Here is a 57671-nt window from a genome sequence, read left to right on the forward strand (position 1 = left end):
GTGGTGATGCGGGGTGGGGGTGTGTTGGTGAGGATGTCGAGGTTGTTTTTGAGGACGCGGTCGATCTGGATGCCGATGACTCTGTCGACGATGGGGGCGAGTCCGGCGGAGATGGTGCCGGTGATGATGGCGCCGAGGAATTCGTCGCGGGCCATTTTCATGTCGAGGGCGTCGCGTTTGCCGTCTTCGATCTGGCCTTGCTGGATGAAGAGTCCGGCGAGGGCGCCGAGCATTTCGAAGGCGATGTGGCCGAGGAGGGTGGTGATGAACCAGTCGATGATCTGGCGGATGAGGAGGCTGCGGATGGCTTTGAAGGCGGGGATCCAGGTGAGGGAGGCGCCTCCGGTCCAGGGGGCCATGGCGATGGCGTAGGCGATTTCGGCGAGGAGCATGAGGAGTTGGACGAGGGCCATCCAGCTCATGTATTCGGCGTCGGCGGCGGCTTTGCGGAGGACGTCGGAGAGTTTTTGGCTGGTGGTGGTGGCTGCTGCGATGTAGTCGTTGTCGCCGCTGGTGTATTTTTTGATGGCGTCGCTGTAGTAGTCGGCGGCGACGCCGGAGAAGTTGGAGCGGGCTTTGCGGCGGGTGTCGTCGATGAGGTCGCGGATTTCGCTGAGGGCGGTGGCGAGTCCGTCGTGTGTTTCGGCGAGGGCGCGGAGTTTGGTGGGGCTGGTTTCGGGGATTTCGATGCCGAGGAGCCATTTGGCGGTGTCGCGGACCCATTGGGGACTGTCATGGCCGAAGGGTGGCATCGCGTCTCGCCTCAACTCATCGCACAACACAGCCGACGCTGATTCGTATGGGAATCGCACCCAAACAAACAGGAAGCGAGGAACAGGACGGCGGTGGTCGGCGACGTGCGGGTTAACGCTGCGGAAAACATCGCCGCCGCCACGAGTGTGCGGGCGGGCATAGGCGCCCGCCGTCGGCGACCTCGCCGATCTTGTAGCTATCGTGATGGAAAACGTTTTCCAGTGACGATGGCTACAAGATCGACGGCGATGCGCCCGCCCGCGCTGCGTCGCGGTGCATCGGGTAGATGTAGAGAGCCGAAGGAGGGATCACCGGACACATGTGTGTGGACCGGAACCACCGAAAACGGCCTCTGTGCTGGGTAGAGAACCCAGTAACGCAATAAACGCCGCAATTCGGGCGATTAGCGTGCAATCTCCGAGTGCTCTTGAACGTGTTGCGGGACCTCACTAGCATCACTGAAAGCCACACTGAAACGCAGGTGATGTCACATGTACGCCGAAGAGCGGCAGCGCAGCATCCTGGAACGCGCCCGCAAGGACGGTCGCGTCGATGTCGCACGGCTGGCTTCGGACTTCGACGTCACCTACGAGACGGTGCGGCGCGACCTGACCGCACTCGAACGCCACGGTGTGCTGCGGAGGGTGCACGGCGGGGCGATCCCCGTCGAGCGGCTGGGGTTCGAACCGACGCTGGCGCAGCGCGACTCCGTCATGACCCCCGAGAAGGAGCGCATCGCCAAGCGGGCCCTGGAAGAGGTGCCGGCCGAGGGGGCGATCCTCCTCGACGCGGGCTCCACGACCGGTCGGCTCGCCGAGCAGCTCCCCGCCGAACTCACCGTCGTCACCAATTCGGTCTCCATCGCGCTGACGCTGACCCCGCGCGCCCACACCAACCTGATGCTGCTGGGCGGCCGCCTGCGTCCCCGCACCCAGGCCACCGTCGAAAGCTGGGCCCTCCAGGCGCTGGAGGAGACCTTCGTCGACGTCGCCTTCATGGCCGCCAACGGCGTTTCGACCGAGCACGGACTCAGCACCCCCGACACCGCCGAAGCCCAGGTGAAACGGGCGATGATCCGTTCCGCCCGCCGTGTCGTCCTGCTCGCCGACCACACCAAGGTGGGCAACGACCACTTCGCCCGCTTCTCCACCCTCGACCAGGTGGACTGCATCATCACCGATTCCGGTCTGGCCGACGGCCTGGCCGACGAGCTCGCAGCGTTCGGGCCGCGAGTCGTCGTGGTGTGATGCGCCCACCGCGGCAGGCGCAGTCCTCCCCGGCAGCCGCCCGCCGCCCCGTATGCGGCCCTGCGCTCTCAGGGTCGGCCTGAGCCGGCAAGCCTCCGGTGCGGTCGACCAGCCTGCCGCAGGCGGATCTCCCGCCGCGGCATGCCCGCTTCCCGTGGTCCCCGATACCCGTCCCCGAAGCCCGGTTTCCTCGAACCGTCCCCGCCCCCCGACGGCCCGATTCCCTCCCGGCAGGCATCCGCCCCCGGCTTCGGGCCGCGAGAACACGTCCTCAGGTGATCCCCCATGGCCCGACCCCAGTCCCCGTCCGGATCGGCGGCCGACACGTCCGCCCAGTCCCCGCCCCCCAACCGCCTCCAATCGGCACGCGCCGCGGTGCAGCGCTTCGGCGGCTACCTGTCGGGCATGGTGATGCCCAACATCGGCGCGTTCATCGCGTGGGGGCTCATCACCGCGCTGTTCATCCCCGACGGCTGGTTCCCCAACGAAACGCTGGCCCAGCTCGTCGACCCGATGATCGGCACGCTGCTGCCCCTGCTGATCGGCTACACCGGCGGCCGCCTCGTCTACGAGCAGCGCGGCGCCGTCGTCGGCGCGGTCGCCACCATCGGCGTGGTGGTCGGATCCGACGTGCCGATGTTCCTGGGCGCCATGATCATCGGCCCGCTCGCGGCCTATCTGACCAAGCTCCTCGACAAGGTGGCGCGCCCGCGCATCCACGCCGGCTTCGAGATGCTCTACAACAACTTCAGCGCGGGCATCCTCGGCGGCGCGATGGCGGTCGTCGGCCTCTTCGGTATCGGCCCCGTCGTCCAGACGATCACCGAGGTGCTGGGCAGCGGCGTGCAGGCGCTGATCGACCTCCAACTGCTCCCGCTGGTCTCGTTCATCGTCGAGCCCGCCAAGGTGCTGTTCCTGAACAACGCCATCAACCACGGCGTCTTCGCGCCGCTGGGCGCCGCCCGGGTGTCCGAGACCGGGCAGGCCATCGAGTTCCTGATTGAGACCAATCCGGGGCCGGGCCTGGGCGTGCTGCTCGCCTGCATGCTCTTCGGGCCCAAGGTCAGCCGCTCGACCGCGCCCGGCGCCATCGTGATCCACTTCCTGGGCGGCATCCACGAGATCTACTTCCCCTACATCCTGGCTCAGCCCAAGCTGATCGTGGCCGCGATCGCCGGCGGCATCACAGGTGTCACCACCTTCATGCTGCTGGGCGCCGGGACCGTCTCGACGCCGTCGCCGGGCAGCATCATCGCCCTGATGGCGGTCACTCCCCGCGGCGGCCACCTGTCCGTACTGGCGGGCGTGGCCGCGGCGACCATCGTCTCGTTCATCGTCGCCTCCCTCCTGCTCGGCTTCGGCCGTCCGGAGCGCAACAAGGAGAAGGCGCAGCGCAGCAACGCGGAGGCACAGCAATGAGCAGCATCAACGGTTCCGACATCAAGAAGGTCGTCGTCGCCTGCGACGCGGGCATGGGCAGCAGCGTCCTGCTGACCTCGCAGATGTCGAAGTCCCTGTCGCCGCACGGGGTGGCCGTGGAGCACGCCTCCGTCGACCGGATCCCCGACGACGCCGACCTGGTGCTGTGCCACTCCGGCCTGGTGTCGCGGGCGCGTTCGGCCCAGCCGGGGACCGTCGTCATCGGCTTTCAGATGTTCCTGGGCGACCCGGCGTTCGCGCGCGTGGAGCAGGCCGTCCGGGAAGGCGAGACCATTGCCGACTGACCTGCGGATCGGCCCCGAGGCGGTGTGGCTGGGCCGCACCGCCCGGGACAAGGCCGAGGCCGTGGACCTGTGCGGGCGCCTCCTGCTCCGGCTCGACGCGGTGCAGGCCGCCTATCTGCCGACGATGCACGAACGCGAGCGCTCCGTGCCGACCTACATCGGTGAGGGAGTGGCCATCCCGCACGGCACCGACGCGGCGCGTGCGCTGGTCAAGCGCACCGCACTGGCGTTCGTGCAGTTCCCCGACGGGGTCGACTGGGACGGCCACCGGGCCGTCGTCGCGATCGGCATCGCCGCGCACGGCGACGAGCACACCGGTGTCCTCGCCGCGCTGGCGCGGGTGCTGTCCGACCCGGCCAAGGCCGAGCGGCTGCGGCAGGCCGAGGATGCCGCCACCGTCGTGGAGCTGCTGAGCCCGGTCGGGACCGAACCGGCCTCCTAGCGCGCTGCGCTGTACCCGGCGGTGCCCGACCCGGTCCGGCGGGGCGGGCACCGCGGCGCGCGACGCACCGGGCGGACCGGCCGCCGACCCGGTGTCCCGTCGGACCGCCGTGCCGCACCCCGGCACAGCACGAGCAGTCTGAGCAGCACGATGAGAGAGAGGGAAGCCATGTTGGTCGCCCGCTTCTACGCCCCCGGCGACATCCGCCTGGAGGAGGCGCCCGAACCGCAGGCCGGAGAGGGCGAGCTCAAGATCAGGGTCCGCAACTGCTCCACCTGCGGCACGGACGTGAAGATCCACCGGCACGGACACCACCACATCGTGCCGCCGCGGGTCATCGGGCACGAGATCGCCGGAGAAGTCGTCCAGGCGGGACGGGGCGCGGCCGGGTGGAGCACCGGCGACCGGGTGCAGGTGATCGCCGCCATCCCGTGCGGCGCGTGCACGGACTGCACGCGCGGCCGGCAGACGATCTGCCCGAACCAGGAGTCGATGGGCTACCACTACGACGGCGGGTTCGCCGAGTACTTGGTGGTACCTGCCAAGGTCCTGGCGGTCGGCGGGGTGAACCGGATCCCCGACGGTATCGGGTTCGCGGAGGCCTCCGTCGCGGAGCCGCTGGCGTGTGTGCTCAACGGCCAGGAGATCGCGGGGGTGGGCGAGGGCGACACGGTGGTCGTAACCGGCGCCGGGCCCGTCGGGTGCATGCATGTGCGCATGGCACGCGCCCGGGGCGCCGCGCGGGTGTTCCTGGTCGAGTTGAACCGCGAGCGGTTGGACATGTCCGCCGCAGTGGTGTCGCCGGACGCGGCGATCGCCGGAGACCCCGTCGAGGAGGTGCTGCGGCTGACCGGTGGTCGGGGACCCGATGTGGTCATCACCGCCGCGGCTTCCAACCGGGCGCAGGAAGACGCGGTGCGGATGGCGGCGCGCCGGGGGCGCATCAGCTTCTTCGGCGGGCTGCCGAAGGACGATCCGGTGATCCCGCTCGACTCCAACGCGGTGCACTACCGCGAACTGTCGATCCTCGGCGCCAACGGCTCCAGTCCCGCGCACAACCGGCGCGCCCTGGAGCTGGTGGCCTCGGGTGCGGTGCCGGTGGCCGATCTGATCACCGAGCGACTGGGGCTGGGCGAGGTGCCCAAGGCGATCGAGACGGTCGCCGCGGGCAGCGCCATCAAGGTGACCGTGGAACCCTGAGCGGCGGGACTCCCTGTCGCTGGTGCGCGGACGTACTTGGGGGTCTGTGTGATTTAGGTTGTTGTAGTGTGGTGTTCAGTTGCCCACTCTTGTTTGCAACAATTACCTTCTATAAAGTTACGCAAAGCCAAGAGATACCAAAGGCACCACCACACACGCGCGACGTGAGTCGCGGCAGCCGGCGATCGGATACCCGAGCGGCGGCGCCCCCGGCGCGACGTCCACGGTTTCCGCGCGCGGCCGCCTCCGCAGCCGCCCTCCGGGCGTGTCGCCGGCCACCGGTAGAGGCCGCCGAACGGAGCTCCTGGGATGGGATCGAATGCAGCCAAGGACCGGCGCCGTGCCCCCGCACTGGGCGCCTGAGCGCGGCCGCCCGGCAGACAGGGCCGCACTTCGGGCCGTCGCAGGCTGCGCGCTGTCCGCTGTGCTGGTCGCGGGCTGCTCCACCGGCGCCGGGACACCACCCGGAGCCGACGGCTCACCCGCGGCGGGAGGGGCCCGTCCCTCGGCCAGCGCCGCCGGCGACCGGCAGGCTGCGCTGGACGCCTACACCGCGATGTGGCAGGAAGCCGCGGCGGCCTCCCGCAAAGGCGGCGGTGCCACCGGCGAACTCGACCGCTACGCCACCGGCGCGGCCCTGCTGCTGCTGAGCGAGGCGCTGGCCGGAGCGGACGGCCACCAGGTCACCGGCGCACCGGAACTCGCCCCCGAAGCGGAGATCACCGGCGCCGACAGCGCACGCGTCACCGACTGCCTGGACGACTCCGCGTGGAACCTGGGCGCAGGCCCGGCGTCGCCGGGGAGCGGCCCGCGGCGGGTGGAGGCCGGCCTGGTCCACGACGGCCTCGCCTGGCGTGTGAGCGAACTACGGATATGGGAGCCCGGAACATGTTGAGACAGGCAGGATCGGCCTCCCTGGCGGCCGCCGTGCTCGTCCTGGCCGCGTCCAGCGCCGCCCGAGCCGACACCCCCGCCACGGGCGACTCGTTCCTCGGCCAGATCGAGTGCGGCAGCGAGGGCGGAGCCGGCTGCGACATTCTGCTGAAGTACCTGCAGCACGACGCCGCCTCCTCCGGGGACGACGGCCCCGCGCCCGCGCAAGGGGACGCCGGCTCGCAGACCGCCGACCAGTGGGACTCCGTCGACTGGGGGGCCGTCGACTGGGACGCAGTGGACTGGGACTCCGTCGACTGGGACGCCATCGACTGGGAGTCGATCGACTACAGCGGAGGTGAGGACGCACCCGCCGACCCCGTCGCGCTCATCGTCGAGTCCATGGACTCCTTCGAGTTGCCGCGCCCCGCGATCTCCTCCTCCCCGGCCGCGGACGACCTGATCCTGGTCAAGACGCCGGTGTGGCTGTGGGTCGACGAGCAGGAGTGGCAGCCCGCCACCGCCGAGGCCGACGTCCCGGACCTGGGCCTGACACTGACCGCCACCCCCCGCTCCACGCGCTGGACGACGGGCGACGGAACCGAGTTCAACTGCGACGGCCCCGGCACCCCCTTCGACCCCGCCGTGCACGCCCCCGACGCGGCCTCGCCCGACTGCGGCCACGTCTACACCCGCTCCTCCGCCTCCCAGGACAGCGGCACCTACACCGTGGCGGCCGAGATCAGCTGGGACATCGAATGGGAGCTTTCCAACGGCGAGAGCGGCCGACTCGACGCCGTGACGACGCGGTCCGAGACCGAACTCGCCGTGGAGGAGTCCCAAGGCCTGGTGACCGGGAGCGGGGCATGACCCCCCGAGCGGGCGCTATGCCGCCCCGGCGCCGGGCCGCGCCCCTGACACACCCCACGACAAGGAGGACACGGTGAGCACGACCACCGGCGCGCGGCCCGCGGCGGCCGAAAGCCGCCCCACGACCGGACCGCCGCAGGTGCGCCTGCTGGGCAGCGGGCCGCGCCGGTGGCGCTGGCTCGGCCTGGGCGTGGCGATCATGGCCGCGGGCGCTCTGGCGGGCGTCGCCGCCGTGGAGCGTCTCGACGAGCGCGAGGCCGTCCTGGTGGCCGGAGGCGACCTGTCCGCGGGCCACGTCCTCACCGCCGCCGACCTGGAGGTGGCGCGCATGTCCGTCAGTCCGGGCGTCTCCGTCGTCGAGGAGGGGAGCCTGCAGGACGCCGTCGGCAGCACGCTGACCGTCCCCGTTCCCGAGGGCGGCGTGCTGCCCGAGTCCGCTCTCGGCCCGAGCGCCGAGTACCCCGCCGACGGCAAGGCCGTCGTCGGCGCCGTGCTGGCCCCCGGCCGCTTCCCCGTCTCCCTGGAGCGCGGCGCCGCCGTCTCCGTCGTCCTCGTCGACGACTCCGCTTCCGGCGCCGGTTCCGGCGCTGCGGGGTCGGGCGGCGCGGCCGGCGGCGAGAGCGCCGGGCCGGCGTCCGGTTCCGGCGTCACCGCCTACCCCGCCCGGGTCCAGTCCGTGGAGATCTCCGAGACCGACGGTTCGGCGAGCGTCGAGTTCGTCGTCGACGCCGACGCCGCCGGGCAGGTCTCCGCCGCCGCGGCCGCCGAACGCGCCGCGGTGGTGCAGGTCCGGCCGAGGGGGCAGAGCTGATGGGCCGCACCGTCGCCCTCTTCTCGCTGGGCGGGGCGCCCGGCGTCAGCGTCACGGCGCTGGCGCTGGCCGCGGTCTGGCCCGACCCGGCCGGAGCGGTACTGGTCGAGGCCGACGCCTCCGGCGGCGACGTCGCCGCCTGGCACCGGCTCCAGCCGTCGCCCGGCGTCACCGACCTCGCAGCCGCGACCCGCCACCGCGGTGCCGGCCCGCAGGCGGACCCCGCGGCCTACAGCCAGACCCTGCCCGGCGGCCTGTCCGTCTGCCCCGGACCCGCCTCCGCCGATCCCGCGGGCGGCGCCGTGCAACTGCTGGCCACCAACAACCCGGCACTCACGGCGGCGCCCGCCGACCCCCCGGCCGCCGATGCCGCCGGGCAGCGGCCCGCCGTGCTCGCGGACCTGGGACGCCTCGCTCCCCGTACCCCGACCGCCCACATCGCCGCTCACGCCGGGGAGGCGCTGCTGATCGTCGCCGACGACACCGCCCAGTTGCGCCGGGTCCAGCAGTCGGCGGCCCCCCTCGCCGAGTCCGTCGAGCGGCTGCGCGTGGTCGTCGCAGGCGGCTCCGGCTCCACCGACGAGTTCGGCTCGGCCCTGGGCCTGCCCGTATGGAGCGGCCGCATCCCGCTCGACCGGCAAAGCGCCGCGTTCCTGCGCGGAGAGGCCCACCTCCGGCGCCCTGCCCGCCGTCCCCTGTTCAAGGCCGCGCTCGCCCTGGCGCGCACCGTCGCCGCGCCGGACGCGGCGGCGCCGCAGCCTCCGCCCCCGCAGCCGCGCGCACAGCGCTACGCCGCGGCGGAGCCGCCGAGCGGCGCCCGCGGACCGGACACGCAACCGTGAGCCACCGGAGGGCCAATTGAGCGAGACCGACCTCACCGGGCTCGGCGGACGCTTCGACCGCTTCGCCGACCCCGAACGCGCCGAGCGCGAAGCCGCGTGGACCGCATGGGTGGCCGCCGAGGCCGGGCGCCGCCTGAGCGACCTGCTGAGCGGCGAGGAGACCGACACCAAGGACTACCGCCACCACGCCGAACGCGTCATCGCCCAGGTCCTGGACGAGGCCGCGCGCGCCGCCCTGTCCCAAGGCCGAGCCGTGCTGGACCAGGACGCCGAAGAGGTGATCGCCTCCCGCGCCCTGGCCCAGGTGTGCGGGCTCGGGCCGCTCCAGCCCCTGCTGGACGACCCCGGGATCGAGAACATCAACTGCAACGGCACCCAGGTGTGGGTGCGCTACGGCGACGGCAGCCGCGAGCGCCGCCCTCCGATGTTCGAGACCTCCGAGGAGCTGGTCGCGCTCGTGCGGCGCATCGCCGCCGAGTCGGTCACCGGCGAGCGCCGCTTCGACCCCGGAGCGCCCATCCTGGACATGCCGCTGCCCGGCGGCGAGCGGATGAACGCCATCATGGACGTCGCCCGCGCGCCCGCTGTATCCATCCGCCGCCACCGCCACACCAGCACCACGCTCAGCAGACTCCGCGACCTGGGCACCCTGGACGCCCTGTCGGAGCGGCTGCTGCGCGCCGCCGTCCGCTCCCGCCGCAACATGGTGGTCACCGGCGGGACCGGCGCCGGGAAGACGACCCTCGTCCGCGCGCTCGCCGCCGAGATCCCGCCGACCGAGCGCCTGGTCACCATCGAAGACGTTTTCGAGCTGGGCCTGGACCGCGACGTGGAGGCCCACCCCGACTGCGTTGCCCTGCAGGCCCGCCCGGCCAACGTCGAGGGCGCGGGCGAGATCACCATCGCGGACCTGGTGCGCGCCGCTCTGCGCATGTCGCCCGACCGCGTCATCGTCGGCGAGACCCGCGGCCACGAGACGGTTCCGCTGCTCAACGCGATGAGCCAGGGCAACGACGGCAGCCTCACCACCCTGCACGCCGCCGACTCCGCGGGCGCCTTCACCAAGCTCGGCGCCTACGCCGCCCAGTCGGCCGAGCGGCTGCCGCTGGACGCCACGGCGTCTCTGGTGGCAGCCGCGGTGCACCTCGTCGTGCACGTGTCGGCGCGGCCCACCGGAGGCCGCGTCGTCACCAGCATCCGCGAGGTCGTGGGCGCCGAGGGGCAGAACGTCGTCTCCAACGAGATATTCCGCCGGGACCGCGGCGGCGGATCGCTGCCCGCGGCACCGCCGAGCCCGGTCACCGTCGACGCGCTCTCCGAAGCCGGTTTCGACGTCGCCCAGCTCAGCGGTGGCATGGGCGTGGGCGGGTGGCCCGCATGAGCGGGGAGGCGACCGGGGCCGCCGTCGCGGCGGTCTGCGGAGCGCTGGCCGGGGCGGGACTGTGGCTCACGCTCCTCGCGCTCGCGTCCGCCCCGCCTTCGACACGGCGCAACCGGCTGTCGCCGCGCACCCTGCTGCTGGGCAGGCGGCGGCCGCTGCGCCTGGTCCTCGCCGTGGCGGCCGGGCTGCTGGTGTGGACCGTGACCGGATGGCCGGTCGCCGGTGTGCTGGCCGGGCTGGGCGCCTGGTGGCTGCCCGGTGTTCTGGGGCCCGACCGCGATTACGACACGCATGTCGCCGGCGTGGAGGCGGTGGCGGCCTGGGCGGAGATGCTGCGCGACCTGATGGCGGGTGCGTCCGGACTGCACCAGGCGATCGCCTCGACCGTGCCCATCGCGCCCGAGAGCATCCGTGAGGAGGTCGCCCGGCTCGCCGAGGCCCTGCGCCAGGGGCGGCCGCCGCAGCAGGCGCTGACCGACTTCGCCGACGAGGTCGACAACCCCATCGCCGACCTGGTCGCCGCGGCACTGACCACCGCCGCCTCCCGCCACGCCACCGACCTGGGTGTTCTTCTCGGCACCCTGGCCGAGGCGGCCCGCGAACAGGCGGCGATGCTCGTTCGCGTCGCGGCCGGCCGCTCCCGGGTACGCACCTCCACGCGCATCATCATCGCCGTCACCCTCGGCACGGCCGCGGCCCTGCTGCTGTTCAGCCCCGACTACCTGGAGCCGTTCGACACGCTGCTGGGCCAGCTCGTGCTCGCCGCGATCGGCGGCGTCTGGGCGGCGGCCCTGACGTGGATGGTGCGGCTGTCCCGGCCGCGCCAGGGACCGCGCGTGCTCGCGCCGCAGGATCCCGCCGCCATCGGCGAAACCGCGGAGGTGTCGGCATGAACGGCCCTGCCCTGCTGCTGGCCGCCGTCGCCGGCTGCGCGATCGGGCTGGGACTATGGCTGCTGCTGGCCGTCCGCTTCTCCCGGCCCTCACTCGGCGAGCGGCTGGCCGACCCGCCGCCGCCCCGCGCCGTGCACCCGGCGCGCACCGCCCAGCAGGGAGCGGTCGCCCGCCTCGGCGCCGTCAGCGCCCCGCTGATGGCGGCCATGGGCCTGCCCGGTGCCCGCGCCCGCCGCGACCTCGCGATCTGCGAACGCGACCCGGCCGCCTACCTCGCCGAAAAGGCCACCGGTCTCGTGCTCGGCGTCGGCCTGCCGCCGCTGCTGGCGGTGCCGCTGGCAGCAGCGGGTGTCGACGTCGGCTCGCTGTGGGCAACGGCGGCCTGGGCCGTGTTCGCCGGAATCGCCTGGCTGGCGCCCGACCTGTCCCTGCGCGACGAGGCCCGCAAACGCCGCGAGCAGATGCGCCACGCCTTGGCCGCGTTCGCCGACCTGGTCGTGGTCGCACTGGCCGGCGGGGCCGGGGTCAACGGGGCGCTCTCCGACGCGGCCTCCGCCGGCGGCGGCTGGGCCATCGGCCGCATCCGCGACTCGCTGCGGATCGCCGCGCTGCGACGCCGGCCCGCCTGGTCGGCCCTGCGCGACCTCGCCGAGCACTACGACACGACGGAGTTCGCTGAGCTGGCCGCGAGCCTCCAGCTGGCCGGAGCCGACGGCGCCCGGGTGCGCGGCTCCCTCGCCGCCAAGGCCAAGACCCTGCGCACTCAGTTCCTGTCCGAACTCGACGCCGAGGCCCAATCCGCGACGGAGCGGATGAGCCTGCCCGTCGTCCTGCTGTTCGCCGGGTTCCTCGGCCTGCTCGGCTACCCGGCGCTCACCCACATCCTGACCAGTCTGTGAACTGCAGCACCGAACCCAGGCGGAACCGGCGAACCGGAGACGGGGGAGCACCGATGAAACCGGCCGGAGGGAACAGGCCCCGCACCGGCGGCCGCCCCCGCTCGGGGCGGCGCGCACCCCCGCCGACCACCGGCCCGTCGCCGCCCCGGAGCGACCCCCGATGTCCGCGACACCGCAACCGCACTGAGGAGTGCCGATGAACTACCTGCGCCGACTGCTTGACCCGCGCCGCCTTCGCGGTCGCGGCGACGGCGGCTACTCCACCGAGACCGTGCTGGTGATCGCGGTACTGGCGCTCATGGCCGTCACCGCCGTCGGCGCGATCTCGGCGCAGGTCATCGAGAAGGCCGAATCCTTCTCCCTGGACTGAACCGTGTGCCTGCTCAACGGGCGCCGCGGCGCCGCCGACGACCGCGGCAGCGTCGAACTGGCCATCGCCACGCCCCTGATGATGCTGCTGGTCCTGCTCGTGCTGCAGGCGGCGGTGTGGGCGCACGGAGACCACGTGGCGGGCAGCGTCGCCCGCCGCGCGGTCGAGGCCGCCCGCGCCGTGCAGGGCGACGGCGCCCAGGCCGAAGCCGAGGCCGCAGCGGACAGCCTCGGCGGCAGCCTGCTCTCCCACCGCAGCATCGCGATCGAACGCGGACCGGAGAACGTGCGGGTGGTCGTCGAGGCGGAGGTCCCGTCCCTGATCCCGGGCATCAGCTGGCCGGTGCGCCACGAGCTGACCGCGCCCACCGAGCGCTTCGTCGAGCCCGAGGGCGGCGGAGCCCCGGGGGCGGCGGACACCGGGGGAGGGCCGCTGTGAGCCCGCGCGACGCGCAGCGCGGCTCGATGGCCGTGGAGCTGACCATCCTCACCCCGATGCTCATCCTGTTCGCCATGCTGATGATCCTGGCCGGGCGCGTCACCCGGGCCGAGGCCACCGCCGACGAGGTCGCCCACGCCGCGGCGCGGGCCGCCTCGATGCAGCGCTCGACCGCCCGAGCCGAGGCCGCGGCCGCCGAGACCGCAGCGGCCGCGCTGGACAGCCACGGGCTCGCCTGCTCCGAGTACACGCTCACGCTGGACCACGGCGGGCTGGCTCCCGGCGGCGCCGTCACCGCCGTCCTGGACTGCCATATCGGCCTGGGCGACCTGAGCGGGCTGGCGCTGCCCGGCACCCACACGGTCGAGGGCGAGGCCACGGTGGTCGTCGACACCTTCCGGGGGCAGCCGTGAGCGCCGCAGCGGCCGCGCGCCGCACCGCCGGACCCGCGCGCGGGCCCGGCAGGCGGGCCGCGCGCTCCGAGGGCGGCCAAGCGACCGCGTTCGTCGTCGTCATGACCGCGGCCTTCCTGCTGTGCCTGGGGTTGGTCTTCGACGGCGGGGGCGTGCTCCGCGCCCACACCCGGGCCGACCTGCTCGCCCAGGAGGCCGCCCGCGCCGGAGTCCAGCACATCGACTGGGAGGCCTACCGCGCCGGATCCCGGCAGGTGGACCTGGACCCGATCGCCGCGGGCGCGGCCGCCCGGGCGTTCCTCACCGACTCCGGCACCACCGGAACCGTCTCCGTCGAAGGGGACACTGTGACCGTCACCTGCTCGATCGGATACGACTTCGCGCTCCTGCCGATCGGCTCCACGACCGTGGAGGCGACCGCGACCGCACGCCCCTACAACCGACCCGTCGCGTAGCGAACCGTGGAGGCGACATGAGCACCTTCCGCCGATTGAGCGCGCTGCTGCTCGCCTCGGCCGTCCTGATCGGGATCCCCTACGTGCTGCTGTGGCAGCTTCCCTGGCCGCAACCGGACCTGAGCTGGGAGAGCGTTGTCGTCCACCTGCGCAGCTTCGCGCTGCCGCCGGGGGTGCCCACGGCGCTGCTCATCGTTGTGCTGTGGGCGGTGTGGGGGCTGTACGGAGCGGCGCTCGGCGCCGAGGCGCTCGCGCGGGCGCGCGGCGGCGGGCTGCGGTTCCGCCCGCTGGGCCCGATTCAGGTGGTGGCAGCCACCGCGCTGGGCGCGACCGTCGCGGCTCCCGCGAGCGCCTTGGCCGACACGGTGCAGGTACAGGACGTCGAACCGGGCACGCAGACCGACGACGAGAGCCCGCCGGACACCAGGGGCCGGGAGGACACGCCCGACGGTGCGCCGCAGACCCCCGCCGCCGACTCCGAATGGACCGCCGAGCGGTCCCGCACGGTGGCCGGTTTCGCCTTCGAGTCGGCCGCGCTGAGCGACCCGATGCGCCAAGACCTCGACGGCGTGGCCGACATGGTCCGCGATTTCGGCCGCACCGGCGCCCCGGTGCGCATCAGCGGCCACACCGACCCGTCCGGCCCGGACGCGGTCAACCGGGAACTCTCCCGAGAGCGGGCGGAGAGCGCGGCCGACTACCTGCGCCAGCGGCTCGGCGACGACGCGCCCGAGATCGAGACGGAGGGCGCCGGATCCCGGCAGCAGCGCGACGGGGACGCCCAAGCGCAGCGCCGGATCGAGATCGCCTATGAGGTCGCCGCCGTCGGCGGGAACGGCGGCGCCGACGCCGCCGGTACCCAGGCCCCGCAGGACGGCGCCGAGGGTGCGGGCGATTCGGTCGGCCGGAACCAGGACGCTCCGGCGGGCGGCGACCACGGTGCGGGCGGCGGCGGAGAGCCGGGCGCGGACGCGCAGGCGGCGGGAGGCGGCGACACGGCCGACGCCGCCAGCGCGGCGGGCGCCCCCGCCGGAGCGGCCGCCGCGAACGGGCAGGACACAGGCGAGCAGGCGGGTGGCGAGGCCGCCGGCGACGGCACCGCGCCGGCGCAGAGCACGCCGGTGGTGATGGTGGAGGTTCCCGACGCGGCCACCGCCGGAGCGCTGGCCGTCGCGGGCATCGTGGGCGGCTACGCGGCGGGGCGCCGGGGGTCCGGCGTGCCCCGGCTTCGGCTGACGCTGCCGAAACTGCGCCGGAGTCCGGGCGACAGCGAGCGCCGCGCCCTGCCGCCGATCCCTCCCCGGCCCGAACCGGCTCCCGACATCGACGAGCGGGTTACGGTCGAACTGGACCACGTCCCGGGGATCGGCCTGACCGGACCGGGCGCGCGGGCGGCCGCGCGGCGGCTGGTCGTCAACGCGCTGGGCGACCCGGCGGAGCGGCCCGCCCGCGTCATCATGACCTCGACCTACGCGGTCCAGCTGCTCGGTCCCGAAGCCTACGGAGTACTGCAGGCCCACCCCTGCGCGCCGGTGCGGCTCACCGACTCCATGGAGGAGGCCCTGACCGAGCTGCAGCGCGAACTGCACGATCGCGCCGCCGACCCGGGCACCCCCTCCGAGGGGCAGCCGCTCGTGCTGCTGACCGACAACGACGCGCGCCATGAGACGGCGCTTTCCGGCCTGCTCCTGCACGGCCGTCGGAGCGGGATCACGGCTGTGCTGACGGGTCGCTGGCCCCTGGGCGGAAGCTGCCACGTCTCGGCCGACGGGCTGATCACCGAGACCAGCCCGCCGCTCAGCACCCTCCACCACGCCTCGTGGCCGGGGTCGCAGCAGAGCGAGGTGGCGGCCGCCGTTCGCGCCTACCGGCACGCTCAGCCCGCGCAGCGCGCGACCGCGAGTACCCCGCCCGCCCCCCGCGCGCTCGACGCGCCGTTCGCCGAGGCGACCGAGGCGGCGGCCGATGAAGCGGCTGCGGCGAGCGCCGCGCCGTCGGCGCTGCAGGAGCCCGAGCGGCTCGAAGCCGACCGGCAGGCGGCGCAGCAGGACGCGGCGCAAAAGGACGCGGCGGCAGAGCGCGACTCGCAGGCGGAGGAACCCGCGGCTCCCGCCAAGCCGGCGAAAGCGGGGAAGGCGCGCGCAGCGGGTGCCCGCGCGGCCGCGGACGGGCACCGTGAGCGGCAGCGGCGCACGGAGCGGGTGACCGATCTGAGCGGGTTCACCGCAGCGCTGGCGCCGGGGGGCCGACCGGGCGGAACGGCCGGGGCCGGGGACGGCACCGAGGCGGTGGCCGGTGCGGGTGCCGAGCACGCGGGAAGCGGAGCCGCGGCGGAGTCCGGCGGTGGAGTGTCCGGCACCGCCGCCCCGGCGGAGGGAGCCGACGCGGGCGTCGTCGGCGCCGGGTCGAAGAACGCCGGTGCCGCGGCCGCAGCGGGCGCGGACGAGGCGCCCGACACGGCGAAGGCGTCCTCAGGCATCCCGGCGGACACCGCGGGAGTCGCGGACACGGCGGCGCCCCGAGTGGCCGACGCGTCCGGGCAGCCGGCCGAGGCCGCTGCGCGGTCGTCCGCCTCGGGCGCGGCCGAGGACGCGGCCGACCGCGGCGCGGACGTGCAACGGACTCCCGCGGGCCCGGTGTCCCGACTGCCGCGCAAGGGCGCGGCGCCGTCGGGCGATGCCGCGCGCGGGGCGGAGCCCGCCGCTCCCGAGGAGGCCGCGGACGAATCGTCTGCCGTGGTCGATGGGGCGGGCAGCGCGGAACGGCCGTCGCACGGGAACGGCGCCGGACCCGGGCCCGACCGGGCCGGGCCGGGGGCGGCGGTGCCGGTCGGGCCGGTGTCCCGGCTGCCGCGAAGGGACGCGCCCGCGCCCCCGGCCGCCGGTGCCGCCGCCGCCGCGGACGACGCGGCCGAGGCGGGGTCCGCCGCGGGCGGTGGCGACGACCGGCCGCAGGAGCCGGAAGAGTCGGCCCAGCCCCTTCGCCCCGCACGGCCCGGTGGGGGGGCGGAGCAGGACCCGTCGGGCACCCGGGGCTCGGGCGGCGCCGGGAAGCGGGCGCAGGACCCGTCGGGCACGTCGGGCCGGGGCGCCGCCGGGAAGCGGGCGCAGGACGCCACCGCTCGGGCGGCGCGGGTGCGCCGCATGCGCCTGGCGAAGTCCGGTGGCGCCGCGCACGACCAGACCGCGGCGGCAGGAGCTGCGTCGGGCGATGGCGCCACCGCCGCGGAGGCGTCGGCTCACATCGAAACGGACACCGGACCGGACGCAGGGCCGGGGACCGGAACGGCCGCGTCCGCCGCAGCCTCCCTCCCGGCCGATCCGGGCGAGGGCGCACGGCCCGCCCGACGGTCCGACTCCGACCGGACCCGCCGCGACGGCTCCGGCGGAGGAGGCGCCTCCCCGCGCCCCCCGGCGGCCGAGGCATCCGCAGAAGCCGCGGACGCGCCGGAGCAGCCGGACGGAGCCGTCCGGCAGGACCCGGAAGCCGCCGAGGACGGCTCCACGACCGGAAACGAGGCCGAGATGCAGCGCCTGCCCCGCAAACCGCGCAAGGCGGGCCGCGGCCGCAACTGGCGCCCGCGCGAGACCACCTGAGGGCCCCGTCGATCTTGTAGCCATCGTGAAGGGCGATTTCCTCTTGCGATGGCTACGAGTCAGTCGACGGTGCCGGGGCCCGGGGGGCCGTCGGCGGGTCCGGCGTGGGGCGGGTTCGCGGGTGCCGCCGGGCGAGTAGGGTATCCACCGGCCGCCGCCGCAGTGGCCTCCCACTCGCCCGCCCGGTCGACCGCGCCGCCCGTTCGGCCGGCGCCGAGCCGACCCCCGTGCGCGTCCGGCCGGTGCCGCCGCCGCGCGCCGTCGCCGCCCCCGCGGCGCGCCGTGTGCGGCTGTGGGCATGCGCACAGGAGAACGGCCGCGCGCACGGGCACGTACCGGGCCCGTCCGGCCACCTCTCGTGGTTTGCCCGCGATGACCTGCGGCGCTCGCCCGCCACTCGCTTCAGGGGCTTGCGTAGTGGGTGGGGCGGTCGTAGGTTAACCACAACATCTAGTGCTTGCATTGGAATACGCAGCCTAGAAATTGTGCTTTAGTAGGTACGTGATCCTCGTGGATCGCCTGTCGCGCGGGCGGTCCCGAACGGGGGTCGGCCACCGGAGCGCCCGCCGGACGGCGCATCCCGCGAAAGCGGGCCGCGCTGAGCAGCGGCCGTCCGGGGCCGGGAGGAGTCAGCCATACCGGGGGAGGTGCGTCGGCGTGCATTGTCCGTTCTGCCGCAAACCGGACTCCCGGGTGATCGACAGCCGTTCGGCCGAGGACGGCTCGGCCATCCGGCGGCGGCGGTCCTGCCCGCAGTGCGAGCGCCGCTTCACCACGCAGGAGACGGTCCTGCTGATGGTGGCCAAGCGCTCGGGTGTGACCGAGCCGTTCTCGCGGAGCAAGATCGTCGCGGGTGTGCGGCGCGCCTGCCAGGGCCGGCCGGTCACCGAGGACGAGCTGGCCCAGCTGGGGCAGCGGGTCGAGGAGGAGATCCGCTCCCAGGGCGTGGCCGAGGTGCCCGCACACGAGATCGGGCTGGCGATACTGGGCCCTCTTCGCGAGCTCGACGAGGTGACCTACCTGCACTTCGCGTCCGTCTACCGCGGCTTCGAGTCGCTGGCGGACTTCGAGAAGGAGATCGAGCTGCTGCGTGCGGGGCGCGAGCGCAGCGGGCCGGAACAGGAGCGGCCGGCCGAGGACGGAGAAGAGGAGTTGGGCTGAGCAGGACTGGGCCGCGGAGAACGGCCGAGGCGAGCACGACGCACCGCATCCGGCGCCGGGCGGATGGGTGCTTGAACCGGGTACGCGACGAGGAGCAGGGGGAGCGAGATGACTGAGACCGCTAGCGGGGCGGCCCGCAAGGGGAAGGACCGCCGAAAGGGACTGAAGATGGAGCGCATCTTCACCCGGCCCGGCGTCCACCCCTACGACGCGGTCGAGTGGGAGCGCCGAGACGTCGTCATGACGAACTGGCGCGACGGCTCGGTCAACTTCGAGCAGCGAGGCGTGGAGTTCCCCGCGTCCTGGTCGATGAACGCGACCCAGATCGTCGCCAGCAAGTATTTCCGCGGCGCGCTGGGCACCCCCGAGCGCGAGTGGAGCCTCAAGCAGCTCGTCGACCGCGTGGCCGGCACCTACACCGGGACCGGCAAGGCCGGCGGCTACTTCGCCACCGACGAGGATGCCGAGATCTTCGACCACGAGCTCAAGCACGCTCTGGTCAACCAGTACTTCAGCTTCAACTCCCCGGTCTGGTTCAACGTCGGAACCGCCTCGAAGCAGCAGGTCTCGGCGTGCTTCATCCTCTCCGTGGACGACACCATGGAGTCGATCCTCGACTGGTACAAGGAAGAGGGGATCATCTTCAAGGGCGGCTCCGGCGCGGGCGTGAACCTCTCGCGCATCCGCTCCAGCCGGGAGCTGCTGACCTCCGGCGGCACCGCATCGGGTCCGGTGTCGTTCATGCGCGGCGCCGACGCCTCGGCCGGGACCATCAAGTCCGGCGGCGCCACCCGCCGCGCCGCCAAGATGGTCGTCCTCGACGTCGACCACCCCGACATCGAGGAGTTCGTCGAGACCAAGGCGCGCGAGGAGCACAAGATCCGCGCCCTGCGCGACGCCGGGTTCGACGTCGACCTCGGCGGCGCCGACATGTTCAGCGTCCAGTACCAGAACGCCAACAACTCGGTGCGGGTCTCCGACGCCTTCATGCGCGCCGTGGACTCCGGCTCCGACTTCGGGCTGACCTCCCGCACCACCGGCGAGGCCGTGGCCACCGTCGACGCCAAGAAGCTGTTCGCGAGCATGGCCAAGGCCGCATGGGAGTGCGCCGATCCCGGTATCCAGTACGACGACACCATCAACGACTGGCACACCGCGCCCGAGAGCGGGCGTATCACCGCGAGCAACCCCTGCTCCGAGTACGTCCACCTGGATAACTCGTCGTGCAACCTGGCGTCGATCAACCTGCTGAAGTTCCTCGACGAGGACGACGGTTTCGAGATCGCCTCCTTCGTCAAGCTGACCGAGCTGATCATCACGGCGATGGACATCTCTATCACCTTCGCCGACTTCCCCACCGAGAAGATCGGCGAGACGACGAGGGCCTTCCGGCAGCTGGGTATCGGCTACGCCAACCTCGGTGCCCTGCTGATGGCCACCGGCCACGCCTACGACTCCGACGGCGGCCGCGCCGTGGCCGGCGCCATCACCTCGCTGATGACCGGCACCGCCTACAAGCGCAGCGCCGAGCTGGCGGGCGTCGTGGGCCCCTACGAGGGCTACGCCAAGAACTCCGACGCCCACAAGCGGGTCATGCGCAAGCACGCCGCCGCCAACGACGACCTGCGCACCGTCGGCGCGATGGACCGCGCCATCGCGGCCGCGGCCACCACGTCCTGGCAGCAGTGCCTGAAGACGGGTGAGAAGAACGGCTGGCGCAACGCCCAGGCCAGTCTTCTCGCCCCCACCGGCTGTCTCACCGGCGACTCCATGGTCACCACCGACCGCGGGCTGGTCCGGCTTGCGGAGCTCGGCGACGTCTACGGTTCCCAGTGGCAGGACCTCTCGGCGGAGGTGTCCACGGACGAGGGATCGCGCCAGGCGACCCGGTTCTTCGTCAACGGAGAGGAGCCCACCCGGCGCATCGTGACCGCAGGCGGGTACAGCATTCAGGGCACCCTCACCCACCGGATCAAGGTCGTCTCCCCCGCGACGGGCGCGTGGGAGTGGAAGCGGTTCGCCGACATCGCACCCGACGACGTGGTACCGGTCCAGATGGGAACGCTGGTCGGTCAGCCCCGGCGGGTGCCTCTGCCCGTGCTGGACCAGGCCTACTACTCCGGCGACCGGGATGTGGTCGTTCCGGACTCGGTGGACGAGGAACTCGCCGAACTCGTCGGCTACTTCATGGGCGACGGCAGCCTGCACGCCAAGGGGGTCCGCTTCTGCGTCGCGGACACTGACAGCGATGTGGTCGAGCGTCTGCGCATCCTGGGCAAGGGGCTGTTCAACCTCGTCCCTGACGTGTCGCAGCGGCAGGGCTATCAGGAGGTGACGCTCCAGTCGGTCCGCCTGGCGCGGTGGTGGACGGCCGCCGGGTTCGCCAAGGACCTGCCCGGCCAGGACCACACGGGCAAGGGCTGGACCCCCCGGGTGCCGTCGAGCATCCTTGAGGCCAACGACCCGTCGGTCTACGGCGCCTTTCTGCGCGGCCTGTTCGAGGCCGACGGCACCGTGCTCGAAGGCGTGCCGAGTCTGGCCACGGCGAACGAATCCTTCGCCGGAGAGGTCCGGACCCTTCTCCTCGCTCTCGGTATGGCGACCACGACTCGTATCACGCAGAGCGGCTCCGGCGGTGACTGCCACGTGGTTCGGCTGCGCAACGTCGACCACGCGCTCCGCTTCGACGAGACCGTCGGTTTCATGGGCGATCGCAAGAACGGGCTTGTGGTCGCTCTGGACCCGCAACGCTCGGCCAAGGGCGACCGGATCATGCTGCCGGGGCAGGTCTGGGAAGACCTGGTCCCGGCCGGGCACCCCGAGCGTGACAGCATTCTGCAGTCTCTGCGCAAGCACGGCGGCGTCGCTCGCCAGTCGGCCGAGCGGATCTATGCCGAGACGCTGGACATGCGGCTCGGGCACGCTCTTGGCTACGTATTCGAGCGGGTCGCGGAGAACCGGGACGGCGGTGTGCAGCCGACCTACGACATCTCCGTCCCCGACAACGTCACCTACGTGGCCAACGGTCTGGTCAGCCACAACACCATCGGATTCATGATGGATTGCGACACAACGGGCATCGAGCCCGACTTCTCGCTGGTCAAGTACAAGAAGCTGGTCGGCGGCGGGTCGATGCAGATCGTCAACCAGGCCATCCCGCGGGCGCTGCGCAACATCGGCTACCAGGAGGAGCAAGTCGAGGCGATCGTCGAGTACATCGCCGAGCACGGCCACGTCGTCGACGCTCCCGGCCTGCGACCGGAGCACTACGAGGTCTTCGACTGCGCCATGGGCAAGCGCTACATCCAGCCCATGGGCCACGTGCAGATGATGGCGGCGGTGCAGCCGTTCCTCTCCGGCGCGATCTCCAAGACGGTGAACGTGCCCGAGGAGGCCACCGTCGAGGACTTCGAGCACATCTACTTCCAGGGCTGGAAGCTTGGCCTCAAGGCGCTGGCGGTCTACCGGGACAACTGCAAGGTCGGCCAGCCGCTGTCCACCTCCTCCACCGAGACCAAGGAGAAGGAGCAGGACAGGCCCGAGCCGGAGGTCATCGAGGTCAACCGCCCGGTGCGGCGCCGACTGCCCAAGAAGCGGCCGAGCGAGACGGTGTCCTTCTCCGTCGGCGGCGCCGAGGGCTACATCACCGCGGGCTCCTACCCGGACGACGGCCTCGGCGAGGTCTTCATGAAGCTCGGCAAGCAGGGCTCCACGCTCGCCGGGGTCATGGACGCGTTCTCCATCGCCATCTCCATTGCGCTGCAGTACGGCGTCCCGCTGGAGACCTACGTCGACAAGTTCACCAACATGCGCTTCGACCCGGCGGGGATGACCGACGACCCCGACATCCGCATGGCGCAGTCGGTCGTCGACTACATCTTCCGCCGCCTGGCGCTGGACCACCTGCCCTACGACGAGCGGGCCGCCCTGGGCGTCCTTTCGGCGGAGGAGCGCCGCGCCATGGCCAACGGCGAGGACCCCGCCCAGGTCGCGGCCCAGGTCGAGTCCTACGCCCAGTCCGCGCCGCTGACCCCGGCCGAGAGCGCGGCCGAGGAGCAGGACGAGCGCCCCGGCGGCGCCGCGGCGCAGGAGCGGGACGAGCCGCACACGACCACCGAGCTGGTCGAGCGCAGCCAGGGCTTCGTGGCCGACGCCCCGCTGTGCGTCACCTGCGGCACCAAGATGCGGCCGTCGGGCAGCTGCTACGTGTGCGAGGGCTGCGGCTCCACCAGCGGCTGCAGCTAGAACTAGGCAGAGTTGCATTCGATGCAGCATTCGCCCTAGCAGAGTGACTGCGTAATAGCAGTCCAGAAGGGGGATCCGGTCGCGGCCGGATCCCCCTTCGCCGTTGCTCCCGAAGCGAAGCGCCGGGGGCCCGCCGCGCCCCGCGCGCGGCATCGGTGCGGCGAACCGGCGCCCCCGTCGGAGACGCCGCCTCTCGCCCCTCTACGCCGTGAAGAAGTCGGCGAGGGCGCGGGCGACCAGGCCGGGCGCGTTCTCCATGGGGATGTGCCCGGCTTCAGGGATGCGTACCAGCGTGGTCTGCGGGATCTCGGAGGCGAACCGCTCGGCGTACTCCACCTTCTGGAACCCGTCGTCCTCACCCCAGACCAGCAGCTTGGGCACCGCGGACCGCCTCAGCGCGGGAACGAGGTCGCGGGTGTAGCGGCTGTCGGCCGCGCCCGCCAGGGCCATCCAGGAGCGGCGGACGCGGGCAGCGGTCCACGGGTCCAGATACTCGACGATGCGCTGCTCTGTGGCGGCACCCGCCAGCGCCGCCGCAACGACCCGGCGCCGGGCGGCGAGGAAGTCGTCGGCGGTGGTCGCCGCGACGACCTCGGGGTCCCGGTACCGGGCCACTCCGGGCACCGGCCACGAATCGTAGGTGACCGAGTTGACCAGGGCCAGCCGGGGCACCTCCAGCCGGTCGTGGGCGAGGAGGTGCTGGGCGACGCCGCCGCCGATGTCGTGGCCCGCCACGGCGACGGGCCCGGAGATCCCCAGCGCGGCGGCGAACCGCGCCACCCAGTCCGCCAGGTTTGGGACCGCGGCCGTCTCCAGGGTGAGCTCGCCTTCCGAGCGCCCCAGTCCGGGGAAGTCGACCGCAACGGGCCGCAGCCCCGCCTGCGCGAGGCGGTCCAGGACCGGGAGCCAGACGCGGCTCCAATACGTTCCGTGCAACAGCAGTGCGACCGGGCCGTCCTGCTCCACGGTCAGGTAGCTGGTCGCCTCGCCGTCGACCTGGACGGCGGTTCTCACAACGCGCGAACGCGGGGTTTCACTCATAAGGACCACTCTGACCGGAACCGGCCGTCCCGCCGAGAGTCTGGAAAGACACCCAAGGGTACTTTGTGGCCATGCGCCTCCATCGGGTGGTGGCCCTGGTCAGCCCGCCCCAGTCGTCCTTCGAACTCGCCTGCGCCGCCGAGGTCTTCGGCACCGTCCATCAGGGCGTGCCGACCCGCTACAGCTTCGGGGTCTGCGCCGAGCGCCCCGGACCCGTGCAGACGACCGCGGGCTACACGATGCTCGTCGACGCGGGGCCGGCGGCCCTGCTTGAGGCGGACACGGTGGTCGTCCCCGGCCGGCAGCCGCCCGGCGCGCCGGTACCGCCGAGTGTCACCGAGGCGCTGCGGGCGGCCCACCGGCGCGGGGCGAGGATCGTCGCCATCTGCACGGGGGCGTTCGTCCTCGCTCAGGCCGGACTGCTCGACGGCCGCCGCGCCACGACCCACTGGCGCCGCGCCGCCCGGTTCGCCGCCGACTTCCCGGAGGTGCGGGTCGACCCCGACGTGCTCTACGTGGACCACGGCGACGTTGCGACCAGCGCCGGAACCGGCGCCGGCATCGACCTCTGCCTGCATCTCGTCCGCTCCGACCACGGTGCGGCGTACGCAGCGCAGGTGGCCCGGAACATGGTCCTGCCGCCGCAACGGGAGGGCAGCCAGCTCCAGTACGCCGCACAGCCCGCACCGCCCGTACGGGCGGGTGCGGACGAGTCGTTGGCGCCGCTGCTGGAGTGGGCCGCCTCCCGGCTCGACGCCCGGCTGACCCTCGGTCGCCTCGCCGAACGCGCCGGGCTGTCCAGCCGGACGCTCGCCCGGCGCTTCTCCGAACAGCTCGGGACCAGCCCGGGGCAGTGGCTGCTCGGCCGGCGCCTCGACGCAGCGCGGGTCCTGCTGGAGCAGACCGACCTGCCGGTCGAAGCCGTCGCCGCCCGGGTCGGACTCGCCTCGGCGGTCAACCTGCGCCGCCGCTTCAAGACGCATCTCGGCACCACGCCCGGCGCCTACCGGAGGGTCTTCAGCGAGACCTGAGGGCCAAGGCGGCCGCGGCGCCGTGCCTGCGGCCCGGTTCGGGCGGGACGCGAGGGGTGCCAGGGGCGCGCAGGGCGGGGGAGTGCCGCTGTCACCTGGGTTCCTTGCGTCGAGGTCGTCGGCTCTCTAGCATCGGGGGCCACAACCGACCGAAACCAACCGTTCACACACAAAACAGTATTCAGGTGCAGCACAAAGGCGCCCGTTGACCTGGGGTATCCCTGCGGTCCTCCTGGTAGCGGTCGGTCGGCGGTCCGAGCGGGCCGACCCGCGGCGGTCGAGCGGGCCGCGCGGGTTCGGCCGCCCCTCGCAGGGCCACCCGGCCACAGGCGCCCTCGCCGTGCCCCCACACACCTGGACAGGATCCGAGCGTCTTGCTGACTCCCTGCCCCGAGGAAGACGAGATGGACAGCATCCAGCCCCGCCCCGGCACCCGCGCGCCGGCTCCCTCCGGCGCTCCGGCGCACCCCGCCTCCGCGGCCCCTGCTGCGCGCGGCCGCCGCCCCGACAGCCGCGCCCCCCGACCGCACCCGGGACCGCCGACGGCGCCGGGATCCTAGTCCTAGACCGGGCCGACACGCCCCACACGCCGCGGGCTCCCCCGAGAGCCCGCTCCGCGCGGCCGCCGATCCGGCCCCGACCGCCGGGGCGGACACGGCCGCACCCCCTGCGGACGGCCGCCGCCTGCCCGCGCATGCGCGGCGCCCGCCCGCCCAACCCCGCAAGAAGGGAATCCACATGTTCGACCGACGCTCGTTCCTGCGCGGCGCCGGAGGGGCCGCCTTGGCCGCTCCGATACTCGGCTCGGCCGCATGCGGCGCATCGACCGGTGGCGCCAAGCTGACCGCCGGCGACAACGCCGCCTCCGCCGGCGCGCTGCCGGTGTCCTTCACCAATGAGAGCGGCTACCCCGACAGCGCCGTGCGCCTCTACATCGTCGGCACCGACACCGCCTCGGGACAGCAGGGCCGGGTCAAGTCCGACGGCACCTTCGCTCCGACCCGGCTCTCCGACAACACCGACGGCGGCTACACCGACTACTCCATCCCCCTGAGCGAGGCCGGCGGGCTGACCCTGCCGTTCATGTCCGGGCGCATCTACCTCGCGCTGGAGGACAAGCTGCGCTTCAAGGCCGTCGAGGACGGCAACGGCAACCCCGCCCTGCAGTACCCGGCGGGGTGGGTGGAGTCCGACCCCAGCTTCGGTGTCCTGCACGACACGGTGGAGTTCACCCACAACGACACCGGCATGTACTGCAACACCTCGATGGTGGACCAGTTCAGCGTTCCGCTGGCCATCGCGCTCAGCGGGGAGCAGGAGCAGTCCACCGGCCGGCTCAAGGCCGGCGGGCGCGACATGATCTTCGATGCCATGCTCAACGATCCCGACTACTCCCCGCTCGTGGTCGGCGACCGCCGCCGGGTGATCGCGCCCGGGCACGGCATCGACTCCGGCCGCTTCGCCGCCGACTACTTCGACCCCTACATCGAGCAGGTGTGGTCCCGTTACGGCGGTACCGACCTGAAGGTGACCACCAACGCCGGCACGTTCACCGGCCGGGTCGACGGGTCGGGGCAGTTGGCGTTCGACGGCGACGTGGCGCCCATCGCCCGGCCCTCCACCCGCGACGTGTTCTTCTGCGACGGTGCTCTGGCCGCCCCCAACGACGGCATCACCGGGCCGGTCGCGGCGATCCTGGGCGCGGCGTTCAACCGGGCGACGCTGCTGGACACCGCGGACCACCCGGTGAGCGAGGCGTCGGCCTTCTACAACGCCGACATCCACAACAAGTACGCGGCCGTCTTCCACGAGGCCACCGAGGACGGGCGCGCCTACGGGTTCGCGTTCGACGACGTCTCGGGCTTCGCGTCCTACATCCAGGACCACGCCCCGGCGTCCTTCGAGGTCTCCCTGACCCCGTTCTAGGCACCCCGTCCCCGCAGTTGCCGCAGGGCGGATCCCCGGCGGGCCAGAGAGCGCTCTCTGGCCCGTCGGGGCCGACGAGTCCGATTAGCACCCGTGCTCGGGGGGTAACCCGTGGTCACCCTTCGCGAAAAAGGTGGCCGCATGCTGATCGCTGAGATTCTGCGCAACAAGGGCTCCGGCGTCGTGGCCGTGAGCCCCGGGGAGTCGGTGGCCGGCCTGCTTACGCGGCTGGCGGCACACAACATCGGCGCGGTGGTGGTGATGCACGACGACAGGGTGGTCGGCGTCGCCTCCGAGCGCGACATCGTGCGCGCGCTCGACCGGCGCGGCACCGGGCTGCTGGGGGAACCGGTCTCCGAGATCATGACCACCGGCGTCGTCACCTGCACCACCGACGACACCGAGGACACGCTCACCGTGCTGATGACCGAGAACCGCATCCGCCACGTCCCGGTCCTCAACGGTGGCGAACTCGTCGGCATCGTCAGCATCGGCGACGTCGTCAAGAGCCGCATCAGCCAGCTGGAGCAGGACCGCCGCCAGCTGGAGGCCTACATCACCCAGGGCTGAACCGCCGGGTGCGGGCGGCGGTCGCCGACCGCTCACCGCACAGCGGCGGTGCCGGGCCCGGCCGCCTCGCCGCGCGCCGACCGCGCTGTCAGGAGCGCCTGCGCCGCCGGTCGGCGACCACGTGGGCGGCGGCGCCGGTGGCGGCGGTCACCGCCAGGACCGACGGCCATGCGCCCAATTTCTTGGCCAGCGGGTGCGAGAGGCCGAACGCCCCGGTGTAGACCGCTGACAGCGCGGTCGCCGCGGGCAGCCCGGCGCTGCGCCGCCAGCTCGCGAACGCCCCCGCGCCGCAGACGGCCAGTACCGCGCCGCCCAGCTGTCGGTTGCCGGTGGCGCGCGCGACGCTGTACCCGCCGATCAGGCCGGCGGTGGTCAGCAGGCTGCTGGGTACCGAAACCATCGTCCATCTCCTTCGTCCGGCGGCCCGGGAGGCCAAAACCCCGTTGATCTTGTAGCTATCGCAAACGGAAATCGTTTTCCTTCACGATAGCTACAAGATCAACGGTGAAGTCCCGCCGACGCTACCCCTGCGCGGCCCGGACCCGACGCAGGGTCCTGCAGTGCGCGCCCGAGCAGGCGGCGGTGAACCGCGTGCGGCGGCGCCGGGGGCCGCGCCCAAGGGCGGCGGGCCGTAGCGGCGCCGGGTGCGCCGCCGGTCGACGAGGCGTCTGGCCTGGCCGGATCCGGACACGCATTTCGGCCATGGATAGAAGATGGTTATCGTCCGGCCACAGTTCGGCACCTGGCCGTATGGGACGATGCCTGCACTCTCAGCAGGAGCCGCGGAACCGCAGAGGCGATGCCCGCGTCGAATCCGCAGTTCCGCAACCAGCAAGGAGTCGATACCTATGTCCTTCGCGCAGACGGTGCGCGGAGCCGCCTCCTCCATCGCCCAGAGCGGCGACCCACGCGAGGCGGTGTCCGGCGCGCTCGGCGATGCGGCGGAGGGGTTCGGCCTCGATCCGGGCGACTTCCTGGCCGCTCGTGACCAGGGCGCCTCGGTGGGAACCCGCATCGAGCAGCAGAGCTCCTCCCTCAACAACGCCGGCGAGGCGCTGAACCGCAGCTCATACGAGCGAGCCTCCGGCGGCCCGGTCCACGTCATCTGCCCCATGGTCATCCCGCGCGGGCGCACCTTCACCACCATGCTGCCGGTGATCCTGCTGGTCGTGGTCGGCGTCGTCGGCCAGGTCCTCACCTTCCCCGTCTCGGCGTTCACCGGCCCCCTGCTCAACCCGTTCTTCGGTGTGCACTTCTGGGTGGTCCTGCTGCTGTTCGCGGCCTTCATGTGGTGGCGCCAGGGCATGGTGATGGTGCCCGACGGCTGCGCCGCGCTGATCACCCGCTTCGGCAAGCTGGAGCAGGTCGTGGGCCCCGGCCGCGTCACCCTGCTCAACCCGTGGAAGCGGGTCTCCTACATCGTCAACACGACCCGGGAGTACCCGTTCAACGCGCCGATCCGCGAGGCGCCCACCAAGAGCGGCGTCCAGGCGTCCATCGACCTGTTCGTGCAGTTCAAGATCGAGGACCCCGAGCAGTTCATCTTCGTTCTCGGCGCGGTGCAGGGCTTCCAGGAGAAGCTCAACAACGCCATCAGCGAGGTCACCCGCAGCCTGATCTACGACCAGCAGGCGTCGGAGATCTACGACATGGTCGGCGAGAACACCGCGCGGCTGCTGGAGCAGCTCAACCAGCAGTTCCTGCCCGCCGTGCGCCTGACCAACGCCAACATCACCCACGCGGAGCCCGGCAGCAAGGAGTACCGCATGGACCTGGCCGCGCCGGAGATGGTGCGCGTGGCCAAGGAGGCCTACACCTACGAGTACGAGCTCCAGCTCCGCAAGGAGCAGAACGAGGGCGACCTCAACAAGGAGCTCGCCTCGCTGAACGAGACCCTCTCGGCGATCCAGGCCGACATCGCCCAGTACCAGGCGCAGATGGACACCGCCCTTGAGCGCGAGACCAATCGGGCTCGCGCCCAGGCCCGGCAGCGCTTCGTCGAGGCTGAGAGCACCGCCAATGCCAACGCCGCGCTGCTGGAGGCCCAGGCGCTGGACATCCGCGCGGTCAGCGCGGCCGAGGCGCCGGAGATCCTCAACTACCGCTACCAGCAGGACCTGCTGGACAAGCTGGAGTCGGTCGCCGACAGCCTTCCGCAAGTGCTGCACATCGGCGGCGGCGACGAGACCAGCGTCGATTTCCTGCGCGTGGCGCAGGGGATCATCGGCGAAGCCGAGTCCAGCCTGTTCACCGACGACGACATGGCCGCCATCCGCTCCCGCCTGCACGAGATCTCCGACCGCATCGCCGAGCGCGAGAGCGAGATCTCCCGGGTGCTGGAGGAGGACGAGGAGACCGTCGAGCCCGCGCAGCCCGAAGAGGTCCCCAACGCCGACCGGATCGAGGAGATCCGCCAGTCGGTCAGCGACGAGACGATCGACGACCGGCTCAGCTCGGTCTCGGGCGAGGAGCCCGGGGGCGGCGCGTCTGCTCCGCAGTTCGGCGGCTCCGCTCCGTCGGCGCCCGCCGGAGGGGCGCCGAGCCGCACCGAGCGGCAGGCGCCGCAGCCGGGGGAGTTCCCCTCGCCTGACGGACCGCCCGCGCCGCCGTGGTCCCAGCCCGGCACGGACGAGGGAGGCAACCGATGAGCCAGCACCAGCCCGAACCGGGCACCGGCGGCTCCAGCATCAAGGAGGCCCTGGCCTCCTGGAACGACATCGCGCGCTTGCTGCGCGGCGGCGACCAGGGCGCGCTGGTGCCCGTGGTCATCCCGCGCGACAGCCGCGGCCTGAAGTGGACCGCGCTGGTCTGGTTCGCCCTCTACATGCTGCTGACCGCGCTGCTGCTCGGCGTGGTCGGCGGCCTCCTCCTGTCGTGGGCGGCGATTCCGGCGTTCGCGCTCGCGCTGGGCGCGCTCATGCTGGGCCTGCTGTGGTGGTGGCGCTCCTCGATCGTGGAGATCGAGCAGGGCACCGTCGGCGTGCTCACCAAGTACGGCGCCGTCGCGGGCCAGCTCGACCCGGGCCGGCACTACCTGTGGCACCCCTGGTCGCGGGTGGACTTCGTCGTCGACATCTCGACCGAGATCCCCTACACCGCGCCCGTGCTGGCCTGCCCCACCCACGAGAACGTGCCGCTGAAGTCGATCGAGTTCTTCCTGAAGTTCCGCATCACCGACGCGGTCGCGTTCGTGCGCGGCATCGGCGCCAGCAACTTCGACCTGGTGCTGTCCAACGCCGTGCAGGATGCCATCCGCCAGCGCAGCCGCCAGGTGCTCACCGAGAGCGCCTACGACCTGCGCGGCTCCGACGTGGCCGACATGCAGGAGCTGCTCAACCGCCAGCTCAGCCGCTACGGCGTGCGCATCATGGGCTGCAACATCCCCGACGTCCAGCTGCCCAACCAATACCAGCAGCACCTGGCCACCCGGGAGCGGGTCTCCAAGGAGCTGGTGGCCTACGAGCAGGAGTGGGAGCTGACCCGCAAGCGGCGCATCGACACCCTGCTGATGGACATCGAGCGGTCCAAGAAGACCCGCGACGCCAAGATCGTCGAGGTCAACGCGGCGCTGAACAAGGCACGCAAGGACGTCGCGCAGATGCTGGAGGAGCAGGAGACCGAGGCGCAGCGCGTCCGCTTCGAGATCGAGACCCGCGGCAAGTCCGACCTCGTGGCCGCGCAGAACGAAGCCAAGGCGCAGCGCCGACTGGCGACCTCCTACCGCGACAACCGCGCGGTCCTGCGCTACGAGCTGGCCAGGCGCCGCCTGGACGTGGGCGCCACGCTCGCCGAGCACGCCCCGCAGCCCGTGGTGGTGCGCACCGACGGCCAGAGCGGCGACGCCTCCGCGCTGTCGACCCTGCTGCTGGCCCAGATGCTGCCGGGCCTGGGCGGCGGTGCCAAGGGCGGCGGCAAGCGGCGGTCGCTGGGCTCCGCGGACGCCGGCGACGCGGCCGACGCGGCCGACGACGCCTTCCAGCAGGTGCAGGGCGCCGTCGCGGCGGCGGCCGAACGCGGCCAGCAAGGCGGGGACCAGTCCTCCGGCAAGGGCGGCTCCGGGGGCGGCCGCGGCAAGGGCGGCGGCCGCCGCTGAGGTGCGGCGGCTCCGGTCACCGGAGAGCACGAGGGGGAGGCGGCGCGCCGCCTCCCCCTCGTTCGCGTTCCGCCCCGGGCTCGCCGGACCGGCCGGCGCCGGGCGCGGGACCGCCCCCGTACATCGGGCCCCGCGCCGCGGGCCGGCGCTCAGGCGGCGTCGGCCAGTTCGCCGTAGCCGCAGTCGATGTCGACGCCGTGCCGCGCCGCGATCTCCACCAGGTCCTCAAGCTCGCCCGCCTGCAGCAGGCACAGGTCGGCGTCCCCGTGCTCGCGGGCCTCCTGCAGCGCGCTCACGGCGTCGTAGATCCGCAGATGCAGCGTCGTCATGAACTCGTTCATCGCAATCTCCCGTCCCTGAGGAGAAACTGTCAGATCCCTGTCTATCGGCGCCGGATAAAAGCAGGGTGAGACAGAGCCCGCGGAACCGGAAATCCCGGGCGTGAGGAGAAGCACGGCGGTTCGGGGAACCCGCGCGGCGGCCGGCGGACCTTGCGCGGGCGGGCGCCAGCGCGGTCAGTACTCGGTCCAGGAGTACCAGGGGCCGCTGATGTGCTCGTAGACGACGCCGCCGTGACCTTTGACGAACACGTCGGTGGGAAGCATCTCTCCGCTGTAGGCCAGCCCGGAGGAGTCCAGAAGTCCTGCTCCGCGCACCGTATAGCGCGTGACGCCGTCGCCGGTCACCGACACCGACTGCAGCGGGTACAACCCCGCCCAGGTGTCGAGGGGAGCCGTGGTGGCGGGCTGGGTGGTGGCGGCGACATCCCTGAGCGCGGCGGCGGAGGTGTCCACCCGCGCCTGGAGGGGGACGTCGGTCACCGACAGCACGATGGCCGCGGCGGCGACCAGCGGTGCGGTGACCCAGCGCAGCCAGTAGCGGGCGATCATCGGGCGGGCGATGCTCAGCGCGATCCCCAGGCGCAGCGCGCCCATGGCCGCGAGCAGCGCGCCGCCGCCCATGCCGAGCACGAAGGTCGGCAGGTGCCCGCCGGGAACACTGTCCTCGTACAGCAGGACCAGACCCACGACCACGCAGGCCGGTATGTACAGGCGCCCGGGGGGCCGCGAGGCCCACGAGGCGATCCGTTGCCGGGGAGTCGGCGGATGGGCGATCTCGATGAGCTTCGCGACCGAGCCCTCATCGGCGGCGGACATGCGTGGATATACCCCTTCGGTCCGTGACACAGGCCGACCGGAGGGGGTGGGGGCCTCCGTCGGCACCGGGTCAGATACGGGAGGGCCGCGGCGACTCGACCCTGGCTCCAGGATAGGGGAGTGGCGGAGCTTCCTCAGGCCGTCTGCCGATCCGCTCGTCGTCGGGATCCGCTCCCGCGCCGCCCCGCAGGCGCCTCTGTCGGCGGCGCGCCAGCAGCGCGTCGAGCGAGATCCGGCCCGGTGTCAGCGCCCCCAGCAGGCACACGGCGGCCAGCACGATCCACCACGGCGCCGAGGCCCCCTCCGGCCCGGCGGCGCCGAGGACCCCCGGCCCCGCCGGCGGTCCGGGCACCCGCAGCGCCGCCAGCGGAGCCGCCGCGGCCAGGACCAGCCCGGCCGGCCGCGCCGCAAGGCCCACCGCGAAGGCGGCGGCACACGCCAGTACCGCGCCGGCCGCAAGATCAGGGTGCGGCCCGCCGGTCAGGGCCCCCAGGCCCATGTGGCGGAGATCCACCCGGCGGCGAGCCGCCCTCCCAGCGCGGCGGCGTCCAGCAGCGCCGCGCGCAGCGCACCGCCGCCGCGCCGGACCCACGACCCCGCGCCGCCCGGCGGTTCTCCGGCGCCGCAGAGCCGCTCGCCGGCCGGCGCGGCTCGCTCGGCCCGGGCACAGCGGTCCGCGTGCCCGGCGCGGGCCGCTGCCGGGCCCGATCGGCGGTGTCCTCTGCTCAGCTCCATGCGTCCTTCCTCGGCGACCCGGGGTTATGCGGAAACTACCGACGGCGACCGTGCATGGCACTGCGTAACACGCGGCGGTCCCCCGAAAACCCCTGCGGCATCCGGCCGCAAAGGTGTGGCGGCCGCGGGCGACGCTCTAGGCTTGACCCGTGGCTGAGACCGCTGAGACCCCCTCGACCCGCCCGTCCCCGGCCGCCTCCATCGCGACGGCCGCCGACCGGGCGCCCGTGCCCACCTACGACCTGGAGCGCGAGCTCCGCGCCGAAGGTGCCGCGTGCGTGGCCGGAGTCGACGAGGTCGGCCGCGGCGCGTGGGCCGGCCCGGTCGTAGTCTGCGCGGCGGTCGCCGACGGCACCGGCCCGCCCGACGGGCTCACCGACTCCAAGCGGCTCACACCCCAGCGGCGCAGCGGCATGGCCGAGGCGCTGCAGGGCTGGGTGCGCGACCACGCGATCGGCAGCGCCTGGCCCGGCGAGATCGACGAACTGGGCATGACCCGCGCACTGCGCCTGGCGGCCACCCGCGCACTGGAGGGCCTGGCGCTCACGCCCGACGCCGTCATCCTCGACGGCAAGCACGACTTCCTGGGCGCCCCCTGGAGCGTGCGCACCCGCATCCAGGCCGACCTCTCCTGTGTCGCGGTCGCCTCGGCCTCGGTCCTGGCCAAGGTGCACCGCGACTCCTACATGGGCCGCCTGCACCCCGAGTTCCCCGCCTACGGCTTCGACACCTGCGTCGGCTACCCCTCACCCGTCCACCGCGCGGCACTGGCCGAGCACGGCCCCACCCCCCACCACCGGATGACCTGGTCCTACCTGGACGCCCTGCCCAAGTGGCGGCACCTGCGCAAGCTGCGCCCCGACCCCGCCGGCCAGCTGCCCCTGCTGTAGCCGGCCAGGGCCCGACACGCCGGATCCCCGCTGGGCACGGCCCCTGCGAGAGCCGCAGCAGTGCTGCAGTGCTTGAATATGGGACCCGCTACGCAAGGAAGGGATACGGATGCCGCGCGACGAACGCTCCCGCACCACGGAGCCGCTCCAGCGTGCCTCCGCCCTGAACCGCTTGCGCGGGCTCTACTACGCCTTTCCGCTGCGCACCCGCCTCATCGCCGGACTGGCCGCCGTCACCGTGCCGGCGGTGGCGGCGCTGCTGCTCGGCCTGCCGGTGGCGACCACCGTCTTCGCGGCCGCCGCCGCGCTACTGGTCTTCGCGGCGCTGATGCGCTCCTCCGATGCCGTGGCCACCGCCCTGATCAGCATCGGCTGGCTGTTGCTGGCCTACATGCTGTTCCTCATCCCCATCCGCGTGGCCGACGCGTCGGTCCTGCTGCTCTTGCCCCTGCTGCCGCTGCTGGTGTCGCTGGCCGCGACCCGCATCACCGCCTTCCCGGTCTGGCACACGACCCTGCTGGCGCTGCTGGTGGCGCTCATCGCCGGCATGGGCACGGCCCTGGCCGGGATGCTCGCCGGGTCCGCGCCCGCCGCACTCGGGGTCCTGTGCGCGTTCGCGGGCGCGGGCGCCGCACTGCTGTGGCGGGTACTGGCGGCCTATCGGCTGCGCCGCACGATGAGCGACCTGGGCGCGCCTCCGCCCGACCGCAGCGGGGGGACGCGCGGCGCCGCGCCCGCGCAGCCGGCCGCCGGCCAGGCGCGCGAGCGCGCGACGGAAGGAGGGCGCGCCCGCGCGAGCCAGGACGGCGGCGACGACGCCGTGCCCGTGCCGGTGGACGAGGCCCTGGCCGAGCTGGAGAACATGATCGGCCTGGACCCGGTCAAGCAGCAGGTGCGCGCCATCGCCGCCTCCATAGAGGCGGCACGGCTGCGCGCCGACGCCGGGTACTCCGTGGACCGGCCGCTGCGCCACCTGGTTTTCTCCGGACCGCCCGGCACGGGCAAGACCAGCGTCGCCCGGACACTGGCCACCGTCTTCCACTCGTTCGGGCTTCTGCCCACGCCGCGGGTCGTCGAGGCCCAGCGCGCCGACCTGGTCGGGGAGTACCTGGGCGCCACCGCCATCAAGACCAACGAACTGGTCGACCGGGCGCTGGGCGGGGTGCTGTTCGTCGACGAGGCCTACGCGCTGGTCAACGACTCCGACGGGCAGCCCGACCGGTTCGGCAACGAGGCGGTGCAGACTCTGCTCAAGCGCGCCGAGGACGACCGCGACCGGGTGGTGATCATCCTGGCCGGCTACGAGGCCGAGATGGACCGGTTCCTGGCCTCCAACCCCGGCCTGGCCTCGCGGTTCTCCACCCGTATCACCTTCCCCAGCTACAGCGCCGACGAGCTCCAGCGCATCGCGGAGTTCCTTTTCGAGCAGCGCGGCGACCTGCTCGACGGCGAGGCGCGCCCCGCCCTGCGCCGCCGCTTCGACCGGACCGTGCAGCGCGGCGCGATCGACGACCTGGGCAACGGCCGTTTCGTGCGCTCGCTGGTCGAGAAGGCCGCCGAGGCGCGGGACGTGCGGGTGGTCACCTCCTCGCAGCAGGCGGGACCGCCCGAGGCCGAGGAGCTGGTGACCGTGCACGCCTCCGACATCGCCGCGTCCTTCGACGGACTGACCGCGCGGATGTCGGGATTCGGCGAGACACCCGACATCGACGAGGCGCTGGCCGAGCTGGACGCCATGATCGGGCTGGACCCGGTCAAGCGCCAGGTGCGCTCGCTGGTGGCCCAGCTGCAGATGGCCAAGCTGCGCGAGGAGCAGGGGCTGCGCAACCACCCGCCCATGCGGCACTTCGTCTTCTCCGGGCCGCCCGGCACCGGCAAGACCTCGGTCGCGCGCATACTCGGCCGGGTCTTCGCGGCACTGGGCCTGCTCAGCAGCGCCGACGTGGTCGAGGCCCAGCGCTCCGACCTCGTCGGCGAGCACCTGGGCGCCACCGCCATCAAGACCGGCAAGCTGGTCGACCGGTCGCTGGGCGGGGTGCTGTTCGTGGACGAGGCCTACGCCCTGCACAACCCCGGCTACAGCGGCGGCGACGCCTTCGGCGCGGAGGCGGTGCAGACCCTGCTCAAGCGCGCCGAGGACGACCGCGAACGGCTTGTCGTAGTGCTCGCCGGCTACCCCGCGGAGATGGACCGTTTCCTGGCCAGCAACGCGGGCCTGTCCTCGCGCTTCAACGTCCGGGTCGGCTTCCCCAGCTACACCGCCGAGGAGCTGACCGAGATCGCCGAGTCCGTGGCCGAGAGCACCGGCGACGCCTTCGACGGCTCCGCGCGCGAGGACCTGCAGCGCATCTTCGGCTACGTGTGCGAGTCCGGCTGGATCGACGAGCTCGGCAACGGCCGCTTCGCCCGCTCCCTGTTCGAGAAGGCGTGCTCGCAGCGCGACGTGCGGGTCGCCGAGGAGCTGGGCGACAGCGCCACCGCCGCCGCGCTGACCGTGGTCACCAGCGCGGACGTGCGCCAGGCCTACGCCGAGGCCACCCAGCGCTGAAGGGCCCGCCCCGGGCGGCGCGCCGCGGCCCCGGCGGGGTTCCCGGCGAGGTCTGCGACTGCTCCGCCGCCCGAGCCGGAGGGCGGGCGCCTGCTGCTAGTGTCCGCCCCATGAGTGGACCCAACGCCCCCGTCGGCCAGGCCGTGATCCTCGCGGGAGGACAGGCGACGCGGCTGCGCCCCTATACCGACACCCGCCCCAAGGCGATGGTCGAGGTGGCCGGCCGCCCCATCATCGACTACCAGCTGGAGTGGCTCGCCGGCCACGGAGTCGAGCACGTCGTGGTCTCCTGCGGCTACAAGGCCGAGGTGCTGCGGGAACACCTGGACGCTCACCCCTCCGGGCTGGACATCACGCTGCTGGTGGAGGACGAGCCGCTCGGCCGCGGCGGTGCTCTGCGGTACGCGGCGTCGGGGCTGCGCGAGTCCGCCGAGCCCTACTTCGCGCTCAACGGCGACGTGCTGACCTGGTTCGACCTGGACGAGTTCGCCGCCTTCCACCGCGAGAAGGGCGGCCTGGCGACACTGGCGCTGGCCCAGTACCAGACCAGCTGGGGTATCGTCGACGTCACCGACGACGGCACGGTCGAGGGCTTCACCCAGAGCCCGCTGCTGCCCTTCTGGATCAACGCAGGGGTCTACCTCCTCGACCCCGCCGCCACGTCGTTGCTGCCGGTCAAGGGCGACCACGAGTCCTCGACGTTCCCCGACCTGGCCGCCGGCGGCCGCCTCTTCGGCTACCGGATCACCGGGTTCTGGCGGGGCGTCGACACGGTCAAGGACGTCAAGGAGGCCGGCGAGCAGATCCCGGTCCTGCGCGGCGCGCGCTAGAGCGTGCCCGCTCGTGCGGGTCCCCGCCGGACGGGCGCCCTCACGTCTGCGCTGGCCGGGCGGGCGCGTCGACGACCTGTTCAGCCCGCGGACGCACAGGCGCCGCGGACGCGCCGGATACCGCCCGGTATGGTCGGTCCGTGACCTACCTAGCGCCTGCCCCGCTGTCCACCGCGCCCAATTTCCGCGACCTCGGCGGGCACGCCACGCTCGGCGGCGGCCGCATCCGCCCCGGCGTGGTCTTCCGCTCCGACGCTCTGGACCGGGTGGACTCCGCGGACATGTGCACGCTGGAGCAGGCCGGCGTCCGCCGAGTCATCGATCTGCGCACGTCCTTCGAGCGCGAGAGCAGGCCCGACCGGCTGCCCGAGGGCGCCGACCACGTCGTGCTGGACGTGCAGGGCGACCACTCGACCGGAGCCGACCTCGTGCGAGTGCTGACGGAGCCCGGGCGGGCCCGGACCGTCTTCGGCGACGGCGGTGCCACCCGGTTCATGCACGAGGTCAACCGGGTCCTCGTCAGCGCCGAGGACGCCCGCGCGGGCTACGCCGCGATGGTGCGGCACATCGCCGCCGGCCCCGGCGCGTCCGTCGTCCACTGCACCGCGGGCAAGGACCGCACCGGGTGGGCCGCCGCACTGCTGCTGGAGATGCTGGGCGTGCCGCGCGAGACCGTCTTCGCCGACTACCTGGCCAGCAACGACCGCCTGGTCAGAATCCGGGAGCTGACGCGCGAGGCCTGCGAGCGCTCGGGCGTCGACCCCGCGATCGTGGCCCCGATGACCGAGTGCCGCCGCGCCTACCTGGAGGACTCCTACGCCGAGGTGGAGCGGGTGTTCGGCACCTTCGACGACTACGTCCGCGACGGGCTCGGGCTGGACCGGGCCACCGTCGATGGGCTGCGCGACCGCATGCTCGAATAGTGCCGCCGGCCGTGCCCGTACTCGCCGCCGCCCGCCGCCGGTCCCGGGCGCTTCGCGGCCGCGGGCCTCAGAGCTCCTCCAGGCGCGCGGCGATGTCCTCGCCGGGCTCGGCGTCCTCGGCGACCTCCATCAGCATGCGCAGCACGACCGGGCGCTCGTGCCCGCGGTCGAGCAGCCGCTCGGCGGCGGTCCACAGCTCGGAGGGATCGCCGTTCCACAGCCGCTCGGCCAGCCGCTCGTGGGCGTCGAGCGCCTCCTCGGTGGCGGCCGGATCGGCGGAGGGGCCCGCAGGGGCGCCGGTGGAGTGCTTGCCCTTGTGCTTGACGGGGGAGTCGTACTCGCCGAAGTGGTCCAGCCGCAGCAGCGCGCGCCTGCCCTCGCGGGTGGCGGGGTCGAACTCGTCCTCGGACTCGGCGAGCAGGTCGCTGGTCAGCAAGGGGAACGCGAACATCCGGCGCGGCAGCGCCGACAGGTCGCCGTCGGGGACCAGGCGCCGCACGACCTCGGGCGGCAGGCCGAAGGAGGCCGCGTCCAGGTAGGAAGTGGTGAAGGCCGAGGTCGCCTCCCACAGCGCGTCCAGGGTCGCGTTGACTGCGACTTCGGGGAGCCCGTGCCGCGGTCCCGCCCAGCGGATCCACGCGGCCAGCACGTGCGGCATGGCCTCGTGCTCCTCGGGCAGCAGGATGACGCGCCGGGGCAGCCATCTGAGCAGGAACGCCTCGATCTTGCGGGGGCTGACCCGCAGCGCCCGGTCGGAGTCGGCGTCGCAGCCGTAGGCGATGATGTGGTCGACGCAGCGGCTCGCGGCGCCGGAGTCGGAGAGCTCAGCCGCGGCGTCGGAGGCCAGGAACCGCGCGGCCAGCGTCGCCCGCCGGTCGCGGCTGCGGGCCGGGCGCTGGCCGGCCCTGGGGTCGCGCGGCAGCGCGCGCACGCGCGACCTGATCAGCGCGTGGTGGGCGGCCGGCGAGCCGTCGGTGATCCCGGGGCCGCCGGCGTTGGCGGCGATGGCCCGGTCGGTCTGCTCGACGGCGCCTTCCAGCAGGTGGCGTGCGCGCTCCAGCCGGATCTGGGTGAACGTCGCCATCGGGTCGCCGCCCTCGGCCTGGGCGCGGCAGTGCTCCAGCAGCCGTTCGACCTTGGTGGTCACCCAGGCGTCGCGCAGCACGCCGCCGCTGTTGTGGTCGAGGACGGCGATCAGCGCGTGCTCGCCGGAGTCGGCGTCGTCGTCGCCGTACCGGAAGGTGGTGATGACGTCGTCGGTGTCGGCGAAGCGGGTGCCCGAGGTGTAGGCGGCGATGGGTCGGGCGCGTCCGACGGATTCGGCCCAGACCGGGCGGGCCACGCCGCACTCGGTGAGCGTCGCCGCCCCCTTTTCGGCCAGCTCCCTTTGGCGGACGGTAGTGCCCAGAACTGCGATCCCGGTGAGCAGGGCGAGGCCGGCCGCGGACCCGGAGGACTGCGCGTGGGCCACCAGCCCGTCGCCGAGCAGGCGCTCGACGTCGACTCCCGGTACGCGCCGGCCCCACCAGGACCCGAGCATCTCGCTGACGCCGATCTCGGCGTCGAGGGGGTCGCGCGTGGCGAGTAGCGCGCGTGCTGCGCGCAGCATCTCGGCGAAGACGGCGTCCGGCAAGGCACCGGGGTCCGGCTGGTCTGAGTGGGGCGGTACGGACACCCGACAGAGCCTAGGGCACCCGCGGCATCGGACGCGGTGCGTGGCGCTATCGAACGCCCGGTAGCGCGGGGGCCGGCGCGGTGCCGGGCGCGTACCCGCCCGCCCCGCACCGGGGGCGCGGGGCGGGCGCGCGGCGCGGTCGGCGCCGGAGCGGGGGGCGGCCGGTCAGGCCAGCCGGTCGTGGCCGTGGGTCCGCGGCGGGGCGATGAGCCCGGAGGGCGGTGCCGACTTGACCATGGCCTGCAGGTGCTCGCGGGCCACCCGCTCCACGAGGCCGGGGGTGACGGTGAAGCCGAGGTGCTCGGCGCACTTCCACGTGTCGTGGACACAGCGCTCGACGCATCGGTGGGACAGTCCGAGCCCGACGAACTCGTCCTGGAGTCGTCCGGCGATACGTTGCAGATCACCCACTGGATACGTTTGCAGCATCCTCGCTCACGCCCCCTCGCATGCTTGGCCTGGTCGTCGACTCGTCGACCACAATCCATTTCACTTCGTTATGGCGGGGTGTCAACCCCTGCAACGGACGGCCTTAACGAGGTTTTGCGCGCCGCTGAGACGCCGCGGGTGAGCCCTTGCCGACACGGCCGCCGCTGAGCAGCGGCCGTGCTCCGTCCGGTTGCGGTCCTGGTTTTCGGACAGGGGGCGTGTCCTGAGTAAGCAGACTTTCCAGCTTTATCCTGCGCAAACCACACTGCATTAGGAAAAGGCTGTCCGAAACGACGGAGAGCAGCCTAGGGTAGGCATCGAGGCGTATTATCTACCATCCGCTATGGCCGCTGACTTTCCGTTGTCCCCGTCTCGGCGAGTCGATGCGGTTGTGGCCTATGCTGATGCGGTGACGGACCCGGCTCGCCCCCTTGCGGGATTTCGTGTCAGGGATCGCACGTCGCCGGTGCGTCATGGACGATAGGGAGTGATCGGCGCGGCCACCGGCGAGCCGTGGACGAAGCGGCCTCCGCCTCCACAGGTGCCCGCCCGCTTTGGTTAAGCTTCTGGCGCTCGCCCAGGCGAGTCCCCTCGAACGGGGGAAAGGACCCCGGAGGTGTCATTGTTGAGCACCGAGACGTCCGTCCCGCCCCCTCGCATGTCCGGACTGGGCCCCGTCGACTCCGCCCTGCTGGACACGCTGCTCAGGGAGGCCCCTATCGGGTTCGCCTTCTTCGACCGGGCGGGCAGGTTCCAGCGGATGAACCGGACCCTGGCCGCCATCTACGGCCTGGAGGAGCCCGCGTGCCGCGGCCGCACCCCCTCTGACGTGCTGGCCTCGCCTGACGACGCCGCCGCCCACGAGGCGGCGATCGCCGAAGTTCTGGCGGGAGCCGAGGCGGTCGACAGCGACCACCGCCTCGCCGTCGGCGAGCCCGACGAGTCCGGCGAGCGGCGCCAGTGGTCGCTGTCCTGGTTCCCGGCCCGCGGAGAGGGCGAGGCCGACGGGGTTGCGATGATCGCCGTCGACCTGTCCGACCGCTACCGGGCCGAGGTGGCGCTGGGGCGCACCGAGGAGCGCTACCGGTCGCTGCTCACCGCGACCAATCAGGTCGTGTGGACCGCCGACGCCGGCGGTGACGTGCGCGAGGACTGCCCGGAGTGGCGCACCATCACCGGCCAGACCGCCGAGCAGTACCTGGGCCTGGGCTGGCTGGACGCCGCCCACCCCGACGACCGCGACCAGGTCGAGCGCGCCTGGAACGACGCCGTCGCCGACCGCGCCACCTTCGACGAGATCTTCCGGGTGCGTACGCAGTCCGGCGACTTCCGCTACTACCGCTCCCGGGCCGTGCCCATCATGCGCGGCGGCTCGCTGATGGAGTGGGTGGGCGCGCACAGCGATATCACCACCCAGCACGAAGCCGACGACATGCGCCAGCGTCTCACCCAGCAGCTGGGCGAGGCCGCGCTGCGCACCGTGCGGCTGCAGAAGGCCACGGCCGACCTCGCCGAGGCACTGACGGTGGGCGAGGTCGTCCAGGCCATGACGGAGATCGGGCAGTCGGCCGTGGGCGCCGACTGCACCGCGCTGGGCGAGCTGGACCGCGACGACCTGCGGCTGCACATGCTCAGCGACGAGCAGGGAGCCCGCTCCGGCGCGCGCCCCGCCGCCGCGGGGTGCCCGGCGACCATGGAGTTCGCGGTCCGCGAGCGCCGCCCCTTCATCGCCGGCAACCCGGCCGAGATGCGGGCGCTGCTGGAGGAGGCGGACGGGCCCGAGGCACCGGAGTCCCCGAGCACCGACGACGAGCGCGCCTGGGTCGCCCTGCCGCTGCTGAGCGCCGGGCAGCCCATCGGCGCGCTGCGCTTCACCTTCGCCAGCGCCCGCGACATCTCCGACGAGGAGAAGGTGTTCCTGGAAGCCCTGGCCGGCCAGTGCGCGCTCGCCCTGGAGCGGGCCAAGCTCTTCGAGCGCGAGCACCGCACGGCCGAGGCGCTGCAGGCCAGCCTGCTGCCCGAGGACCTGCCCAAGGTCAAGGGCATCCGGATGCAGGCGTTCTACCGTTCGGGCACCCAGCACGTGCAGGTCGGCGGCGACTGGTACGACGCGTTCCCGCTGCCCGACGGCCGCATCGCGGGGGTCCTCGGCGACGTGATGGGCAAGGGCATCAAGGCCGCCACCGGCATGAGCCGGGTGCGCAACGCGCTGCGCGCCCTGGCGTTCAGCATGCCCGAGCCGGCCGACGTCCTCACCGGCCTGGACCGGATGTTCGACGCCACCGAGGCCGTCGACCAGGTCACCACGCTCGTCTATTTCGTGCTCGACCCCGAGACCGGGCAGATCGACCTGAGCAACGCCGGGCACCTGCCGCCCCTGGTGGTCACCGAGAACGCGGGCCCCTGGCTGCTGGAGACCGCCCCCGACACCCCGCTGGGCGTCAGCTCCGAGCGGGGCCACCACAAGTTTTTCGTCCAACCCGGTAACACCGTGGTGCTCTATTCCGATGGACTTGTTGAGAACCGAAAGCGCGCGGTCGCCTCCGGTCTCGACGAACTGGTCACCGTAGCTTCTCAGGCGCGGCCGGAGGTGGTGGGCGATCCACAGCACATGCTCCAGTACCTTGTTGAGGGCATGCTCGCGGGGTATGAGCAGGACGACGACGTCACGCTGCTCGCCGTCCACCTACCGGTGATGGACAGCGCACCGGAGTAGGAGACCGTACGAAGAAGTCCGACACTTTGCCTAAGGTGGAGGAGCCATCAGCCCCGCTCCGGCGGGGGGTGGGTTCGAGGACCCGACGGTGGGGTTGGGCCCGCGCACAGAGCGGGAAAATCCTACTGGGCGGATGTGCCCAATCGCTAGAGAGGGCGCATACGCTGAAAGAAGTCGGTGTCCCCGTCGGCCAGGCGGGGATGATCCCGGGCAAGAGCGAGGAGAGGGCGGGGCTCTCCCCTCGCGGCCATAGGGCCGCCGGGTCCAGCAATCTCGCCACACGTCCGTTCGAGAGGTGTTTGTGTCACCTGCCAGTTCGACCCGCTCTAAGCAGCCGGACTCGCTGCACGAGCCCGTCATCCAGCAGTTGATCGAGCGTGGGCGGTCCCAGGGGTACCTTGAGCCCGAGGACGTGCGCCGTGCCTTCGAAGAGGCCGACATCCCGATGTCGCAGGCCCAGGCGGTCCTTCGCAGCCTGACCAAAGAGGGCGTGACCCTGGTCGTGGGGGCCGAGGAGTCCGCGCCGTCGCGCCGCAAGTCCGCGTCGCGGCGCAAGCGCGACACCGCCAAGAAGCCCGCGGAGCCCGCCCCCAAGGCCGCCAAGCGCGCCGCCGCCGCCCAAGAGCAGACCGACACCGTCACGGCGGTCGTCGACTCCGCCTCGCCCGCGGCCACCGCCACCGCGCCGAAGAAGCGCGCCGCGGCGGCCCCGGTCCAGGAGGCCGACCGGGAGCAGGACACCGAGGCGAGCGCCGAGCCGTCCGCCAAGCCGGCCCGCAAGAGCGCCGCCAAGTCCGCCAAGTCCACCTCGGCGGCCAAGAAGGCCAAGACCGACTCCAAGGCCGACTCCAAGGCCGAGGGCGCCGCGGCCGCTCCCGCCGCCGGGCCCGCTCAGGCCGGTGCGAAGGACGACCAGGGCGAGGACGCCGGGCTGGAGGTCGCCGAGGACCAGGAGCTGGAGCTGGAGTCGACGGACGAGGAGTTCGAGGACACCGGCGTCGAGCTGGAGCTCGTCGAGGACACCGACGACCACCTCGCGCCCGCCGAGGGGCCGGTCGCCGGTTCGGGTGTCAAGCCCGAGTCCGTTGGCATCCCGGAGAAGGCCGCGGCCAACACCTCCGAGGACGAGGCCTTCGTCCTCTACGACGATGACGATGACGCCCCCGCCGCGCAGGTCGTCGCCGCCGGTGCCACCGCGGACCCGGTCAAGGACTACCTGAAGCAGATAGGGAATGTCGCACTCCTCAACGCCGAGCAGGAGGTCGAACTCGCCAAGCGCATCGAGGCCGGCCTGTTCGCCGAGGAGAAGCTGGCCGACGACGGTGACTCGCTGACCCGCGAGTTCCGCGACGAGCTGGAGTGGATCGCCGAGGACGGCGGACGCGCCAAGAAGCACCTGCTCGAAGCCAACCTCCGCCTGGTGGTGTCGCTGGCCAAGCGCTACACCGGTCGCGGCATGCTGTTCCTGGACCTGATCCAGGAGGGCAATCTCGGTCTGATCCGCGCGGTCGAGAAGTTCGACTACACCAAGGGCTTCAAGTTCTCGACCTACGCCACGTGGTGGATCCGCCAGGCGATCACCCGCGCGATGGCCGACCAGGCGCGCACCATCCGCATCCCGGTGCACATGGTCGAGGTCATCAACAAGCTGGCGCGGGTGCAGCGGCAGATGCTGCAGGACCTGGGCCGCGAGCCCACGCCCGAGGAGCTGGCCAAGGAGCTCGACATGACCCCCGAGAAGGTCGTCGAGGTCCAGAAGTACGGCCGGGAGCCGATTTCGCTGCACACCCCGCTGGGTGAGGAGGGCGACTCCGAGTTCGGTGACCTCATCGAAGACTCCGAGGCGATCCAGCCCGGCGAGGCCGTCAGCTTCACGCTGCTGCAGGAGCAGTTGCACTCGGTGCTCGACACGCTCTCGGAGCGCGAGGCGGGCGTGGTCTCGATGCGGTTCGGGCTCACCGACGGCCAGCCCAAGACCCTCGACGAGATCGGGAAGGTCTACGGCGTCACGCGCGAGCGCATTCGGCAGATAGAGAGTAAGACCATGTCGAAGCTGCGGCACCCGTCGCGGTCCCAGGTGCTGCGCGACTACCTGGACTGAACCGCCCGAGCAGCCTGCGCCGCCCCTGTGCCCGGCGGTTGACCGGCTACGGCGGACAGGCGGGACCGGACACGCCCACCGGAGCCCCGGCACCGGTGCGCCCGCGGGCGCGCGCAGCGCCGCAGTTCGCGCCGCGCACCCGCAGGTTCTGCGGCCCGGTCCTGCCTGCGCCGTCGGTCGGCGTCGTGTCGCGTCGTCCATTTTCCATGCGGTCCGTGGGAGTGCGCCGCTTTCGTGATGCCGTCCGGGCCGACCCCCTGACCAACGGAGCCGGCCCGGAATCGCGCTCGCGGTGCCGACGTGCGACCCGCCCCCGTAATGCGTGGCGACGTCTCGGGGGCCGCCGTGGCCGTGCGCCCGCTTACGCACTGCTTTCTCATCCGACACCGGCAATCATGCCGAGGGCCGTGTATGGCCGAGATAAAGCGCCGAGACCTGTTTGTTACCATATGGTGTAGACCTCTGGCCGTGCAGCTCGGCGCCGGGTCCGGGCCTGCCGAGGCCCGTCGGCGCGGAGCGCCGGGGCCCGCACTCCCGGTCCGGGCCTCAGGCCCGCTCGATCACGTCCAGCCGCCAGTTGCTGTTGCCGCGCTCGGGGCCGTGCAGCTCGGTTGTGTAGCCGATGTCGTTCAGCGCCGCGGCGACCTCGTCGGGGGCGTTCGCGCGGACGTCCTCGGCAAGCAGGCTGTGCGCGACAGCGCCGCGCGCGGCCTTGGCCATGTGGCTGACGACGCTGCGCTTGGCCGACGCGCCGCTGCCGGTCTCGCGCAGCACCCGCACGGACACCGTGCGCTCGGCGGTCGCGCCGCCGGGCCGCCATGCGGCGGCGTAGGTCGAGGACCGGCAGTCCACGACCAGGCTGCCGTCGGCCCGCTTGTCGAGCAGGTCGCTCAGCCGGGCGCGCCAGAACGCCCCCAGCGGGCCGACGCCGGGCAGCCGCACGTCCATCGACAGCCGGTACGGCGGAACCCGGTCACCGGGGGCCAGCACGCCCCACAGGCCCGAGAAGACCAGTACGGAGGCGGCGGTGCGGTCGGCGGCCGCCGACGCCATCAGGTCCGGCAGGGCCAGCCGGTCGTAGAGCACGCCGGTGTAGAGGTCGGCGGCGCGCAGGGTCGGCGCCTCGGCCAGCGCCCGGTTGCGCCGCACGGCCTCGCCCTGGGCGGCCGAGAGCCCGAGCACCTCCCGGGCCGCTTCCTCGGGCCCGCGGCACAGCTCCTGCAACCGGGCCCGCACCTCGTCGCGATGCTCCGCGGCCTCGGGCAGCGCCAGCGCCCCCGTGTCGACCGGCGGGCCGTCTCCGTGCACGGCCTTCCCCTCGGACGGGGGCAGCAGGATCAGCATGGGGAACTTCCAACTCGTCGGCTGCGGGACTCGGCCTGCGCCGGGTCGGATCGACTGCGACCGGCAACGGCGCAAAGGCACAAGGATAGGGGCGTCGCACTGGCCGTCAGGCGCACGGCAGTCCGCTTTGCGTACAGATGTGCCGTCCGATGTATGTCGATGCGTCGATGTGCCGACCCTCACCCGGGTCTTCCGGTGGTCCGCCGCACCGGCACGCCCTAGGTTGGACGCTCAGCGGGCCGCAGGCGTGCGTGATCAGGGGGTGAGGGGTGCGGTCAGGGGCGTGGTGGGCGCAGCGGGTGGCCGAGGACTGGCCCGCGGCCGAGGTCGAGCTGCGTGCGGGGTGGCGGCTGGCCTGGAGCGACGGGGTGACCCGGCGGGCGAACTCGGCGGTGTGCCTGGAGCCCGGCGCCCCGATCGGGGCCGTCGAGGAGTTCTACCGCGAACGCGGATCGGCGCCCTGCGTGCAGATCTGGCCGGGCGACGGCGAAGCCGACGGTCGCCTCGCACTGCGCGGCTACGGCGTGCAGCGCGCCGCGCAGGTGATGGTGCGCGACCTGGTCGAGCGCCCGCCCGAGCCGCACCGGGCCGACGTCACCGTCACGTCGCGGCCCGACGACGCGTGGCGGGCGCTGTGGGGTGAGTCCGGGCGTTCACCGGAGCACGTCCCCGCGCTGCACCGCATCCTCGACCGGGCGCCCGCGGTCGGCTACGGGCGGGACCCGTCGGGCGCCGCGCGCGGGTGTGCGGTGCTGAACGGGCGATGGGCCGGCGTCTACGCCATGGCCACGCGCCCCGCTGATCGCGGCCGCGGGCTGGCCGGTGCGGTGCTGGAGTCGCTGCTGGAGTGGGCCGGGGCCGAGGGCGCCGAGCACGCTTACCTGCTGGTGGAACAGGACAACCCGGTGGCACTGCGCGTCTACGAGCGGGCGGGCTTCGCCGTGGAGTGCGCGTACGGCTACCGGGTCGGTACCGCGGAGCCGTACGGCCCAACGACGCGGACGGGGTGAGCGCCGCGACGGCCGCAATCGGCCGCGCGGACCGCTCTGTGCGCGGTGGATTCCCGTTCCGGAGCGCCCGGGTCCCGCCCCGCCGAGCCGCTGCGGCGGCGAACACACCCCGGAAACGAGATCGGCGGCGGCCCTCCCGGAGGAGGACCGCCGCCGCACGCCTGTGATGACCTAACGCTCCTCATCGGCGGACGTGTCCGGCGACTCCTGCAGTCGGCTGGTCTCGTCCTGGATCTCAGCGGCGATCTTGCGGATCGAATCGTCATGCTCACGCATGTGATGCGCGCAGAACAGCAGTTCGCCACCGGAGTTGAGAACCACTCGGACGTACGCCTGCGCACCACAACGGTCGCAACGGTCAGCAGCCGTCAGCGGCTGGGTGGGGGCAAGGGTTCCAGTCACTTCGCCTTCCTCAATACTCGGCGCTAGTCACTCTGCACAACATCTAACCGGACCAAGAGCTTCCCAACCAGCCCCTTTGTACGCCGTCAGCGGAATCGCCCCGCTACGGCGTCGGAGGATAGGGCCGGATTCCGGTGTGTTCCGGGCGTTCGCGCCGTTCGGGACGGCGTCAGCGGGTCCCTGCATGATGGTCGATGGTGATGGGCGTCACCCTACTCGCGGCAGGCTCCCTCTTGCCTTACCGGGGCCGGGGTAAACGCAGCCCCCTGCCTATCCCCTGCGCGAGTGTTCGGAATACGAACGCGAAGCGGGTGCCCCGCGAGCGGACCGCGGCCGTTCGCGGCGCCCGGCCGCGGCCCTCGCCGGGCCGGAACGCCGGTGAGGCGGCGAAGCCAGCGGAAACCGAGGTGGTAATCTCGCGCGTGGTGTGCACGTGATGATCAGGCGGCCGTCCCGCTGCGGTCGGGTGAACCGCACGCCGACTGCGCGGTCACGCCGCGACGGAGCGGGTCCGCCCGGTGTCGCCTGCGGCCCTGCGGCCGCTCCCGGCGAGCCGGGGCCGACCGCGCGGCGCGCGCGACGGCGCCGCATACCTGTCACACCGGTGCGTCAAGCTAGCGGCGACGCACCCGCCCCCTGTCCGCTAACGTCCAGCGCACGCCCGCGCGCCGCGTGCGCCGGCCCTGTCCGCCCAACGCAGGAGAGTCCCACGTGACCGCCCTAACCGCAGCCGTCGACGAGCCCGAAGACTACTCCGCGCGGCACCTTTCGGTCCTGGAAGGACTCGAGGCGGTCCGCAAGCGCCCGGGCATGTACATCGGGTCCACGGACGGCCGCGGTCTCACCCACTGCATGTGGGAGATCATCGACAACTCCGTCGACGAGGCGCTGGGCGGCTACTGCACCCGCATCGACGTCGTGCTCTACGGCGACGGCTCGGTCGAGGTCCGCGACAACGGGCGGGGCATCCCCGTTGACGTCGAGCCCCGCTCGGGCCTCTCGGGCGTGGAGCTGGTCATGACCAAGCTGCACGCCGGCGGAAAGTTCGGCTCCGGCTCCTACACCGCCTCCGGCGGCCTGCACGGCGTCGGCGCCTCCGTGGTCAACGCGCTCTCGGGCCGGCTGGACGTCGAGATCGACCGGCAGGGCCACACGCACGCGATGAGCTTCCGCAGAGGCATCCCGGGCCGCTTCGAGGGTGACGGCCCCGACTCCCCGTTCGCCCCGGGATCGGGCCTGGACGAGGTGCGCCGGGTCGCCAAGAAGGTCACCGGCACGCGCATCAGGTTCTGGGCCGACCGCCAGATCTTCCTCAAGGACGCCGACATCACCCGCGAGTCCCTGCTGGACCGCGCACGCCAGACCGCGTTCCTCATCCCGGGTCTGACCATCGCGGTGCGCGACGAGCGCTTTCCCGAGGAGGGCACCTACGAGGAGGAGTTCCGCTTCGACGGCGGCATCGGGGAGTTCTGCACCTACCTGGCCCCCGACGAGGCCGTCAACGACGTCTTGCGGATCCAGGGCTCGGGGCACTTCACCGAGACCGTCCCCGTGCTCGACGAGCAGGGCCACATGACCCCCACCGACGTCGACCGTCACCTGGAGGTCGACGTGGCGATGCGCTGGGGCACCGGCTACGAGAGCACCGTGCGCTCCTTCGTCAACGTCATCGCCACCCCCAAGGGCGGCACGCACATGACCGGCTTCGAGCGGGCACTGGTGCGGGTGGTCAACGACCAGCTGCGCGCCAGCAAGCTGCTCAAGGACAAGGACGACCCGGTCACCAAGGAGGACGTCCTCGAAGGGCTGACCGCCGTGGTCACCGTGCGGCTGCCCGAGCCGCAGTTCGAGGGGCAGACCAAGGAGATCCTGGGCACCTCGGCGGCCTCGCGCATCGTCTCCCAGGTCATCGGCAAGGAGCTGCGCACGTTCCTGGCCAGCACCCGCCGCGGCGAGAAGCAGCAAGCGCGAGCCGTGCTGGACAAGGCCGTCAACGCCGCCAAAGCGCGCCTGGCCGCCCGCCAGCAGCGCGAGACCCAGCGGCGCAAGAACGCGCTGGAGAGCTCGGCGCTGCCGGCCAAGCTGGTCGACTGCCGCAGCGAGGGTCTGGACCGCAGCGAGCTGTTCATCGTCGAGGGCGACTCCGCGCTGGGCACGGCCAAGCTCGCGCGCGACTCGGAGTTCCAGGCGCTGCTGCCCATCCGGGGCAAGATCCTCAACGTGCAGAAGTCCTCGGTCTCCGACATGCTGAAAAACGCCGAATGTGCGGCGATCCTGCAGGTCATCGGCGCCGGGTCGGGGCGGACGTTCGACATCGACGCCGCCCGCTACGGCCGCGTCATCCTCATGGCCGACGCCGACGTCGACGGCGCGCACATCCGCTGCCTGCTGCTGACGCTGTTCTACCGCTACATGCGCCCCATGCTCGACGCCGGCCGCGTCTACGCCGCCGTCCCCCCGCTGCACCGCATCGAGCTCACCAACGTGCGCAAGAAGCGCGGCGCCAAGCCGGAGGACCGCTACATCTACACCTACACCGACGCCGAGCTGCAGCGGCGGCTGCTGGAGCTGGAGAAGAAGGGGCTGAGCTGGAAGGAGCCGGTCCAGCGCTACAAGGGCCTGGGCGAGATGGACGCCGACCAGCTGGCCGAGACCACGATGGACCCCCGCCACCGCACGCTGCGCCGCATCCGCGTCGAGCACGCCGAGGAGGCCGCGAAGGTCTTCGACCTGCTGATGGGCAACCAGGTCGCCCCGCGCCGGGAGTTCCTCTCCCAGAGCGCCCAGGAGCTCGACACCAGCCGCATCGACACCTGAGCCGAGGTCCCGCGCCCCGGGCCCATCCCCGTCGATCTTGTAGCTATCGTGAAGGAAAGCGATTGCCAGTGACGATGGCTACAAGATCGACGGAGGTCGGCGGAGGGGGACGCGGCGCCCGGGAGGGTGGGGCCGGGGTCCGGCCGCAGGCCTACGCGGGAGGTTCCCACCGGCCGGAGGCCAGGAAGCGCTCGATCGCCGCAGTGCAGGCCGCCGGGTCCAGTCCGGCCTCGGCCACCCAGGCGTCGTCGTAGTAGGTGTGCCGGTAGCGTTCGCCGCCGTCGCAGATCAGGGTGACGACGCTGCCGCGGCTCCCCTCGCGCAGCATGCGGGCGACCAGGTGCCACACGCCCCACATGTTGGTGCCGGTCGAGCCGCCCGCGCTCAGTCCGGTGACCGCGTTGAGGTGGCGCATGGCCGCGATGCTGGCGGCGTCGGGCACCGGCACCATCAGATCGATGACCGAGGGCACGAAGCTGGGCTCGATCCGCGGCCGGCCGATGCCCTCGATGCGCGAGGGCATGCCGGTGGAGTAGTCGGAGGCTCCGGTTACCCAGCCGGGGAAGAACGCGGAGTTCTCCGGGTCGACGACCGCCAGACGGGTGTGGTGCCTGCGGTAGCGCAGGTAGCGTCCGATGGTGGCCGAGGTCCCGCCGGTCCCGGAGCCCACGACGACCCACTCCGGAACGGGGTGGCGCTCCATGGCCAGCTGCTCGAAGATCGACTCGGCGATGTTGTTGTTGCCTCGCCAGTCCGTGGCACGCTCGGCGTAGGTGAACTGGTCCATGTAGTGGCCGCCGGCCTCGGCGGCCAGCCGCTCGGCCTCGCTGTACATCTCGATCGGGACGTCGACGTAGTGGCAGCGCCCCCCGTAGCGCTCGATCAGCGCGATCTTCTCCGGACTGGTCGTGCGCGGTACCACCGTGACGAAATCCAGACCGATCAGGCGGGCGAAGTAGGCCTCGGAAACGGCCGTGGACCCCGAGCTGGCCTCGACGATCGTGGTGTTCTCGCCGATCCAGCCGTTGGCCAGGGCGTAGAGGAACAGCGACCGCGCCAGCCGGTGCTTGAGGCTGCCGGTGGGGTGGACCGACTCGTCCTTCAGGTAGAGGTCGATGCCCCACTCGGGCGGCAGCGGGAACACGTGCATGTGGGTGTCGGCGGAGCGGTTGGCGTCGGCGACCACCTTGCGCACCGCCTCGTCCACCCAGGCTCGGGTGCGCCGCGACGAGCGCTCCACGCAGGGGTCGTCCGGGCCGTCGGCGGGTAGGGTCATGCGCCCGACCCTACCGCCCGGCCCGCAGACGAGCGTGCCGAAGGGCTCTCCGTACAGGCGGAGAGCCCTTCGATGCGCATTGCGCCACCCGGTGCTCGGGGCGGGTGCGCGGTGTCCGGTCAGTCCAGCGAACCGCCGGACATGGCTGCGTGCATCCGCCGGTAGGGGGCGGCCTCCTCGTCGCGGCTCTGGCGCTCCAGGGAGCGCGCCAGAGCGATGTGGGCCCAGCTGTCGCAGGGGTCGAGCTCGATGATGCGCCGGAAGGTCTCCTCGGCTCTGGCGAGCTGGGCGGAGTGGAAGTAGGAGCGGCCCAGCAGCTCCAGGATGGAGCGGCTGCCCGGCTCGTCGTCGGCGATGGCCTTCAGGATGCGGGCGGCCTCGATGTAGTCGCCCAGGTCGAAGTACAGTCTGCCGCGGTTGAACGTCTCGTAGGTCGTCTCCTTCACCAGGCACTCCCTTCGTCGGCATGCACAACCCCGAAGCGGAATGACCTATTCCCTTAGACGGCGCCCTTCACACCTCGGCCCGGCGCCGCATCGGCGCGGTCGGACTTACACGTCGTGCGGCTCGATCCGCCCGGTGTCGACGTCGTAGACCGCCCCGGCCACCGAAAGGCCGCGCGGCAGCAGCGGATGGTGGCGGATGCGCTCCAGATCGTGGCGCAGCGCGCCGATCTGGTCGTTGTCGGTGCGGAACTCCAGGCTGCGCGTGTCGACGCCGTGCCGACTCTCGATGAGGTCGTGCACCTCGCCGTCGCCGGAGACCGACGCCATCTTGCACCGCGTGTGCGGCATGACCAGGACCCGGTCGACCTCCAGCAGGTAGGCGGCGAGCACCAGCGTGCGCAGGGTGTCGTCGGTGACCCGGGCTCCGGCGTTACGCAGGATCTTGGCGTCGCCGGGCTGCAGCCCCAGCGGCTGCAGCGGCTCGATCCGCGAGTCCATGCAGGTCACCAGGGCCAGGCCGCGAGCCGCCACCGGGGCCAGGCCGCTCAACCGGAAGTCGGCGGCGTAGGCGTCGTTGGCGGTGAAGAGATCGTCGAAGGCGCTGTTCACGCGTTGCTCCCCGTTCGGACGGATCCCGCGGGCGGTGTGCTCGCACCGCCGCAGGGGCGTGGCCGCGGAGCGGTGCGCACGTGTGCGCAGTCCGTCCCCGCGGTCGTGCCGCGGACATCGTAGGACTGTCGACCCGGTGCGGCGGGGCACCGGGGGATGCGGATGCTCTTATGGATGTCAGTCGCCGCCTGCGGAGGCGGCGAGCCCGAGGTCGGTGCGGCCCGTACCGACCACGGCGATGGCGCGCGGCAGCGGCTCGCCGGAGCCGTCGCGGCGCTCGTCGAGGTCGGGCAGCCGGACCGGGCCGCCGTCGGCCCTGCTCGCGCGGGCCGGAGCCCGCCCGATCCAGGCCAGCACCAACCGGTCCTCGCCCTTGAGGAACCGCTGGCAGCGCACCCCTCCGGTGGCCCGCCCCTTGGTGGGGAAGGTCTCGAACGGGGTGACCTTGGCCGCGCCACCGCCGGTGCCCGGCAGTTCGTCGGTGCTGCCGGCGACGGTGAGCACGACGCTGTCCTCGGGCAGCGCGACCGCACCGAACCATAGTGCCCGAGCCCCCTCGGGCAGCCGGACACCGGCCACCCCCCCGGCAGGTCGGCCCTGCGGGCGGACGGCGTCGGCGGAGAAGCGCAGCAGCTGCCCTTCGGTGGTGATGAAGACGAGGTCCTCCTCGCCGGTCGCCAACTGGGAGGCGCCGATGACCCGGTCCCCCTCGCGCAGGTTGATGATCTCGAAGTCGTCCTTGTTGGGCGGAGACTCCGACGTCACCCGCTTGACCACGCCCTGCTCGGTGCCGACGGCGATGCCGGGCCCGTCGTCGTCCAGGGCGGCGACCGAGACCACGCGCTCGCCCTCCTCCAGCGAGACGAACTCCTCGACGGTCAGCCCGTGGGCCTGCGGCGGCGACTCGGCCGCGTCGTCGGGCAGTTCGGGCAGCTCCACCACCGGAACCCTGAGGGCACGGCCCTGGTCGGTGAGCAGCCCGACGTCGGCGCGGGAGGTGGTGGGCACCGACGCCGCGATCGCGTCGTGCTTGGTGCGCAGGCCCTCATGCATCGGCGGCAACCGCGGTCCGGCGCTGCGCCCGAGCAGACCGGTGGCGCTGAGCAGCACGTGGCAGGGCTGGTCGGCCATCTCCAGGGGGATGGAGGCGCTGCGCGTCTCACCGGTGCTCTCCTGCAGCACCGTGCGCCGCTCGGTGGCGTAGTCCTTGGCGACCTCGCCCAGCTCCTTGGAGACCAGGCGACGCAGCTTGGAGTCGGAGTCCAGGATCGCGGTCAGCTCTTCGATGTCCTTGGTGAGCTGGTCGCGCTCGGTCTCCAGCTCCAGCCGGTCGAACTTGGTCAGGCGGCGCAGCGGCGTGTCGAGGATGTAGCGCGCCTGGGTCTCGGACAGCTCGAAGGTGGTCATCAGCCGCTGGCGGGCCTGCGCGGTGTCCTCGGAGTCGCGGATCAGCGCGATGACCTCGTCGATGTTGAGCAGTGCGACGAGCAGGCCCGCGACCAGGTGCAGCCGCTCCTCGCGCTTGGAGCGCCGGTGCTCGCAGCGGCGCCGGACGACGTCGAGGCGGTGGTCGACGAAGACCTGGAGCAGGTCGCGCAGCCCCAGTGTGCGCGGCTGGCCGTCGACCAGGGCGACGTTGTTGATGCCGAAGCTCTCCTCCATCGGCGTCAGCCGGTAGAGCTCCTCCAGCACCGCCTCGGGGTTGAAGCCGTTCTTCAGCTCGATCACCAGCCGCAGGCCCTGGTTGCGGTCGGTGAGGTCCTTGAGGTCGCTGATTCCCTGCAGCTTCTTGTTCTGCACCAGCTCCTTGATGCGGCTGACGACCTTCTCCGGGCCCACGCTGTAGGGCAGTTCGGTGATCACCAGGCCGGTGCGGCGCGGCGAGACCCGCTCGACGCTGACGGTCGCGCGGGTCCGGAAGGTGCCGCGACCGGTGCGGTAGGCGTCGCGGACTCCGTCGAGCCCGACGACGGTGCCGCCGGTGGGCAGGTCCGGGCCCGGCACGAACTCCATCAGGTCCTCAAGCGAGGCGTCCGGATGGGAGATCAGGTGGCGCGCCGCAGCGATGACCTCGCCGAGGTTGTGCGGCACCATGTTGGTGGCCATGCCGACGGCGATCCCCGAGGCCCCGTTGACCAGCAGGTTGGGGAAGGCGGCGGGCAGGACGTCGGGTTCGCTCTCCTGGCCGTCGTAGTTGGGCTGGAAGTCGACGACGTTCTCGTCCAGCGACGTCACCATCAGCTGGGCGGCGCGGCCCAGGCGGGCCTCGGTGTAGCGCATCGCGGCCGGCGCGTCGTCGCCGCCCAGCGAGCCGAAGTTGCCGTGCCCGTCCACGAGCGGAACCCGCATCGCGAAGGGCTGGCTCATCCGCACCATGGCGTCGTAGATGGCGGAGTCGCCGTGCGGGTGCAGCTTGCCCATCACCTCGCCGACGACGCGCGCGCACTTGACGTGCGCACGGTCGGGGCGCAGGCCCATCTCGTTCATCTGGTAGAGGATGCGCCGCTGCACCGGCTTCATCCCGTCGCGGGCGTCCGGCAGCGCGCGCTGGTAGATCACCGAGTAGGCGTACTCGAGGAAGCTTCCGCGCATTTCCTCGGAGACGTCGATGTCGATGATCTTCTCAGCGAGATCCTCGGGAGGTGGTGGAGAGGTTGTACGGGCCATGTCGGCAATTCTGGCCCGCTGCGCCGACCATCGCGAACCAGGGAGCCCGCCGGGGGCCGTCGCGGCGCGTTAGGGTCCCGTTAAAATGACGGTAATTCGGGTTGCCCCTGGGGTTTCGGTCGCGCCGTGGTCGCGACGATGCTCACGTTGAGTGACAGGGAGGGTTTCGAAGGCGTGTCCGCGGGGCGCCTGCGCGTGAGAAGAGCCACGCCTCTCAACGGAGGAAGCGCGGGGACCGGCCCGCCGCGGCGCACGTAGGAGCAGGGGGCGGGTCTGCGCTACGCATCGTGCGCAGCGGAGGAGGGCGATGGGAGGCGGCGCATGGTACAGCCGTTCTCGGGGCAGTCAAGGCGGAGACTGATTCCGGGGCTAGCCTCGAAAGGGCGCCCGACCCCCACGAGAGCGCATCGCGCTCGCCAGACCTCGATTGGTCCGGGTACCCCGACGGCTCCCGCGGCCCCGCCCGACCCGCACGCCCCGCCGGCACCGCCCGGCCGCCCTCCGGCGGCGGGCCGCCGGACCGACCGACGATGAACGACGTGCCAATGCTGCTGCCTGCCATCCTCGCGCTGCACGCCGCCGCGGCGGTGCTGCTGCCGCCCCTCGCCGGCCGACTGGGTGCCCGGATCTTCCTGCTCGCCGGACTGCCGCCCGCCGCCGCGGCGGTTTGGGCGCTCGCCCACGCCCCAGCGATCCTCGGCGGTGCGCCGATGCAGGCGACGGTCGCGTGGGCGCCCGCCCTCGGCATCGCCTTCGCGTTCCGCGTCGACGCCCTCGCGCTGGCCATGACCCTGCTCGTGAGCGGGGTCGGCGCGGTCATCTTCGGCTACTGCGCCGCCTACTTCCACGCGGAAGAGCGCGGCCTGGGCCGGCTCGCCGCCGTGATGGTGCTGTTCGCGGGCTCCATGCTGGGCCTGGTCACCACCGACAACCTGTTCGCGCTCTACGTCTTCTGGGAGCTCACCTCCGTCACGTCGTTCCTGCTGGTAGGCCACGACGACCGCAAGGAGCATGCGCGGCGCGCGGCCACCCAGGCTCTGGTCACCACTGCGGGGACCGGGCTGCTGATGCTCATCGGGTTCATCATGCTGGGCTGGGCCGCGGGCGACTACAGCATCTCGGCCCTGGTGGCCGACCCTCCCGACGGCGGGCCGTGGCTCACCGCGGCGCTGGTGCTGATCCTGGTCGGCGCCTTCGCCAAGTCCGCGCAGGTGCCGATGCACTTCTGGCTGCCGGGCGCGATGATCGCGCCCACCCCGGTCAGTGCCTACCTGCACGCCGCGGCGATGGTCAAGGGCGGCGTTTACCTGGTCGCCCGCCTGGCGCCCGGCTTCGCCGACGCCGGTGTCTGGCAGGTGCTCGTGCTCGGCATCGGACTGGCCACCATGATCGTGGGCGGATGGCGGGCGCTGCGCCAGGACGACCTCAAGCTGCTGCTGGCCTACGGCACCGTCAGCCAGCTCGGGTTCCTCACCCTGCTCGGGGGCGCGGGAACCCAGGTGGCGGGGACCGCCATGATCGGTGCCCTGCTCGCGCACGGCCTGTTCAAGTCGGGGCTGTTCCTCACCGTCGGGATCATCGACCACCAGACCGGGACCCGCAGCATAAGCCGCCTCACCGGGCTGGGCCGGCGCATGCCGGTGCTCGCCGTCGCCGCCTGCTTTTCCGCGGCGTCGATGGCCGGGCTTCCGCCGCTGATCGGCTTCACCGCCAAGGAGGCCGCCCTGGAGGCGTTCCTGCCGTCAGCGGCGCCAGGCCTGCCGGCACCCGTATCGGCTGCCGAACTGGGCGGGCTCGTGGCGGCCTCGGTGCTCACCTTCGC

At 72.6% G+C, this 57671-nt stretch carries 48 protein-coding genes (1 of these 48 running past the window's edge); 33 read left to right on the top strand and 15 right to left on the bottom strand.

Annotated features, from left to right (window positions below; translation table 11 throughout):
* Positions 1-752, bottom strand: a 752-nt coding sequence (locus RM446_RS15950) for a WXG100-like domain-containing protein (protein ID WP_311546099.1), incomplete at its 3' end; no start/stop codon positions are given.
* 492 nt (positions 753-1244) lie between these two features.
* Between RM446_RS15950 and RM446_RS15955 the strand changes: the two genes are divergently transcribed.
* The 19 genes from RM446_RS15955 to RM446_RS16045 all read left to right on the top strand — a co-directional run bounded on the left by RM446_RS15955 (position 1245) and on the right by RM446_RS16045 (position 22613).
* Positions 1245-2000: a DeoR/GlpR family DNA-binding transcription regulator gene (locus tag RM446_RS15955; RefSeq protein ID WP_311546100.1), complete on the top strand. Its 756-nt coding sequence runs from the start codon at positions 1245-1247 to the stop codon at positions 1998-2000.
* A gap of 285 nt (positions 2001-2285) precedes the next feature.
* Positions 2286-3419, top strand: coding sequence for a PTS mannitol transporter subunit IICB (locus RM446_RS15960; protein ID WP_311546101.1), 1134 nt, complete (start codon positions 2286-2288; stop codon positions 3417-3419).
* Entirely contained in the window at positions 3416-3724 is a 309-nt protein-coding gene (locus tag RM446_RS15965) for a PTS lactose transporter subunit IIB (protein ID WP_311546102.1), read from the top strand. Before RM446_RS15960 ends, RM446_RS15965 begins: the two co-directional genes overlap by 4 nt.
* Positions 3714-4166, top strand: a complete 453-nt coding sequence (locus RM446_RS15970) for a PTS sugar transporter subunit IIA (RefSeq protein ID WP_311546103.1) — start codon at positions 3714-3716, stop codon at positions 4164-4166. The genes RM446_RS15965 and RM446_RS15970 overlap by 11 nt, the downstream gene beginning before the upstream one ends.
* A gap of 150 nt (positions 4167-4316) precedes the next feature.
* Entirely contained in the window at positions 4317-5366 is a 1050-nt protein-coding gene (locus RM446_RS15975) for a zinc-dependent dehydrogenase (protein ID WP_311546104.1), read from the top strand.
* A gap of 319 nt (positions 5367-5685) precedes the next feature.
* Positions 5686-6261, top strand: coding sequence for a hypothetical protein (locus RM446_RS15980; protein ID WP_311546105.1), 576 nt, complete (start codon positions 5686-5688; stop codon positions 6259-6261).
* Positions 6255-7109, top strand: coding sequence for a hypothetical protein (locus tag RM446_RS15985; RefSeq protein WP_311546106.1), 855 nt, complete (start codon positions 6255-6257; stop codon positions 7107-7109). The genes RM446_RS15980 and RM446_RS15985 overlap by 7 nt, the downstream gene beginning before the upstream one ends.
* 73 nt (positions 7110-7182) lie before the next feature.
* Positions 7183-7920: an SAF domain-containing protein gene (locus RM446_RS15990; protein WP_311546107.1), complete on the top strand. Its 738-nt coding sequence runs from the start codon at positions 7183-7185 to the stop codon at positions 7918-7920.
* On the top strand, positions 7920-8762 hold the full coding sequence (locus tag RM446_RS15995; protein WP_311546108.1) for a hypothetical protein: 843 nt from the start codon (positions 7920-7922) through the stop codon (positions 8760-8762). The genes RM446_RS15990 and RM446_RS15995 overlap by 1 nt, the downstream gene beginning before the upstream one ends.
* Before the next feature lie 16 nt (positions 8763-8778).
* Positions 8779-10143, top strand: coding sequence for a CpaF family protein (locus RM446_RS16000; RefSeq protein ID WP_398695299.1), 1365 nt, complete (start codon positions 8779-8781; stop codon positions 10141-10143).
* On the top strand, positions 10140-11036 hold the full coding sequence (locus RM446_RS16005) for a type II secretion system F family protein (protein ID WP_311546109.1): 897 nt from the start codon (positions 10140-10142) through the stop codon (positions 11034-11036). The genes RM446_RS16000 and RM446_RS16005 overlap by 4 nt, the downstream gene beginning before the upstream one ends.
* Complete coding sequence (locus RM446_RS16010; RefSeq protein WP_311546110.1) at positions 11033-11935, top strand: type II secretion system F family protein; 903 nt, start codon at positions 11033-11035, stop codon at positions 11933-11935. The genes RM446_RS16005 and RM446_RS16010 overlap by 4 nt, the downstream gene beginning before the upstream one ends.
* Before the next feature lie 196 nt (positions 11936-12131).
* Positions 12132-12305, top strand: a complete 174-nt coding sequence (locus RM446_RS16015) for a hypothetical protein (protein WP_311546111.1) — start codon at positions 12132-12134, stop codon at positions 12303-12305.
* A 3-nt stretch (positions 12306-12308) separates the two neighbouring features.
* A complete protein-coding gene (locus RM446_RS16020) occupies positions 12309-12743 on the top strand; it encodes a TadE/TadG family type IV pilus assembly protein (protein ID WP_311546112.1) in 435 nt (144 codons plus the stop codon).
* Positions 12740-13156 (top strand): TadE/TadG family type IV pilus assembly protein, encoded by a 417-nt coding sequence (locus RM446_RS16025; protein WP_311546113.1) that lies wholly within the window; start codon positions 12740-12742, stop codon positions 13154-13156. The genes RM446_RS16020 and RM446_RS16025 overlap by 4 nt, the downstream gene beginning before the upstream one ends.
* On the top strand, positions 13153-13611 hold the full coding sequence (locus RM446_RS16030; RefSeq protein WP_311546114.1) for a TadE/TadG family type IV pilus assembly protein: 459 nt from the start codon (positions 13153-13155) through the stop codon (positions 13609-13611). Before RM446_RS16025 ends, RM446_RS16030 begins: the two co-directional genes overlap by 4 nt.
* 17 nt (positions 13612-13628) lie before the next feature.
* On the top strand, positions 13629-17207 hold the full coding sequence (locus RM446_RS16035; RefSeq protein WP_311546115.1) for an OmpA family protein: 3579 nt from the start codon (positions 13629-13631) through the stop codon (positions 17205-17207).
* A gap of 657 nt (positions 17208-17864) precedes the next feature.
* Complete coding sequence (gene nrdR, locus RM446_RS16040) at positions 17865-18368, top strand: transcriptional regulator NrdR (RefSeq protein ID WP_311546116.1); 504 nt, start codon at positions 17865-17867, stop codon at positions 18366-18368.
* Between the two features lie 108 nt (positions 18369-18476).
* Positions 18477-22613 (top strand): vitamin B12-dependent ribonucleotide reductase, encoded by a 4137-nt coding sequence (locus RM446_RS16045; protein WP_311546117.1) that lies wholly within the window; start codon positions 18477-18479, stop codon positions 22611-22613.
* 201 nt (positions 22614-22814) lie between these two features.
* Here RM446_RS16045 and RM446_RS16050 read toward each other — a convergent pair whose 3' ends face one another.
* The gene (locus RM446_RS16050) at positions 22815-23654 is read right to left on the bottom strand and encodes an alpha/beta fold hydrolase (RefSeq protein ID WP_311546118.1); all 840 of its coding nucleotides are present in this window, start codon (positions 23652-23654) and stop codon (positions 22815-22817) included.
* A gap of 71 nt (positions 23655-23725) precedes the next feature.
* Between RM446_RS16050 and RM446_RS16055 the strand changes: the two genes are divergently transcribed.
* From RM446_RS16055 to RM446_RS16065, 3 genes are all read left to right on the top strand, one after another.
* Positions 23726-24685 carry a GlxA family transcriptional regulator gene (locus RM446_RS16055; RefSeq protein ID WP_311546119.1) on the top strand — a complete coding sequence of 320 codons (960 nt, stop codon included), beginning with the start codon at positions 23726-23728 and terminating at the stop codon, positions 24683-24685.
* 738 nt (positions 24686-25423) lie between these two features.
* Positions 25424-26611 (top strand): beta-1,3-glucanase family protein, encoded by a 1188-nt coding sequence (locus tag RM446_RS16060; RefSeq protein WP_311546120.1) that lies wholly within the window; start codon positions 25424-25426, stop codon positions 26609-26611.
* A 141-nt stretch (positions 26612-26752) separates the two neighbouring features.
* Complete coding sequence (locus tag RM446_RS16065) at positions 26753-27181, top strand: CBS domain-containing protein (protein WP_311546121.1); 429 nt, start codon at positions 26753-26755, stop codon at positions 27179-27181.
* An 88-nt stretch (positions 27182-27269) separates the two neighbouring features.
* Here RM446_RS16065 and RM446_RS16070 read toward each other — a convergent pair whose 3' ends face one another.
* Positions 27270-27581: a hypothetical protein gene (locus RM446_RS16070; RefSeq protein ID WP_311546122.1), complete on the bottom strand. Its 312-nt coding sequence runs from the start codon at positions 27579-27581 to the stop codon at positions 27270-27272.
* Between the two features lie 448 nt (positions 27582-28029).
* Between RM446_RS16070 and RM446_RS16075 the strand changes: the two genes are divergently transcribed.
* Together RM446_RS16075 and RM446_RS16080 are read left to right on the top strand one after the other, a co-directional pair.
* A complete protein-coding gene (locus RM446_RS16075; RefSeq protein ID WP_311546123.1) occupies positions 28030-29829 on the top strand; it encodes an SPFH domain-containing protein in 1800 nt (599 codons plus the stop codon).
* Entirely contained in the window at positions 29826-31274 is a 1449-nt protein-coding gene (locus RM446_RS16080) for an SPFH domain-containing protein (protein ID WP_311546124.1), read from the top strand. The genes RM446_RS16075 and RM446_RS16080 overlap by 4 nt, the downstream gene beginning before the upstream one ends.
* 149 nt (positions 31275-31423) lie before the next feature.
* Here RM446_RS16080 and RM446_RS16085 read toward each other — a convergent pair whose 3' ends face one another.
* From RM446_RS16085 to RM446_RS16100, 4 genes are all read right to left on the bottom strand, one after another.
* A complete protein-coding gene (locus tag RM446_RS16085) occupies positions 31424-31615 on the bottom strand; it encodes a hypothetical protein (RefSeq protein ID WP_311546125.1) in 192 nt (63 codons plus the stop codon).
* A gap of 174 nt (positions 31616-31789) precedes the next feature.
* A complete protein-coding gene (locus RM446_RS16090) occupies positions 31790-32431 on the bottom strand; it encodes a hypothetical protein (RefSeq protein ID WP_311546126.1) in 642 nt (213 codons plus the stop codon).
* Between the two features lie 70 nt (positions 32432-32501).
* On the bottom strand, positions 32502-32930 hold the full coding sequence (locus RM446_RS16095) for a histidine kinase (RefSeq protein WP_311546127.1): 429 nt from the start codon (positions 32928-32930) through the stop codon (positions 32502-32504).
* A complete protein-coding gene (locus RM446_RS16100) occupies positions 32912-33166 on the bottom strand; it encodes a hypothetical protein (protein WP_311546128.1) in 255 nt (84 codons plus the stop codon). The genes RM446_RS16095 and RM446_RS16100 overlap by 19 nt, the downstream gene beginning before the upstream one ends.
* Before the next feature lie 200 nt (positions 33167-33366).
* Between RM446_RS16100 and RM446_RS16105 the strand changes: the two genes are divergently transcribed.
* From RM446_RS16105 to RM446_RS16120, 4 genes are all read left to right on the top strand, one after another.
* Positions 33367-34056, top strand: coding sequence for a ribonuclease HII (locus tag RM446_RS16105; protein WP_311546200.1), 690 nt, complete (start codon positions 33367-33369; stop codon positions 34054-34056).
* 109 nt (positions 34057-34165) lie between these two features.
* A complete protein-coding gene (locus RM446_RS16110; RefSeq protein WP_311546129.1) occupies positions 34166-36604 on the top strand; it encodes an AAA family ATPase in 2439 nt (812 codons plus the stop codon).
* A gap of 110 nt (positions 36605-36714) precedes the next feature.
* Complete coding sequence (locus RM446_RS16115; RefSeq protein ID WP_311546130.1) at positions 36715-37434, top strand: nucleotidyltransferase family protein; 720 nt, start codon at positions 36715-36717, stop codon at positions 37432-37434.
* Positions 37435-37574: 140 nt separating this feature from the next.
* Positions 37575-38357 (top strand): tyrosine-protein phosphatase, encoded by a 783-nt coding sequence (locus RM446_RS16120; protein WP_311546132.1) that lies wholly within the window; start codon positions 37575-37577, stop codon positions 38355-38357.
* A gap of 67 nt (positions 38358-38424) precedes the next feature.
* On the opposite strand, the gene RM446_RS16125 is transcribed toward RM446_RS16120, so the two are convergent.
* Positions 38425-39966, bottom strand: a complete 1542-nt coding sequence (locus RM446_RS16125; RefSeq protein WP_311546201.1) for a hypothetical protein — start codon at positions 39964-39966, stop codon at positions 38425-38427.
* Between the two features lie 231 nt (positions 39967-40197).
* Positions 40198-40461, bottom strand: a complete 264-nt coding sequence (locus RM446_RS16130; protein WP_311546133.1) for a hypothetical protein — start codon at positions 40459-40461, stop codon at positions 40198-40200.
* Positions 40462-41119: 658 nt separating this feature from the next.
* Here RM446_RS16130 and RM446_RS16135 point away from each other — a divergent pair.
* A complete protein-coding gene (locus tag RM446_RS16135) occupies positions 41120-43177 on the top strand; it encodes a SpoIIE family protein phosphatase (RefSeq protein ID WP_311546202.1) in 2058 nt (685 codons plus the stop codon).
* Positions 43178-43589: 412 nt separating this feature from the next.
* Entirely contained in the window at positions 43590-45278 is a 1689-nt protein-coding gene (locus RM446_RS16140; RefSeq protein WP_311546203.1) for an RNA polymerase sigma factor, read from the top strand.
* Between the two features lie 546 nt (positions 45279-45824).
* Here the strand turns inward: RM446_RS16140 and yaaA are convergent.
* Entirely contained in the window at positions 45825-46622 is a 798-nt protein-coding gene (gene yaaA / locus RM446_RS16145; protein ID WP_311546134.1) for a peroxide stress protein YaaA, read from the bottom strand.
* A gap of 269 nt (positions 46623-46891) precedes the next feature.
* Between yaaA and RM446_RS16150 the strand changes: the two genes are divergently transcribed.
* Positions 46892-47632 (top strand): GNAT family N-acetyltransferase, encoded by a 741-nt coding sequence (locus tag RM446_RS16150; protein WP_311546135.1) that lies wholly within the window; start codon positions 46892-46894, stop codon positions 47630-47632.
* A gap of 171 nt (positions 47633-47803) precedes the next feature.
* Here RM446_RS16150 and RM446_RS16155 read toward each other — a convergent pair whose 3' ends face one another.
* A complete protein-coding gene (locus RM446_RS16155) occupies positions 47804-48034 on the bottom strand; it encodes a DUF7455 domain-containing protein (RefSeq protein ID WP_311546136.1) in 231 nt (76 codons plus the stop codon).
* Between the two features lie 711 nt (positions 48035-48745).
* Between RM446_RS16155 and RM446_RS16160 the strand changes: the two genes are divergently transcribed.
* Positions 48746-50851 carry a DNA gyrase/topoisomerase IV subunit B gene (locus RM446_RS16160; protein ID WP_311546137.1) on the top strand — a complete coding sequence of 702 codons (2106 nt, stop codon included), beginning with the start codon at positions 48746-48748 and terminating at the stop codon, positions 50849-50851.
* A gap of 151 nt (positions 50852-51002) precedes the next feature.
* Here the strand turns inward: RM446_RS16160 and RM446_RS16165 are convergent, their stop codons facing one another.
* From RM446_RS16165 to RM446_RS16180, 4 genes are all read right to left on the bottom strand, one after another.
* Complete coding sequence (locus RM446_RS16165; RefSeq protein WP_311546138.1) at positions 51003-52127, bottom strand: L-cysteine desulfhydrase Cds1; 1125 nt, start codon at positions 52125-52127, stop codon at positions 51003-51005.
* A 119-nt stretch (positions 52128-52246) separates the two neighbouring features.
* Positions 52247-52573 carry a tetratricopeptide repeat protein gene (locus RM446_RS16170; protein ID WP_311546139.1) on the bottom strand — a complete coding sequence of 109 codons (327 nt, stop codon included), beginning with the start codon at positions 52571-52573 and terminating at the stop codon, positions 52247-52249.
* A 105-nt stretch (positions 52574-52678) separates the two neighbouring features.
* A complete protein-coding gene (locus RM446_RS16175) occupies positions 52679-53182 on the bottom strand; it encodes a beta-class carbonic anhydrase (RefSeq protein WP_311546140.1) in 504 nt (167 codons plus the stop codon).
* A gap of 177 nt (positions 53183-53359) precedes the next feature.
* On the bottom strand, positions 53360-55849 hold the full coding sequence (locus RM446_RS16180) for a DNA gyrase/topoisomerase IV subunit A (RefSeq protein WP_311546141.1): 2490 nt from the start codon (positions 55847-55849) through the stop codon (positions 53360-53362).
* A gap of 530 nt (positions 55850-56379) precedes the next feature.
* Between RM446_RS16180 and mbhE the strand changes: the two genes are divergently transcribed.
* Positions 56380-57671, top strand: partial view of a hydrogen gas-evolving membrane-bound hydrogenase subunit E gene (gene mbhE, locus RM446_RS16185; RefSeq protein WP_311546142.1) — the 5' portion only. 1330 nt of this gene lie beyond the right edge of the window; only the first 1292 of its 2622 coding nucleotides appear in the window; its start codon is at positions 56380-56382; its stop codon lies beyond the right edge, outside the window.

It is taken from the genome of Streptomonospora wellingtoniae, from assembly GCF_031845375.1.
Lineage (GTDB): Bacteria > Actinomycetota > Actinomycetes > Streptosporangiales > Streptosporangiaceae > Streptomonospora > Streptomonospora wellingtoniae.

What these genes read in the sequence shown, in the direction of transcription:
- RM446_RS15955 (WP_311546100.1), top strand. Translation starts at nt 1,245, where the DNA reads ATGTACGCCGAAGAGCGGCAGCGCAGCATCCTGGAACGCGCCCGCAAG.
- RM446_RS15960 (WP_311546101.1), top strand. Translation starts at nt 2,286, where the DNA reads ATGGCCCGACCCCAGTCCCCGTCCGGATCGGCGGCCGACACGTCCGCC.
- RM446_RS15965 (WP_311546102.1), top strand. Translation starts at nt 3,416, where the DNA reads ATGAGCAGCATCAACGGTTCCGACATCAAGAAGGTCGTCGTCGCCTGC.
- RM446_RS15975 (WP_311546104.1), top strand. Translation starts at nt 4,317, where the DNA reads ATGAGAGAGAGGGAAGCCATGTTGGTCGCCCGCTTCTACGCCCCCGGC.
- RM446_RS15980 (WP_311546105.1), top strand. Translation starts at nt 5,686, where the DNA reads ATGCAGCCAAGGACCGGCGCCGTGCCCCCGCACTGGGCGCCTGAGCGC.
- RM446_RS15985 (WP_311546106.1), top strand. Translation starts at nt 6,255, where the DNA reads ATGTTGAGACAGGCAGGATCGGCCTCCCTGGCGGCCGCCGTGCTCGTC.
- RM446_RS15995 (WP_311546108.1), top strand. Translation starts at nt 7,920, where the DNA reads ATGGGCCGCACCGTCGCCCTCTTCTCGCTGGGCGGGGCGCCCGGCGTC.
- RM446_RS16005 (WP_311546109.1), top strand. Translation starts at nt 10,140, where the DNA reads ATGAGCGGGGAGGCGACCGGGGCCGCCGTCGCGGCGGTCTGCGGAGCG.
- RM446_RS16010 (WP_311546110.1), top strand. Translation starts at nt 11,033, where the DNA reads ATGAACGGCCCTGCCCTGCTGCTGGCCGCCGTCGCCGGCTGCGCGATC.
- RM446_RS16015 (WP_311546111.1), top strand. Translation starts at nt 12,132, where the DNA reads ATGAACTACCTGCGCCGACTGCTTGACCCGCGCCGCCTTCGCGGTCGC.
- RM446_RS16035 (WP_311546115.1), top strand. Translation starts at nt 13,629, where the DNA reads ATGAGCACCTTCCGCCGATTGAGCGCGCTGCTGCTCGCCTCGGCCGTC.
- RM446_RS16045 (WP_311546117.1), top strand. Translation starts at nt 18,477, where the DNA reads ATGACTGAGACCGCTAGCGGGGCGGCCCGCAAGGGGAAGGACCGCCGA.
- RM446_RS16050 (WP_311546118.1), bottom strand. Translation starts at nt 23,654, where the DNA reads ATGAGTGAAACCCCGCGTTCGCGCGTTGTGAGAACCGCCGTCCAGGTC.
- RM446_RS16055 (WP_311546119.1), top strand. Translation starts at nt 23,726, where the DNA reads ATGCGCCTCCATCGGGTGGTGGCCCTGGTCAGCCCGCCCCAGTCGTCC.
- RM446_RS16060 (WP_311546120.1), top strand. Translation starts at nt 25,424, where the DNA reads ATGTTCGACCGACGCTCGTTCCTGCGCGGCGCCGGAGGGGCCGCCTTG.
- RM446_RS16065 (WP_311546121.1), top strand. Translation starts at nt 26,753, where the DNA reads ATGCTGATCGCTGAGATTCTGCGCAACAAGGGCTCCGGCGTCGTGGCC.
- RM446_RS16070 (WP_311546122.1), bottom strand. Translation starts at nt 27,581, where the DNA reads ATGGTTTCGGTACCCAGCAGCCTGCTGACCACCGCCGGCCTGATCGGC.
- RM446_RS16075 (WP_311546123.1), top strand. Translation starts at nt 28,030, where the DNA reads ATGTCCTTCGCGCAGACGGTGCGCGGAGCCGCCTCCTCCATCGCCCAG.
- RM446_RS16080 (WP_311546124.1), top strand. Translation starts at nt 29,826, where the DNA reads ATGAGCCAGCACCAGCCCGAACCGGGCACCGGCGGCTCCAGCATCAAG.
- RM446_RS16085 (WP_311546125.1), bottom strand. Translation starts at nt 31,615, where the DNA reads ATGAACGAGTTCATGACGACGCTGCATCTGCGGATCTACGACGCCGTG.
- RM446_RS16090 (WP_311546126.1), bottom strand. Translation starts at nt 32,431, where the DNA reads ATGTCCGCCGCCGATGAGGGCTCGGTCGCGAAGCTCATCGAGATCGCC.
- RM446_RS16095 (WP_311546127.1), bottom strand. Translation starts at nt 32,930, where the DNA reads ATGGGCCTGGGGGCCCTGACCGGCGGGCCGCACCCTGATCTTGCGGCC.
- RM446_RS16100 (WP_311546128.1), bottom strand. Translation starts at nt 33,166, where the DNA reads ATGGAGCTGAGCAGAGGACACCGCCGATCGGGCCCGGCAGCGGCCCGC.
- RM446_RS16110 (WP_311546129.1), top strand. Translation starts at nt 34,166, where the DNA reads ATGCCGCGCGACGAACGCTCCCGCACCACGGAGCCGCTCCAGCGTGCC.
- RM446_RS16115 (WP_311546130.1), top strand. Translation starts at nt 36,715, where the DNA reads ATGAGTGGACCCAACGCCCCCGTCGGCCAGGCCGTGATCCTCGCGGGA.
- RM446_RS16125 (WP_311546201.1), bottom strand. Translation starts at nt 39,966, where the DNA reads ATGCTGCGCGCAGCACGCGCGCTACTCGCCACGCGCGACCCCCTCGAC.
- RM446_RS16130 (WP_311546133.1), bottom strand. Translation starts at nt 40,461, where the DNA reads ATGCTGCAAACGTATCCAGTGGGTGATCTGCAACGTATCGCCGGACGA.
- RM446_RS16135 (WP_311546202.1), top strand. Translation starts at nt 41,120, where the DNA reads ATGTCCGGACTGGGCCCCGTCGACTCCGCCCTGCTGGACACGCTGCTC.
- yaaA (WP_311546134.1), bottom strand. Translation starts at nt 46,622, where the DNA reads ATGCTGATCCTGCTGCCCCCGTCCGAGGGGAAGGCCGTGCACGGAGAC.
- RM446_RS16165 (WP_311546138.1), bottom strand. Translation starts at nt 52,127, where the DNA reads ATGACCCTACCCGCCGACGGCCCGGACGACCCCTGCGTGGAGCGCTCG.
- RM446_RS16180 (WP_311546141.1), bottom strand. Translation starts at nt 55,849, where the DNA reads ATGGCCCGTACAACCTCTCCACCACCTCCCGAGGATCTCGCTGAGAAG.